The following is a 56000-nucleotide window of genomic DNA, read 5'->3' on the forward strand; positions in this document are numbered from 1 at the left end:
CGCCACAGGCGGGTGGAGGGGACAGCGCGTCAGCAGTCGCGGACGCCGGCGATCTTCTCGCCGCCCCGGATGTACAGGTTGTTCACCCAGGCGATGTCGCTGCCCGAGAACTCCATGACGGCGGTCCACCAGTTGTTGGTGCCGACGGCCGGGTCGTGCACGGTCTGGCCCTGCGTCTGGCACAGGGCGTCGCCCCACCACTGCGAACGGACCGCGAGCCGCGGGGAGTCGGTGGTCGGCTGCTGGCGCAGGTTGACGTCGGTGGCCCAGATGTAGACGTCGGTGAGAGTCGGGTCGCCGCTGTTGGCCGGGGCCGCCTGGGCCGTGGTGGCGAGGCCGCCGACGGCGAGCGCCGTCACGGCGAGGCCCAGGGCGGTACGGCTGATCAGTCGCTTCATGTGTCTGTCCCCCGAAGGACGAAGGTGAGGATGGTGTGGCCGGAAGTGGTCCTGTTCCGCGTCGTCAGCTCCCCGGGACGGGCAGCTTGCCGACGTTCAGACTGTAGGGAGATCCGGAACCGCACGGTCCTGACAGCTGTCAGGACCAGCCGGGACGACCAGGGTGGGAGAGCCCGGCCGGCGGACCTCGGACACGGCCGAAAACCGCTCGACTCCCCCCGTGCACCCTGTCTACGATCCACCGCGCGGCATCGCGTGCCGGTCACCGTCCGGGTGAGGCATGGAGGCGCCGCGGAGATGCCCGTGGAGGCATTCAACCGTGTCAGTCGAGTTCAACCACACCATCGTTCTGTCCCGGGACCGGGAGAAGTCCGCTCGGTTCCTCGCAGAGATCCTGGGACTGGAGGTCGGGGCACCGACCGGGGTGTTCCTGCCGGTGACGACCGCCAACGGCGTCACGCTGGACTTCGTCACCATCGACGCCGACATCCCCCTGCAGCACTACGCGTTCCTCGTCTCCGAGGAAGAGTTCGACGAGGCCCTGGCCCGCCTCGTCAAGGCCCGCGTCCCCATCCACGCCGACCCGCGCGGCAACCACCCCCGCCGCATCAACCGAAACGACGGCGGCCGGGGCGTGTACTTCCCCGACCCGGCGGGCCACGGCCTGGAGATCCTCACCCGCCCCTACGGCACGGACCCGGCCTCCGAGTTGAACGGGGTCACGGAGGACGTGCCCGGGGCGGTCTGAGCCCGGCCCGGAACGGTCCGGGGCGGCGGCGCCGCCGCTTCCGTCCCGGACCGGCCCTGCGGGCCCCGGCGGTCAGTCGCTGTCCGGCTCCGCTGCCACGGGAGCCCGTTCGGGGCCGGGCGCCGCCGTGTGCTCCCGGCGGGGAAGCAGCAGCGGTGTGGCGAGGAGCAGGGCACCGGCCAGTGCGACGGCCGTGCGGGGGCCGGTCCGGGCGGCCAGTACGCCCCAGAGGGCGGTCATCGTCGCGGTGGTGGCCTTGCTGGTGGCCGACCAGGCGGACAGGACGCGGGCGACCCGGCCCGTGGGGGCGCGGTCGAGACGGTGCGTGGCGAGGACCGGGTTGTAGACGGCGCAGCAGGTGATCAGACCGAACTCGACCGCCATGACCAGGGCCAGGCCGGGCGCGCCGGGGCCGGTGCAGGCCAGGCCGATCGGCCAGCAGGCCCGGAGCGCCCCCGCCGTGCGCAGGACCCGGTGCCGCCCGTGGCGCGCGACGAGGCGCGGGGCCAGACGGGAGCCGAGCAGACCACCGGTGCAGGGCACGGCGAAAGCGAGGGCGTACTGCCAGGGAGCGAAGTGCAGGTCGTCCACCATCAGGATCAGGAGCGGCGGGGACGCCGCCATGATCAGGGAGTTGACCACGAGCGTGTTGAAGAACAGCGGGCGCAGTTCCGGATCGGCCAGGAGGTGGCGCCAGCCGTCCAGCAGGTGGCCGGCCCGGATCGCCGCGGGTTCCGGCCGCGCGGGGTGCCTCTCCGCGTCGCCGATCGCCCGGAGGCCGAGCGCCGAGAGCAGATAGCTCACCGCGTCGGCCACCACCGTCGTCACCGGGCCGAACAGGCCGATCGCGGCTCCGCCCAGCGGCGGACCGACCATGCTGGCGGTCCAGGCCGTCGCCTCGAACCGTCCGTTCGCCACCAGCAGGTCCTGCCGCGGCAGCAGGTCCTTCAGGAACGCCCCGGCCGCCGCGTTGAAGGTGATGTCGGCCGCCGCGACGGCCACCGACACCAGCAGCAACTGGCCGAAGCTCAGCCGGCCGAGCACGAACGCCACGGGGACGCTCAGCAGCACCACGCACCGGACCAGGTCCGTCGCCATCATCACCGGCCGTTTGCGGCGGATCTCCACCCACGGCCCGAGGGGCACCGACACCGCCGCGCCGACCGCCGGTCCCACCGCGGCCAGCAGCGACACCTGCGCCGGCCCGGCGTCCAGCGCCAGAACCGCGATCAGGGCGAACGCGTCGAACGCCAGCCAGGTGCCGGCCGTGCTGACCGCGTACGCGCCCCACAGCCACCCGAACCGCCGCCCCAGTGACCGTCTGCCCGCCATACCCGGCGCACTCCCCGCTCTCCCGGACAACCCGGTGTTGTCCGGGAGTCATCCAAGCGAGAAGCGGGCGGGCCGGGCAAACAACCATCCGTCATCCACACCACAACCAACCGTTGTGGCGACGCGGCACGGGGTGGAGGCTCAGCGCTGGTAGAGCCCCACCAGCGTCCCGTCCGCTAGACGGCGCTTCCCGGCCTCCTCGTGCACCTGCTCCGCGCGCGGCGCGTCCGGCAGGACACACGGTTCGGACAGGGCGTAGAGCCGGAAGAAGTAGTGGTGGGCGTCGTCACCCGGCGGGGGATGAGGGCCTCCCCAGCCGTGCTGCCCGTAGCCGTTGACGAGTTCCCTGCCGCCCGGTGGAATCTGCCCGGCCTCGACGCCGTCACTGTGCGGGTCGATGCCGACCACGACCCAGTGCGTGAAGGTGCCCGACGGGGCGTCGGGATCCTCGCACAGCAGGACCAGTTCGGCCGCGTCGTCCGGTACACCGCTCCAGGCCAGCGGCGGAGAGACGTTCGGTCCCTCGTACGCGTACCGGCGCGCGATGAAGGAGTGGTCGTTGAACGCGTTGCTGCTGAGTTCGATGCCGGTCATGCGGCCCGGGGTACCCCCGAGGGCCCCGGGGCACACGGTTCGTGACCGATTCGTCCGGGTACCCGCCAGGGCGAGCCGGAACGAGCCGGAACGAGGCGGCAGAGGAAGGAGCCCGGCGATGTCTCCCCTGGCAGAGGACCCGGCGGCGGGCGCCCTGGAGGACCGGCGCGCCCCCGCCCGCACCGCCCGGCTGCGCAGCCGCATCCCCGAGCCCGACGAGGAACCCGACCTCCTCGGCCAGTACCTCGCGCAGATCTCGGCGACCCCGCTGCTCACCGCCGAGGACGAGGTACGGCTCGCCCGGCGGATGGAGACCGGCCTGCGGGCGCTGGAGGAACTGGACCTGGCCGACTCCGGAGATCAGGACCTCACGGCGAAGCGGCGCCGCGACCTGGAGGGCTCCGCCCGCGACGGGCAGGCGGCCAAGGACCACATGGTCCGGGCCAACCTTCGGCTCGTGGTGTCGATGGCCAAACGGCACGCCCACCGCGGCCTGCCCCTGCTGGACGTCATCCAGGAGGGAAACCTGGGGCTGATCCGGGCCGTGGAGAAGTTCGACCACACCAGGGGCTTCAAGTTCTCCACCTACGCGACCTGGTGGATCCGCCAGGCGATCGAACGGGGCCTCGCCGCGCACGCGCGTTCCGTCCGGCTGCCGATGCACGTCGTGGAGCAGCTGCAGAAGATCGCCAAGGTCGAGCGGCGGCTGCGACTCGACCTGGAGCGCGAGCCGAGCGTCGAGGAGGTGGCACGGGAGAGCGGCGTCGCCGAGGACAGGATCGGCTGGCTGCGCCACGTCGGGCGGGACGCCGTCAGCCTGGACACGCCGGTGGACGACAAGGGCGAGACCGTGGTCGGCGACCTCATCGCCGACACCGAGGTGCTCCAGGCCCCGGAGGTGGCCGAGTTCCGGGCGCTCGCGGAGGAACTCCGTGAGGCCGTCGGCACGCTCGCGCCCCGCGAGGCCATGATCCTCAGCCTGCGCTACGGGCTGCACGACGGGCACGTCCGCACGCTGACCGAGGTCGCGAGGCGCGTCGGCCTGACCAGGGAGCGGGTACGCCAACTCGAGAAGGAGTCGCTCGCCCGGCTGCGGGAGCCCGCGAACCGGGAACGGCTGGTGGCCTGGGCGGGCTGACCTGCCGCGCTGACACGTCAGACGGCCGGCGCCGCCGGAACGAGCAGCGAACCGTCGGCCGCCTGCCGCACCCCCACCCCTCCGCTGATCCGGTCCAGCACGGCGCGCAGCCAGGCACGGTCCTCCCCGGACGCGGGCTCCAGCCGCATCCGCCGAGCCTGGAACGGCACCATGCGCAGGCCCGCCAGCCGTCCGCTCTCCGCCTCGACCGAGACGAAATAGGCGAGCCGCAGGTCGTCGCGGTACTCCTCGTACCCCGAGATGCCCTCGTAGTCGTCGACGAAGTCGCCGCAGCCGTACAGGATCAGCCGGTCCCGGTACACCTCCAGCGGGCGGGGATGGTGCGAGGAGTGCCCGTGGACGACATCGGCGCCACCGTCGATCAGGGCGTGCGCGAAGCGGACCTGCTCCCGGGGGACGCGATACCCCCAGTTCGACCCCCAGTGCACGGACACGACCGTGAGGCCACCGGCCCGTCCCAGCCGCCGTACCACGGTCTCGGCCGCGGCCGGCGAGAGGTCGGGCAGGTACGCCACACCCGGCCGGTCCGCCGTCGCCGCCCAGCCGGACGGGATGCCGCTGGAGCGCGCTCCGAGGGCGAACACCCGCAGCCTGCGGCCGCCGGGGAGCGGGATCGCCGCGGGTGCGTACGCCTCGTCGGCGTCGCGTCCCGCGCCCGCCGTCCGCAGGTCCGCCCGGGCCAGTACGTCCAGAGTCTCCAGCAGGCCCGACGGGCCGAAGTCCAGCACGTGGTTGTTGGCGAGGACGGTCACGTCGGGCCGGGCCACGGCCAGGGCCGGCAGGTTCGCCGGGTCCATCCGGTAGTGGATCGCCTTGCCGGGCGCGAACATGCCCCCGCGCGTCACCGACGTCTCCAGGTTCACGATGCGGGCGTCCGGCGCGGCCTCGTCCAGCACACCCAGCGCCTCACCCCACGGCCACGACGCGTCCACGGGCGCGGGTACCGGGCCGTGCACCGACTCCGCCAGCCGGACGTAGGACCGGGCGTCCTCGACGTACGCCTCCCGCAGTGCCGGCTCGCCGGGGTGCGCGAGGATCTGGTCGACGCCGCGCCCGAGCATCACATCTCCGCACAGGAACAGCGTCACGACGCCGCCGCCCATCCCCCCACGGTAGGCGCACCCCGGCCGCCGGGGTCAGGCGTCGACCGTCACCGCACACGACCACCCGTACGGGTCCGGCCCGATCCGCAGCTGATTCCACGCCACCGCCGTCGGAACCGTCCCCGTGATCTCCACGTCGGCGAGACCGGTGACCGCCAGCCGCACGTCCAGGCCGCCGTCGGCCTCGTCCGCCTCCACGTCCACGGGCACCTGGCCGTACTCCTCCAGCCGGAAGATGATCTCGTCCAGCAGCGAGGCGAGCAGGTCGTCGTCGCTGGCCTCGGGCAGCCGCACCCGGTCCACGGCGGTGGGCCGCACCCCGGAGACGTCCGCGAAGCACTCCACCATCGCCAGGACGGCCTCCGCCAGACAGTGCTCTCTGCACGCCGCCCACGCCTCGATCCGGATATCGCCCGGATGCGGCACCGCCCGGTGCCCGCACTCGCCCGGCTGCCGCCCCTGCCCGCCGTCGCCTGTGTCGCCGCCCATCTACCCCGCCTGCCCGAGGCTCGCCCGCCCATGCGGCCCGGCGCCGACGTGTGGATCAGACGGGCTCGTCCGCGAGGTACGGCGGCGCCGGGTCGTACTGGATGCAGCGGCGTACCGCTCGCGCGTGCTCCCGGCCGTGCAGGCGCCCGACCAGCCACAACGCACTGTCGATGCCGGCCGAGACGCCCTGGCTGGTGACCAGGCGGCCGTCGACCACAAAGCGGGCGTCCCGGACCACGGTCACGTCCCCCCGTGCCTCCAAGGTGTCCTCCTGGCTCCAGTGCGTGGCCACCCGGCGCCCCCGGGCGGGCCCGGCGGCGTGCAGCAGGAACGTGCCGGTGCACACGCCGTGCACCCACGCGGCCTGCTCCGCCGTCGTGCCGATCCAGTCGGTCACCACCGGGTTGTGCAGCTGGACCTCACGCGCGCCCAGCCCGCCCGGTACATGCAGCACGTCCAGCGGCGGATGGTCGTCGAGGGTGTGGTCGGGCAGGACGCGCAGACCCTTGTTGCAGCGCACGGGCCCGGGGTGCTCGGCGACGAGCACGGCCGTGTCGGCGCTGTCCCGGAGCCGGGCGGAGACGGTGAAGACCTCCCAGGGACCCACGAAGTCGAGCTCCTCGGCGTCCTCGAAGACCAGCAGGCCGTAGGTCGTCATACGCTTCTTCCTTCCTCTGCGGAACCTGCCAGGGGCCCTGCGGCGGAACGGAACCTGGCGCGGTAGTCCGACGGCGCCACACCGAGTCGGCGGTGGAACGTGCGGCGCAGGGTCTCGGCGGTGGCGAAGCCGCAGCGGCGCGCGATGGCCTCGACCGGTTCGTCCCCGTCCGTGAGCGCGCGCTGGGCCGCCTCGACGCGCACCCGCTCGACGTACGCCGCCGGGGGCGAGCCGAGTTCGGCGGTGAAGCGGCGCTGCAGGTGACGCGGGCTCAGCCCGGCGTGCGCGGCGAGGCCGGCGATGTCGTGCCGGGCGCCCGGGTCGGAATGGATCGCGGTGACGGCGGCCCGCACCGGGTCCGTCGACGGCTGCCGCGACCACAGCGCCACGCTGAACTGCGACTGGCCGCCCGGGCGGCGCAGGAAAAGCACCAGCCTGCGGGCCACCTCGTGCGCGACGTCCCGGCCCAGGTCGTCCTCCACCAGGGCGAGTGCCAGATCCATCCCGGCCGTCACTCCGGCCGACGTCCACACCCGCCCGTCCCGGACGAAGATCGGGTCGCAGTCCACACGCACCTCGGGATGCTCCCGGGCCAGCTGCTCCTCACGGGCCCAGTGCGTGGTGACCCGCCGCCCGTCCAGCAGCCCCGCGGCCGCCAGCAGGAACACCCCGCTGCACACCGAGGCCACCCGCCGGGCCCCTGCCGCGGCGGCGGCGACCCAGGCGACGAGTGCCCCGTCCTCCCGGGCCCGGTCGACGCCCTGGCCGCCGACCACCACGAGGGTGTCCGTCCCGGCCGGGTCGAGGTCCGCCACGCCGTGGGTGGCCTGCATGACCAGCCCGCTCACCGACCGGACCGGACCCGCCCGGGTCGCCACGACCTCACAGGCGTACTCGCCCGCGCTGTGGAACACCTCGTGCGGTCCGGTGAGATCGAGCGGCTGGAAGCCGTCGAAGGCGACGAAGACGATACGGCGATCGGTCATGCCCCTCACGCTCCGACGGCGCGCGGTATGGCGTCAACGACACGCATCCCACAGTTCGCGCCATGGGACGTCCCCCGTTGTTCGCGCCATGGGACGTCCTCCGTTGCCTGGGTACTCCGGAGACCGGGGGAGAGGAGGCTGACGATGATGTCCCGGACGGTCACCCTGCCCGCCGGCCGCGCGGCTCTCACCGGCGATCTGGTCGTGCCGTCGGACGCCCGCGCGGTCGTGCTGTTCGCGCACGGCAGCGGCAGCTCCCGGCACAGTCCCCGCAACCGCGAGGTCGCCGCCGGGCTGCGCACCGCCGGGCTCGGCACCCTGCTGATCGACCTGCTCACCGAGGAGGAGGAACGGCAGGACGCCGTCACCGCCGAACTCCGCTTCGACATTCCGCTGCTGGGCCGCCGGCTGGTGGCCGCCCTCGACTGGCTGGCGCGGGAGCCGGACACCTCGGGCCTGCCCGTCGTCCTGTTCGGCGCCAGCACCGGCGCGGGCGCCGCCCTGGTCGCCGCCGCGCAACGCCCCGACCGGGTACGGGCGGTCGTCTCCCGCGGCGGACGGCCCGACCTGGCGGGTGACGCCCTGGACGCCGTCCGGGCCCCGGTGCTGTTGATCGTGGGCGGCCGGGACACGCACGTGCTGCGGCTCAACGAGGAGGCCGCCCGGCGGCTGCCCGCGCCGCCCACCCTCCACGTGGTGCCCGGTGCCACCCACCTGTTCGAGGAACCGGGCGCACTCGACCAGGTCACCGAGGCGGCCCGGCAGTGGTGCGACGAGCGGATACAGGCCGCCACAGGCCGGTGACCGGGTTGGCGTGCATCGTCCGGCGGGCCCGGGGGTACGCGGGAGCAGGACCGGCCGAGGCCCTCTCCGTGCGGGAAAGCAGAGGTGACCGTCATGCGGTTCCGTGATCGCCGGCAGGCCGGTGAGGAACTGGCCGAAACACTGCGCACGCGGCAGCGCGAGGGCGCCCTGCCCGATCCCCTCGTCCTGGCCCTGCCCCGCGGCGGAGTCGCCGTGGCGCGCGAGGTCGCCGACGTGCTGGACGCCCCGCTCGACGTGCTCGTGGTGCGCAAGATCGGGGCGCCCCACCAGGAGGAGCTCGGGGTCGGCGCGATGGCCGGGGACGAGGTGCCGCTCCTCGACGAGGACACCCTGCGCCACCTCGGTATCGGTGAGGCCGCCCTCGCACCCGTCATCGAGCGGGAGCGCGCCGAACTCCGGCGCCGGGAGCGGCTGTACCGGCAGGGCCGGCCCGCCCCGGACCTGCGCGGACGGACTGTGATCGTCGTCGACGACGGCCTGGCGACCGGCTCCACGGCCCGCGCCGCGCTGCGCTTCGTACGCCGTCAGGCGCCCGGGAAGGTGCTGCTGGCCGCGCCCGTGTGCTCCCCGGAGGGGGCCGAGCTGATGCGCGCCGAGGCCGACGAGGTGATCTGCCTGCACCGGCCGGCCGCGTTCATGGCCGTGGGCCTCTGGTACGAGAACTTCGACCAGCTGACGGACCAGGACGTCCTGGAAACGCTTCACGTGCAGCTTTGACCCTCTGTTCACCTGGCAGATGTGGCGGGAATCAGCCACCGCGGACCACGATGTCCTTCCCCACACCTGCATCAGGAGCAACAAGTGAACGTCTCGCTGTCCGTGTGGCTGCTGACCGTGGCAGCCCTGTGTGTACTCGTCGCCGTCGACTTCTTCGTCGGCCGCAAGCCGCACGACGTGTCCATCCGGGAGGCCGGGGCGTGGACGGTGGTGTGGGTGGTCCTGGCCGTGCTGTTCGGCGCGGGGCTGTGGTACTTCGGTGGGACCGGGCCCACGGGCGAGTTCTTCGCCGGTTACATCACCGAGAAGTCGCTCAGCGTCGACAACCTCTTCGTCTTCGTCCTGATCATGGGCAAGTTCGCGGTGCCCTCGCAGTACCAGCAGCGGGTACTGATGATCGGCGTCCTGATGGCCCTGGTGCTGCGGGCCGCGTTCATCGCGGCCGGCGCGGCGATCATCTCCACCTTCTCCTGGGTCTTCTACCTCTTCGGCGCGTTCCTGATCTGGACCGCCTGGAAGCTCGTCCAGGACGCCCGTACGCAGGACCACGAGGAGGAGTACCAGGAGAACAAGCTGCTGAAGATGGCGGAACAGCGCTTCGGCGTGGCCGACCGCTACCACGGCACGAAGCTGTTCATCACCGAGAACGGCAAGCGGATCATGACCCCGATGCTGGTCGTGATGCTCGCGATCGGCTCCACCGACGTGCTGTTCGCCCTCGACTCCATCCCCGCCATCTACGGCCTGACGCAGGACCCGTACATCGTGTTCACCGCGAACGCCTTCGCCCTGATGGGCCTGCGCCAGCTGTACTTCCTCATCGGCGGCCTGCTGAAGAAGCTGGTCCACCTCTCCTACGGCCTGTCGATCATTCTCGGCTTCATCGGCGTGAAGCTGGTGCTGCACGCGCTGCACGAGTCGGGCGTGCACGTCCCCGAGATCGGCATCCCGTTCTCGCTGGGCTTCATCGTGCTGGTCCTGGCGGTGACGACGTTCACGAGCCTGCGCGCGTCGAGGAAGCAGGAGACCGAGGCGGCGGTACCGCCGGGCACGGAGTCCCGCTAGGCAGCCGGGCAGGGCTTGCCGTCAGACGACGCCGTCCGCGCGCAGGGCCGCCACCTCCTCGGCGGTGCGGCCCAGTTCGGTGAGGATCGCCTCGGTGTGCTCACCCACCGCCGGCACGGGGTCCATGCGCGCCGGCAGGCCCGCGAGGTCGGCGGGCGGGATCAGGGCCTCCACGGTGGCGCCAGGCACCTCGACCTCGCTCCAGCGGCCACGGGCCGCCAGCACGGGGTGGTCCAGGAAGGCGGCGACGTCGTTGACCCCGGCGCAGGCGATGCCGATGCGCTCCAGGTCCTTGAGGATCTCGTCGGAGCCCGAGCGGGCGAAACGCTCGGCGACGACGGCGTTGAGCTCCTCGCGGTGGGTCACGCGGTCGGAGCCGGTGGCGAACCGCGGATCGTCGACCAGCTCCGGACGGCCGAGGAACCCGGCGCACAAGGCCCCCCATTCCCGCTCGTTCTGGATGGAGAACAGCACCTCGTGGCCGTCGGCGGCGCGGTACGTCCCGTACGGCGCGATGGTGGCGTGCTGGGTGCCCAGACGCGGGGGCTGGGCGCCGCCGTGCCGGGTGTAGTAGGCGGGCTGGCCCATCCACTCCGCGAGCGCCTCGAACAGCGACACCTCCACGGGGTGGGCCTCGCCGGTGGTGGCGCGGGTGTACAGGGCGGTGAGGATGCCGCTGTAGGCGTACATCCCGGCGGCGATGTCGGCGACGGAGATCCCGGTCCTGGCGGTCCCCTCGGGGGTACCGGTCAGCGACACGAGCCCCGTCTGGCACTGCACGAGCAGGTCGTAGGCCTTGCGACCGGACCAGGGGCCGGTCGTGCCGTAGCCGGATACCGTGCACGGGATCAGGCCCGGGCGGCGGCCGCTGACGGTGGCGGCGTCCAGACCGAGGCGGGCGGCGGCACCCGGGGCGAGGTTCTGCACGAAGACGTCGGCGCCGTCGAGGAGGTCGTGCAGGATCTCGTGGCCGCGAGGGTCCTTCAGGTCGAGGGTGAGGGACTCCTTGGAGCGGTTGAGCCAGACGAAGTAGCTGGAGTGGCCGTGCACGGTCGTGTCGTACCGGCGGGCGAAGTCGCCGCCGCCCGGCCGCTCCACCTTGATCACCCGGGCACCGAGGTCGGCGAGCTGCCGGGTGGCGTAGGGCGCGGCCACGGCCTGCTCCAGACTGACCACCGTGACCCCGGCCAGGGGATACCGCTGCACGCTCATGCCTCAAGCTCCTGAATCGGGTACGGAGGGCGCTCGGACAGTCTGCCGCAGGGGGAGGGCGGAGGGGCGGGCCGCCGACGCGATCCGGATCACGCCGGAGTGCGGTCCGGCGGGGGTGGTGCCGGTGGGGGTGCGGTTACCGCCGACGCGACGCGGTCATGGCCGGCATGCGGCGGCTACGGCCGGGCCTACGGCGTTCACGGCCGGGCCAGCCGGCGCATCGTGAGGGCCAGGTGCAGCCGGAGCCGGCCCTGCGGGGTGCGCAGCGACCAGCCGAGGAGGTGCTCGGCGTGGGCCAGGCGGTCCTGGAGCGTGGAGTGGTGGACGTTGATCCCGGCGGCGGCCGCCCGGAGGCTCGCCGTGGACGCGACCGCGTGCAGGGTGGCCGGCAACCACGGGGTGGTCGCCGCGGCGGTCTCCAGGGCACGGACGTCGGCCGGCGGCTCGGAGCCCGGCGCGACGAGATCGGCGAGGAGGGCGATACCGCCCAGCTCGTCGGCGTACACGACCCGCGGCCCGGGATCCTGCGGCGTCCCCTCGGCAGTGAACCGCAGGGCGGTACGGGCCTCGGCCCAGGACCGGGGCAGGTCGAGCACGGGGACGGCCGGGCCGACCCCGAGCCGTTCGGCGGGAGGGCCGGTGCCGGAGCGGGAGCCGGCCCGTTCGGCTGCCGGGTCTGCGGCGCCGGACCGCGCGGGGTCGCCGCGCTGACCGGTGTCCGCGGCGCTGCGATGAACGAGCCGGGGGGCGGCTTCCGCACGCGCCAGGCCCCCGGGCGGGAGGAGCCCGGAGATCACCCGCGGCTGCTCGTTCAGCGGTGCGACGGCCCGGGCCGGGGCGGCGGGATCCAGTCCGAGACGCCGGGCAGCGTGCACACGGGCCTGTTCCGGGGCCGTGGCGTCGAGCAGCGTCTCGACCAGCGCGGGATCGTCGGCCGGGGCGCGGCCGCGGGTACGGTCGAGCACGGCCCGCAGCGCGGCGGCGGCCCGCTCGAGAATCACGGCGTCGACGACGCTGGGAGCGGCTCCGAGGGGGCCGGTCTCCCCGCCGGTGGGCGCTGCGGGCACCGCGCCCGGCCCGGCTCCGGCCCGCTCCAGCCGCAGCACCCCGGCACCTCCGGGGCTCAACGGCGCCGAGGGCCAGGCGGGGTCCGGCGGGGGCCCCGCATCTCGCCTGGTGCCGTCGGCCTCCACCCGGACGTGCACGCGCCGCTCCGGATCCACCAGCCGGGCGGGGCAGCCGGCCAGGACCGCGGCACCGCGCACGAGTGCCTCGACACCGGCCCTGGACTCGGCCAGGCGGTCGAAGTAGGCGATGACCCGGACCGCCGCACCAGCATCCGGATCGAGGGCGGTCAGCCGCCCGGCCAGCTCTTTCATAGGCCCATGGTGCGGCATGCGGCCGCTCTTGGGGGCCGTCGGCGTTCGACGGCTTCACCGGGGCGAGGATCATGCCGCCGCCGTGCACGTGGTGGATCACGGGGCGCGGCCCGGCGGCCTCCGGCGCGGCCGGGCGGCAGATCAGCATGGCGTCTCTTCGGGCGAGGTCGCGGCGGCTCGGGCAGCCATGGCCGGTCGCGGGCCCCGTCCGCGGACGCCGCCGGGCGGCGGAAGCTGCCCGCCGTACGGTCGGTGGCGCGCGGAGCCGGACGAGGGCACCGCGGTGAGGGCCGCGACGCGAGCGTGCTTGCCGGTCGGGCCCGGCGGTCAGGGCAGCGGCCTGACGCGCCGTGAGCGCGGGCCGCCCGGGGCCGAGGGCTGGTGCACCGCAACCGCGGTGGCCGAAAATGTGTCTCTCCATGCGTGGCCGGGCCGCTTCGCCGAGGGGCGGGGCTGCGGCCGCGCGGCGGCCTGGGGGGCTGGAATGAACACATGGGCGGTGCCCGGATACACCGAGTCGCTCGAACTCGGGTCGGGGGCGAGCGGGCGGGTCGTACTCGCGGTGCACGCGGAGACCGGCGTGCCGGTGGCGGTGAAGTACCTCAGCGAGGGCCTGCGTACCCGGCCGGGCTTCGTGCACGGCTTCCGGGCGGAGGCCCGGCTGCTCGGCGGTCTCGACAGCCCGTACGTCGCCGGGCTGTACGAGTACGTGGAGAGTCCGGACGGCGCCGCCATCGTGATGGAACTGGTCGACGGCGTCTCGCTGCGTGCACTGCTGAAGCGGGAGGGCCCGCTCGACCCGGAGGCCGCACTCGTCATCCTCAAGGGATCGTTGCTCGGCCTGGCCGACGCGCACCGCGTCGGCGTCGTCCATCGCGACTACAAGCCGGAGAACGTCCTGGTCGTACCGGACGGGACCTCCAGGCTCGTCGACTTCGGCATCGCCGTGGACGCGGGCACCAGCGCCGGTGTGGCCGGAACCCCCTCCTACATGTCCCCCGAGCAGTGGACCGGCGCACCCGCCTCGCCCGCCGCCGACGTGTACGCGGCCACGGCCACCTTCTTCGAGTGCCTGACGGGTCACAAGCCGTACGCGGGCGACAACCTGGCGGAGCTCGCGCTGCAGCACGTCGACGCGCCCGTCCCCGTCGAGGAGGCCCCCCAGGAGGTGCGCGAGCTGGTCCGCCGTGGTCTGGCCAAGGACCCGGGGGAACGGCCCGCACAGGCCGGGGCGTTCGTCAGAGAACTGGAAGCCGCGGCCGGCGCCGCCTACGGCCCCGGCTGGGAGGAACGCGGCCGGGGCCGGCTCGCCGCGCTGGTGGCACTGGTGCCGTTGCTCCTGCCCTCGGCCCGCAACGCACCCAGAAGCACCACGGACACCGCGCGCACGGTGCTGAGCCGGGGCCCGGGACACGGGCGGGCCCGGTCGTGGCTGCCCGGCCGGCCCGGACTGCTCGTCTCCGGCGCCGCCCTGCTGCTGGCGGCCCTCCTGACCTACGGGCTCCCGTACGATCCGGGGACCGCCGCGCAGCGGACCGCGCAGGCCCTGGCCACCACCGGTGCCCGAGCCGGCGCGCATTCGGCCACGCCCCCCGCTCCGGCGGCCCCGTCCTCCTCCCCGCCCTCCGCGTCGGCAGGCCCGTCCTCGTCACCCACCGCGTCCGCCACGGACCCGACGCCCACCGGGACCGGTCGGTCGCCGGCCGCCGGCACCTCGGAGGCCGGCCCGGCGACGTCCGGGCCCGGCGCGGCGACCACCGCCCCGGCGGCACCCACGACCGCCGCTCCCGGCTCACCCACCGCTGCCGCCGTCAAGGACGTCGCGGTGTCGGGCTTCCGGCAGACGGGCCCCTCGACCGCCACGGCGACCGTCGACATCACCACGGACGGCACCGGTCCGCTCTCCCTCACCGTCTCGTGGTTCACGGGCGACGCGGCCGGACAGCCGGGCAGCCCGGACGGCGCGCCCCAGACCTTCCAGCGCAGCGGGGCCACCCAGTACACGCTCACCGTCGACCACACCTTCCAGACCCTCGGCTGCTACTGGACGGTGCAGGCCGGGACGGCCCCGGACGCCGACGGCGGCGGCGCCTCACAGCAGATCCTGACCAGACGGTGCGCCCTGCGATGACCGCACGCGACGACGACCGCGCTCCCGGGCCCGCAGGCCCCGACGCCGAATACAGCGCCACCGTGCTGGCCGGGCACTGGGTCCAGCGGCCCGCACCGGACGAGACCCTCGTCGAGCAGTCCTGGACGAAGACCCGCCCGACGACGCCCGACCGCGTCGACGGCACCGTGCTGAGGTTCGGCCCGGGCGTCACCGCCGCGCTCGCCCATCGCACCCACGGGACGCTCCCCGCCGCACCGCCGCCACCCGGTCCCCCGGGCCGGGGGCTGCGCAGGCACGCTCTGCCCGCGCTGGTCCTGGTCTGCGTCCTCGCGTTCCTCGCCTGGCAGCGCCTCGGGCCGCCCCTGGCGGTGAGCACGGTCACGGTCACGGCCCGGCCGACCGCTCTGGGCTGTGACGGCACCGCGGACCTCGTCGGCCACGTCACCACGAACGGCCGCCCGGGCACGCTGTCCTACCGCTGGATCCGAAGCGACGGCACCGCCTCGGGCGTCCTGAAGGAAGTGATGGTCCGGGGCCAGCGGCAGGCACGCCTGCACCTGCGCTGGACCTTCCAGGGCACGGGACACCGCACGGCACAGGCCGAACTGCGCATCCTCTCCGGGACTCCGCGCACGGTCACCACCCGCTTCACGTACGACTGCCCCTGACCGGTCACCGGGCCGCAGCGAGGAACCCCGTCCGCGCCGGTCGCTGCCCCACGCCTTGGATCTGTACATTTGTACGGCAGGACACATCGGCACCAGGCGTGCCGATGGCCGCGCCCGTTGCATGAACCTCGCAGGCGAGGACCACATGTGGGATCTGAGTGCGCCGACCGTGATCACGTTCCTCGTGTACGTGGCAGCCATGATCGGAACCGGTGTCCTGGCCTACACCCGAACGCGCACCTTCACCGACTTCGCTCTGGGGGGCCGCAGGCTCAACGCGCTCGTCGCATCCCTGTCCGCGGGGGCCAGCGACATGTCCGGCTGGCTGTTCCTCGCGCTGCCCGGAGCGGTCTACGCGGCCGGTATCGGCGCCAGCTGGATCGCCGTCGGCCTGGTGATCGGCACCTACCTCAACTGGCTGTTCGTCGCGCCGCGGCTGCGCACCTACACCGAGCGGGCCGGGAACGCCGTGAGCCTGTCGGCCTACCTGGAGGAGCGGTTCGAGGACCGCACCCGGATGCTCAGACTGGTGTCGGCCGCCGTCACCCTGGTGTTCTTCACCGTCTACGTGGCCAGCGGTTTCGTCGCCGGCGGGCTGCTGTTCGAGCAGGTCTTCGACGTCCGGTTCGGTATCGGGGTCACGCTGACCGCCCTGGTGATCGGGGTCTACGCGTGCCTGGGCGGCTTCCTCGCCGTGAGCCTCACACACGTGATGCAGGGCACCCTGATGTTCCTCGCCCTGCTCGTGCTCCCGCTGACCGGTATCGCGGTGCTCGGCGGCTTCGGCGCCCTGGACGACGCCCTCATGGCTGAGACACCGAGTCTGCTGGACATGGGGGCCAGAGTCGGCTACGCGGACGGCCGGTGGTCGGACAATGGGTCCCTCGGTGCGGTGGCGACGATCTCGCTGCTCGCCTGGGGTCTCGGATACTTCGGGCAGCCCCACATCCTGGCCCGCTTCATGGGCATCCGCAGCAACCGCGCCGTCCCCGCGGCCCGCCGCATCGGAACAGCCTGGGCCGCCGTCGTCCTCGCCGGCGCCACACTCGTCGGCCTGGTGGGCATCGGGCAGCTCGGCACCCCACTCGGCGACCCGGACACGGTGTACATCGTCCTGGCCGAGACCCTGCTCACCCCCTGGGTCGCCGGTCTGATGCTGATCGCCGTACTGGCCGCCATCATCTCGACCGCGGACAGTCAGCTCCTCGTGTCGTCCACCGCTCTCACCGAGGACTTCTACCACGCGTTCCTCCACCGGCGGGCCGGGGACAAGGTGCTGGTGCGGGTCGGTCGCGGTGCCGTCGTCCTGGTGATCCTGGTGGCCTTGGTGATCGCGCTCGGGGGCGACGGGCTGCTCGACATCGTCGCCCAGGCCTGGGCGGGCTTCGGAGCGGCCTTCGGGCCGGTGGTCCTCCTCTCGCTGTACTGGCCGCGCATGACCTGGGCGGGGGCCATGGCCGGGATCGTGTCCGGCGCGGCCACGGTGCTGTTCTGGGACCACATCAATCCACTGCTCGGGCCCCTGGAGTCGGGCATCTACGAAATGGTCCCGGGCGTACTGGCCGCCACCGCCGCCGCCCTGCTCTTCGGCCGGTTCGTCGGCAGACCACCGAAACGGGCCTTCTGGCGCATGCCCGGTGGCGCGGTGAGCCAGCTGACGGTCGCGCCCTTTCTCAGCCACGCACCGGTCGGCCTCGCCGTCCTGGACACGGACCTGCGCTACGTCTGGGTGAACGAGTCGCTGGACCGCCTCATCCCCCTCGGCAAGCGACTGGGGCGACAGCTGCGGGAAGTGTTGCCGGGGCCGGAGGCGGAGGCCTTCGAGGCACAGATGCGCAAGGTCCTCGAGACCGGGGAACCGGTGCTGGACTTCGAGTACCGGGGGCCGAGTTACGCCGACCCCGACCGGATGCGCGCGTGCTCCGCCTCCTTCTTCGGCATGAGGGACCGCAAGGGCAGGCACGTGGGCGTCTCCTACCTGGTCGTCGACGTCACCGAGCGCTGGCGGGCCCAGGAACGCCTTGCGCTGCTGAACGACGCGGGCGCTCGTATCGGCAGCACGCTGGAGGTGACGCGGACCGCGCAGGAGCTGGCGGACGAAGCGGTGCCGTTCGTCGCCGAGTTCGTCGCCGTCGACCTGCTGGATTCGGTCATGAGGGGCGATGAGCCCGCTCCCGGGCCGGTGGACCTGACCCCCGTCATCCGTCGTGCCGGCCAGCAGTCGGTCCGCGAGGGCTGTCCGGAGTCGAGCCTGGCCGTGGGGGACACGGTCCGGCGCGCTCCCTTGTCGCCCGTGACCCGGAGCCTGCTGGAGAGCAGAACCCGGGTGGAGAGGGTCCTGGACCCCTCCCACAGCGTCTGGGTGACCGAGGACGAGTCACTGGGAGCCTCCCTCCGCGACTTCGGCTTCCGGTCGCTGATGGTGGTACCGGTACGGGCGCGCGGCGTCACGCTGGGGGTGGCGACGTTCGCCCGGACCGCCCGTATGGAGCCCTTCGAGAACGACGACGTGCGTCTTGCCGAAGAGCTCGTCTCCCGCGCGGCCGTGTGCGTCGACAACGCGCGCCGCTACACGCGCGAGCGCGCCGCGGCCCGCTCCATGCAGCGTTACCTGCTGCCGCAGGAGCTGGCCGGCGGATCCGCCCTGGAGGTGGCCTCCTGGTACCTGCCCGCGGACGCCCCCAGCGGCGTGGGCGGGGACTGGTTCGACGTGATCCCGCTCTCCGGCGCCCGGGTGGCACTGGTCGTGGGGGACGTCGTCGGACACGGCATGAACGCGGCGGCGACCATGGGGCGCCTGCGCACCGCGGTACGCACGCTCGCCGACCTGGACCTCCCCCCGGACGAACTGCTGGCGCACCTCGACGACCTCGTCATCGGTCATCTCGGGGCGTACGACAGCAAGGAGCCGGCGGCGGCCGGCGACGAGAGCGCGGGCGCCGCGTTCCTCGGGGCCACCTGTCTGTACGCGGTGTACGACCCGGTCGGCAGACGGTGCACGCTGGCCCGCGCCGGTCACCTCCCGCCCGTGATCGTCCGTCCCGACGGCAGTGCCGACATCCTCGACCTGCCGGCGGGGCCGCCCCTCGGGCTGGGCTACCTGCCCTTCGAGTCGACCGAGGTGGAGCTGGCCGAGGGCACTCTCCTCGCCCTCTACACGGACGGCCTCATCGAGACCTACGACCGGGACATCGACGCCGGGCTCTCCCGGCTGGGTGAGGCCCTCGCGGTGCGCGGGTGCGGCCTGCGGGAGATCGGCATGGGCGCGGTCGACGCCCTCCTGACGGGTCCGCCGTCCGACGACGTGGCACTGCTCCTGGCCCGGACCCACGTCCTGGCCCCGGACCAGGTCGTCTCCTGGAGCCTGCCCCGCGATCCGGCCGCCGTCGCGCACGCCCGCGGTCTGGTGGGCGAGCAGCTGGAGGAGTGGGCACTGCCCGACCTGACCTTCACCACCGAGCTCATCGTCAGCGAACTGGTCACCAACGCCATCCGCCATGCGACGGGGCCGGTCGGCCTGCGCCTGATCCGGGACCGCGTCCTGATCTGCGAGGTCTCCGACGGCGGCAGCACCTCGCCGCGCCTGCGTCACGCCCGGACCACCGACGAGGGAGGCCGGGGACTGCTGATCGTGGCCCAGCTCGCCCAACGGTGGGGCACCCGCTACACGACGACCGGCAAGGTCATCTGGACGGAGCAGGCGCTCCCCGCCGACACGGTCGTCTAGGGCGTGTCACCCCCGATCCCGCCGTCGGGAAGGTGCCGGGGCCGCGTTCAGTGGCTCGCGGCACCCGACCGGACCGCCGGCCTGCTGCGCGAGACGACGCGTGTGCCGCGAGCGTCGGCGACCCGGACCTGCAGTGAGCCGCATCCGCAGCGCGTCCACTCCGTGCGGCCCGCCGCGGTGGTGTGCCGGGACAGCACCCGGAAAGGCTCTCCCCCGTCCGGCCAGCCGCAGTGCGGGCAGGCGGTGGCGTCGGTGCTGGGCATGGCTGACTCCTCGTACGTCGTGGCTGGTTGACCGTCGCGACACAGCCAGGGTGCGTCCAGGGATCCATACACGTCCAGGTTGACTTTGTGAACAGAACTGTGAAGTCTGAACTTCATGATTGACCTGCGCCGACTGCACGTACTGAGGGCGGTCGCCCACTACGGCACGGTCACCGCCGCCGCCCGGGCCCTGCACTTCACGCCCTCCGCCGCCTCCCAGCAGGTCCGGCAGCTCGCCCGGGAGCTGGGCGTGGACCTGCTGGAGCCGCAGGGGCGCGGGGTGCGTCTCACGCCGGCCGCCGAGAGTCTGCTCGCGCACGCCGACGCCATCCAGGCCCGCTGGGACCAGGCCGAACTGGATCTGCGGGCCGACCACGGGGCGCCTTCCGGGGTGCTGCGGGTGACCGGTTTCCCGGTGGCCGTCTCGGTGCTGCTGGCGCCGATGGCGGCCCGGCTGGGGGAGCGGCATCCGGGGCTGTCCGTGCGGATCACCGAGGCGGGTGTCCCGGAGAGTTTCGACCTGCTCTTCGAGGGTGACACCGAGCTGGCGATCGTCGAGGCGACCCCGCGCAACCCGCCGCTCAGCGACGCGCGGTTCGACCAGCAGCCGCTGCTCGACGACCCGTTCGACCTCGTCGTACCCGAAGGGCACCGGCTGGCGGGGCGGGCCCGGGTCGATCTCGCGGAGGCGGCGCGGGAGGCGTGGATCGCGCCGGTGGAGGACAGCCCCTGCCGTCCGCACGTCCTCTCCGCCTGCGGCGCGGCCGGGTTCACCCCCGAGGTCGTCCATCACGCCCTCGACTGGAACGTCACCGCCCACCTGGTCGCCCACGGGCTCGGCGTCGCCCTCGTCCCGCGCCTGGCCCATCTGACCCCGCACCTGCCGATCGCCCGGGTCCGCTGCACCGGCAACCCCCACCGCAAGCTCCTCACCTGCACCCGGGACGGTGGCCACGCCAGGCCGGCGGTGGCGGCGGCACTCGAGGAACTACGGGTCCTGGCGCCTACGGCGGTCGCCTGAGGGGCCCGGCGGCCCGAGTGGCCCAGGCCCGCGCGATCGGTCCGTGGGTCTGCTCCGTCCCAGGGGCGTGATGGTCCGGGTGCCCGCGCCGTTCGAAGAACCCGGCCGGTCCGAGCGGGCGCTCCTCCCGGGAGGGCCGGGCGGCCTGAGGGCCTGCCCCGCCCCGCCCCGTCCTGCCCGGCGGGTCCGCGGGCCCGACCCGCCCGGGAGCCCGGGTGATGCGAACGGACGGCCCCTCCGAGGCGCCCGGGCGGTCGCAGGGCCGGCCCGCCGGTTCGGTGTGGCCCCGTCCGCAGGGCCCGGCGGGATCCAAGCCCCCGGGGTGTCACCGCCCGGGCGCCCCCACGCGCAGGGCGTCCATGATGAGATCCAGCAGGCGGGTGGCGCGCGGCTGCCAGTCGGTGTGGGGGTCGATCGTCCAGAGCCCCCCGATGGCGAGGAAGAGGTCGTTCGCGGTGATCCCCGGGCGGATGGTGCCTGCCTCCTCGGCGGCCCGGAGCAGGAGTTCGGCCGCCTCGGTCACCGGGGCGTGACCCGGCTTCGCCGGCTGTCCCGGTGCGCTGGTGGCCTGGCGGATGGCGTCGGCCAGGCCCGCCTTGGCCATGGCGAACTGCGCCAGCCGGTCCATCCACTCGCGCAGCGCCCGGTCGGGCTCCCGGCTCTCCAGCAGCGGAGCCGCGGTGTCGGCGACCTGCTGCATCTCGTGCCGGTAGATCTCCAGGACGAGTGCCTCACGGGTGGGGAAGTGACGGTAGAAGGTGCCCTGCCCGACGCCCGCCTTCTTGGCGATCGCGCTCAGCGGGACACCCGCCGAACGCGTCAGTTCCTCCAGCGCCACTTCCAGGATGCGCTCGCGGTTGCGCTGCGCGTCCGAGCGCAGGGGAGCGTCCTTCTTCTGCCGCACTCGCCCTCCTCGCGGGCCGTGGCCGAAACCGGGCCCTTGTTAAGCGGACAGCTGTCCGGTACGTTCTCCGATTAGCGGACAGCTGTCCGCTTGTTCCATCGTATCGGCGTGCCGCCCATGCGGACAGCCCGTGGCCGCTGTGCCCCGGCCCGCCCCGCCCCGGACCTGCGGCGGGTGCGAACCGGCATCGCCACCCGCAGCCGCGGCGACCCCGCTCACCCCCGACCTCGCGATGTGAGAGAGAAGGCTTCCATGCCCCCATCGACGTCCAGCGACCTCACCCTGTCCGTCAACGGCGAGAAGTACACGCTGACCGTCGACCACCGCACCACCCTGCTCGACGCCCTGCGTGAACGACTCGACATGACGGGCACCAAGAAGGGCTGCGACCAGGGCCAGTGCGGCGCCTGCACGGTCCTGCTCGACGGCCGCCGGGCCGTCTCCTGCCTCCAGCTCGCGGTGGCCGCCGAGGGGCGCGAGATCACCACCATCGAAGGCGTGGCCGAGGGCGGGCAACTGCACCCCGTGCAGCAGGCCTTCCTCGACCTGGACGGCTTCCAGTGCGGCTACTGCACGCCGGGCCAGATCTGCTCGGCCATCGCCGTGATCGAGGAGCACGCGGCCGGCTGGCCGAGCGCGGTCACCGGCGACGTCCGGCCCGAGGCGGGGCCACCACCGCTCACCCCGGAGGAGATCCGCGAGCGCATGAGCGGCAACCTGTGCCGCTGCGGCGCATACGTGTCGATCGTCCAGGCCGTGGCAAGGGCCGCGGAGGAGACGAAGGGAGCGGCGGCATGAGGGAGTTCGGCTACCAGCGGGCGTACGACGTCCCGGGCGCCGTGGCGCTGCTCGACGGCGACGGGGAAGCCCGTTTCCTGGGCGGCGGCACCAACCTCGTCGACCTGATGAAGACCGGCGTCGAGCGGCCCGCCCGGCTCGTCGACGTACGCGAACTGCCCCTGAACCGCGTCGAGCCGGCCGAGGACGGCGGGCTGCGCATCGGGGCGACCGTCACCAACAGCGATCTGGCCGCCCATCCCGAGGTCCGGCGCCGCTACCCGGCACTCGCCCAGGCGGTGCTGGCCGGAGCCTCCGGGCAACTGCGCAACGTGGCCACCGTCGGCGGCAACCTGCTCCAGCGCACCCGGTGCGGCTACTTCGCCGACATCAGCTCCCCCTGCAACAAGCGCGCCCCCGGCAGCGGCTGCCCCGCCATCACCGGCGAGCACCACAATCACGCCGTCCTGGGCGCCTCCGGCGACTGCGTGGCCACGCACCCCTCCGACATGGGCGTGGCGCTGGCCGCTTTCGACGCGAGCGTGTCGTACGAGACGGCAGCCGGGCCGGGGGAGTTGCCGCTCGCCGACTTCTACCTGCCGGTGGGGGAGACCCCGCATCTGGAGACCGCCCTGCCGCCGGGTGCGCTCATCACCGGCGTCACCCTGCCGCCCACCGCCACAGCGGCCAACTCCCGCTACCGCAAGGTGCGCGAGCGGGCTTCGTACGCCTTCGCCATCGGCTCCATCGCCGCCGCGCTCGACGTACGGGACGGCCTCGTCCACGACGTGCGCCTGGCCTTCGGCGCGGTCGCCTCCCGCCCGTGGCGCGCCCGTACGGCCGAACGCGCCCTGACCGGCGCCCCGGCAGACGCGGAGAACTTCGCGGCCGCCGCGGACGCCGAACTGGCGGCCGCCAGGCCCCTGCCCCACAACGGATACAAGGTGACCCTGATGCGCAACCTCGTCGTGGCCGTGCTGAGCGAACTCGCCGAGGAGGCCGCCCGATGACCACCGCCGCCACCAGGGGAGCCGTCGGCACCGCGCACACGCGCGTGGAGGGCCGCGACAAGGTCACCGGAGCGGCCCGTTACGCCGGCGAGATCCCCTTCGCCGAACTGGCTCACGGCTGGCTGGTGCTGTCCACCGTCGCCCGCGGGCGCGTTCGCGCCATGGACACCGAGGTCGTGCTCGGGATGCCCGGCGTCCTCACCGTGCTCCACCACCACAACGCCCCGCGCGTCGACACCGGATACACCGGCATGATGGGCACCCCGCCGGACCCGGGCGCCGGCCTCTTCCAGCACGACCGTGTGTCCCACGTGGGCTGGCCCGTGGCCCTGGTCGTCGCCGAGACCTCCGAGCAGGCCAGGGAGGCCGCCGAGGCGCTCGTGGTGCACTACGACCAGGAGCCCCACGACGTCGCGTTCTCGTCGGAGCGCGAGGACGAGGCGTACGCGCTCGACGGGCATGTGCCGGCCGTGGTGGAGAAGGGCGATCTGGAGGCCGGACTCGCGGCGTCCGCCGTCGTGGTGGACGCGGAGTACACCACCCCGGAGGAGCACCACAACCCGATGGAGCCGCACGCGGCGACGGCCCGCTGGGAGGGCGGCCGGCTGGAGGTCGTCGACTCCAACCAGGGCACCAACTGGGTCGCCGGCGAGCTCGCGAACCTGTTCTCCCTCGACCCGGCCTCCGTGCGGGTCCGCTCCGAGCACGTCGGCGGTGGTTTCGGCAGCAAGGGCGCCCGCGCGCACCAGGTGGCCGCCGTGATGGCCGCGACCGTGCTGCAGCGCCCGGTCCGGGTCGTCATGACCCGGCGGCAGATGTTCTCCCTGGCCGGCCATCGCAGCCCCACCGCCCAGCGGGTCCGGCTCGGCGCCGACGCGGACGGGCGGCTGCGCGCCCTGGAGCACCGGTCGCTGAACCAGACCTCGACCGTCCACGACTTCGTCGAGCCGAGCGCGGCGGCGAGCCGGTCGATGTACGCCGCCGACGCCCACCACACGGCCAGCAGGCTCGTGAAGCTCGACGTCCCCACCCCCACCTGGATGCGCGCCCCGGGTGAGGCGCCGGGCTCGTTCGCGCTGGAGTCGGCGCTCGACGAGCTCGCCGAGCGGTGCGGCATCGACCCCATCGAGCTGCGGGTCCGCAACGAGCCCGCGGTGGGCCCGGTCTCCGGGCTGCCGTTCAGCGGCCGCAACCTGATCGCCTGCTTCCGGGAAGGCGCCCGCAGGTTCGGCTGGGCCGAGCGGGACCCACGGCCCGGAGTACGCCGGGAGGGCAGCTGGCTGCTCGGCACGGGCACCGCGGCGGCCTCCTTCCCCGCGATGGCCGTGCCGTCCACGGCGGCCGTGACCGCGGAGGCGGACGGCACCTTCACGGTGGGCGTCAACGCCGCGGACATCGGCACCGGCGCCAGGACCGCGCTCACCCTGGTCGCCGCCGACGCCCTCGAGGTGCCCACGGACCGTGTCCGGGTGCGGATCGGGGACAGCGACCTCGGCCCCGCGATGATCGCCGGCGGTTCGGCGGGCACCCGTTCCTGGGGCTGGGCCGTCACGGCCGCCGCCGAGGAGCTGCGCCAGAGCCTCGCGCCGGGTGCCGGCATCCCGCCGGAGGGCATCACCGTACGGTCGAACACGGCCGAGGCCATCGGGGCGCTGGCCCAGAAGGAGCGGCACTCGTTCGGGGCGCAGTTCGCGGAGGTCGCCGTCGACCCCGCCACCGGCGAGGTCCGCGTGCGCCGCATGCTGGGCATCTTCGCGGCCGGCCGGATCGTCAACCCGCTCACCGCCCGCAACCAGTTCGTCGGCGGCATGACCTGGGGCATCTCCATGGCCCTGCACGAGGAAGCCGTCCGGGACCGGGCGAGCGGTGGCCTCTACGGCGCCGACCTCGCCGGCTACCACATCGCCGCGCACGCCGACGTCCCGCACATCGAGGCCGACTGGGTCGACGACCCCGACCCGGACGACCCGGTCGGCATCAAGGGCATCGGCGAGGTCGGCATCGTGGGCGCGGCCGCGGCGGTCGCCAACGCCGTGTGGCACGCGACCGGCGTACGCCACCGGAACCTGCCGATCCGGCCCGACCGCGTGCTGCTGGCGGGCGGCGATGCTTGATCTCGCAGGGCCCCTGCACGAGTGGATCGAGGAGGGCCGGGACTTCGCCGTCGCCACGGTCGTCGCCGTCGGCGGCAGTGCCCCGCGCCCGCCCGGCGCCGCGCTCGCCGTCTCCGTGGACGGCACGGCCATCGGCTCGGTCTCCGGGGGCTGTGTGGAAGGAGCGGTGTACGACCTGTGCCTGCAGGCCCTCCGGGACGGCGGGACACTGGTCGAACGGTTCGGCTACAGCGACGAGGACGCCTTCGCGGTGGGGCTGACCTGCGGCGGGACCATCGACGTCATGATCACCCCGTTTCCGGGCGGTCGTGCGGTCGAGGTCGCCGCGCTGGCGGCTGCCGCCCGGGCCGAGCCGGTGGCCCTGGCCCGGGTCGCGCGAGGCCCCGCCGGTGTCCTCGGCCGGGCCCTGCTGGTCCGCCCCGACGGCTCGTACGACGGTGGCCTCGGTGGTGCCCCGGACCTGGACCGCGCGGCGCTCGACCGGGCCCGTGCCCTGCTCGGTACCGGCCGCACCGGCACCGTGGAGCTGTCCGAGGACGGGTCGTACTGCCCCGGCGGTCTCACCCTGCTCGTCGAGTCGGCCGTCTCTCCGCCCCGCATGATCGTCTTCGGTGCGATCGACTTCGCGGCGGCTCTGGTACGGGCGGGCGGGTTCCTCGGCTACCACGTCACCGTGTGCGACGCCCGCCCCGTCTTCGCCACCCGGGCCCGCTTCCCGGAGGCCGACGAGATCGTCGTCGACTGGCCCGACCGCTACTTGCGGCGCACCGAGACCGACGGGCGGACGGTGCTGTGCGTGCTCACCCACGACGCGAAGTTCGACATCCCCCTGCTGACCGAGGCGCTGCGGCTGCCCGTCGCCTACGTCGGCGCCATGGGCTCCCGCCGCACCCATGAGGACCGCAACCGGCGGCTGCGGGACGCGGGCGTGAGCGAGCGCGAGCTGGCCCGGCTCAGATCGCCGATCGGCCTCGACCTGGGGGCCCGCACGCCCGAGGAGACCGCCGTGTCCATCGCGGCGGAGATCATCGCGGCACGGCACGGCGGCACGGGGGCACCGCTCACCGGTTCGGCCGCTCCGATCCACGGAGCTGGGCGAAAGACGCATCCGCAACCGGCCTGAAGGCCATCCCGCGCCGCTCCGGAGCAGGCCGGGATGCCGGGCGTCTGTCCGGGGTGTGCCCCGAGCCCGCTTCCGGTCTGGCCGGCGGAGATCCTTCCTCCGGCATGCCGAAGGGGCCGGGGCCGTTGCCGGCCGCGGCCCCTCCGTGGGCGCGAGGTGAGGACGGTCAGGCCGCGGCGGGCTCCGAGGCGTGACCGTGCAGCCGGGCGATGACCTCGGTCAGCTGCTCGGCGACCTCGGCGTCGTCCGCCGGGTGGGTCTCGGCGAAACGGGTCATCGAGCCGGGGATGGACAGCTTGACGTCCTCAAGGACCTTGCCGCCGGCCACGCCCACGGACTTGCGGGTCTCGTCGTGCGCCCAGACACCGCCGTACTGGCCGAACGCGGTGCCGACCACGGCGACCGGCTTGCCGCCGAGCGCACCGGCACCGTACGGGCGGGACAGCCAGTCGATGGCGTTCTTCAGGACGGCGGGGATGGTCCCGTTGTACTCGGGCGTGAAGAGGATCAGGCCGTCCGCGGCGTTCGCGGCCTCACGCAGCCGTGCGGCGGCCGCCGGGACGCTGCCCTCGACGTCGATGTCCTCGTTGTAGAAGGGAATCTCGGCCAGACCTTCGAACAGGTCGACCTCGGCACCTTCGGGGGCGAGCTTGACGGCCGCCTCGGCAAGCTGGCGGTTGTGCGAACCGGCGCGGAGGCTGCCGACGAGGGCGAGGATACGAACGGACATGCTGACTCCCACATCTGAGGCACTGCTCTGAAAACACTGCTGGGACGATCCGGACCGGGGTCCGTTTAACGTTCTAGCATCCTAACCGGACCGCGGTCCAGTTTTGTTCCCGATGCTTTACGCTGGTTTCATGTCCGCCGCCCCGCCTCCCTACCCGACGCCCCGGGAGTCCGTCGGCCACCCCGAGCTGCTGCAGCTCGGCACCGCCCTGGAGGACGACGAGCCGTGCCTGCGGGCCGACGCCGCGCGCAACCGCGCCCGGCTGCTGGAGGCCGCCGGGCGGCTGGTGGCGGAGCGCGGCGCGGAGGCCGTCACGATGGAGGCCGTGGCCGCCGAGGCCTGTGTCGGCAAGGGCACGGTCTTCCGCAGGTTCGGCGACCGTACCGGCCTGCTGACGGCGCTGCTCGACCACTCCGAGAAGAAGTTCCAGGCCGCGTTCCTCGGTGGCCCCCCGCCGCTCGGGCCCGGGGCGCCGCCCGTGGAACGGCTGCGGGCGTTCGGCTGCGCGATGCTGCGCCGCTCGGCCGACGAGCTGGAGCTGCAGCTGGCGGCCGAACCCGGCGCGAGCCGCCGCTACGTCGCTCCCGCCCGCCGCGTACTGCGGCACCACATGGAGATGCTGCTGCGCGGGGCGGCCCCCGAGGCGGACTGCGAACTCCTCTCCCACGCGCTGATGGGCCAGCTGGACCCGGCCCTGATCCACCACCTGACCAAGCAGAGCGGCATACCGTTGTCCCGCCTGGAGGCCGCGTGGATCGATCTGGTCGACCGGGTGACGGGCGCGGGCGCCGCCCGCTGAACGTCCCCCGCTCCACCCCGTGAGCGCTCACGAGTTCCTCACAACTCCCCCGCCGGAAGCGCGCATTGGGGCTTCTGCCAAGATGCCGTACGTCATGGTGCAGATACCGAAAACGCCCGCGCCCCCGTCCCCCGCACCGTCGCGCTCCGTTCCCACGAGCGCCGATGTGGCCCGCCTGGCCGGCGTCTCGCGCGCGACCGTCTCCTACGTCCTCAACAACACCAGCGCCGTCCGGATCAGCGAACCCACCCGTCGCCGCGTGCACGAGGCCGCGAAGGAGCTCGGGTACGTGCCGCACGCGGCGGCCCGCAGCCTGCGCGCCGGGCACAGCCGGATGGTCCTGATCCCCGCGCCGACCTTCCCCGTCGGCCCGCTCTACAGCCGGTTCCTCACCGACCTCCAGGGATCGCTCGCCGGTCTCGACTACACGGTCGTGCAGTACGGCACAGGCGGCCCGCACGGTGACGAAGCCGCCCGCGCCTGGGCCGAGTTGCGGCCCGTGGCCGTGCTCGTGCCCGGCTCCGGGCTCGGGCCGCGCGGGGTGGCGGTGCTCAAGCGCTCGGGGGCGCGGGCCGTGGTCACCCTCGGCCCCGAGACCATCGAAGGTGCGCACGCGCTGCTCATGGACCACGACGTGGTCGGCCACAGTGCGGGCGCCCATCTCTACGACCGCGGCCGGCGCCGGATCGGCGTCGTCGTCCCGCAGGAAACCGGCCTCGACGCGTTCTCCGCACCCCGCCTCGACGGAGTGCGCCAGTCCGTGCGCGGCACGGACGCCACGGTGACCGAACTGCCCCTCGCCTACGACGAGCAGGCCGCGGCGCGGCTCGCAGCCCGCTGGCGCACCCTGGGCCTGGACGCCGTGTTCACCTACAACGACGAGTACGCGATGCTGCTGATGCGGGCCTTACAGGACGAGGGCATCCGCATCCCCGAGGAGACGGCCGTGGTCGGCGCCGACGACCTGATGCTCGGGCGGCTGCTGCGGCCCCGGCTGAGCACGGTCCATCTGCACCTGCCCTGCGGCCGTGAACTCGCCGAGCTGGTCGACCGCGCGGTGCGCAAGCCCGCCGGCGAGCCCGAGACGCACAAGGTGCTGGGGGCGACGGTGCTGCACCGCGAATCGAGTTAGGGGTCCTTTCACTATGAGCGTCCGATCGGGTCGCGTGGTCTGGTGCCGTGCATCGCAGGGCGCCGGAGAGCCCTCGATGGGGGTGCCCTCTGCTCGAGCGAAGGCGAGAGCTCGGGGGAGGAGCTACCAGGGCTTTTTCGGCGAGGCGGCGAGGCGCGGTGCCAGGCCGCGCGCCCCGGGCGGGCATGGTGAAAGGACCCCTTGGTCCGGCGGGGTGCGACCGGCCGGCAGGGTCCGACTCCCCGGCAGGGGCCGCCGGTCCGGCTTTCGTGGCGCGGCGGGGCTAGGATGTTGCATGCTCAACAAAACGGGGGCGCGTTCCCGCGCGGGCCGCGGCACACACCGCTGCGCACGCTCGGCGCGCCCCGCCATGTGACCGCCGAACCGGCCGCGCACGCACGGGAGTTACGCCCCCCCCGTCAGCCGGTGACGATCGATCGGAGAGCCGTCATGCCGTTGCTCGACACCAGGACCTGGCAGTCCCGCCGCCTCGCGGGGCCCGGGTACACCGTCACCGAGCCCGCCACCGGCCAGGCCCTCGGCAGCCTCGCCCTCGCCACCCCGGAGGACGTCGGCGCCGCCGCCGGGCAGGCCGCCACGGCCCAGCGCGCGTGGGCACGCGCCCCGCACTTCGCCCGTGCCGCCGTACTCCGCAAGGCGGGCGACCTGTTCAGCGAGCACGCCGCCGAACTGCGGGAATGGCTCGTCCGTGAATCGGGCTCCGTCCCCGGCAAGGCCGACTTCGAACTGCACGTCGCCGCCCAGGAGTGCTACGAGGCCGCCGCGCTCGCCTCCCGCCCGGCCGGCCAGGTCCTGCCCAGCGAGGCGCCACGCCTGTCCTACACGCGCCGCGTCCCGGCCGGTGTGGTGGGTGTGATCTCGCCGTTCAACGCCCCGCTGATCCTGTCCATCCGCTCCGTCGCACCGGCCCTTGCGCTGGGCAACGCGGTCCTGCTCAAGCCCGATCCGCGCACGGCCGTCTGCGGAGGGCTGTCCCTCGCCGCGGTCTTCGCCGCCGCGGGCCTGCCGGAGGACCTGCTGCACGTGCTCCCCGGCGGCCCGGACGCCGGACAGGCCCTGGTCGCCGACCCGGGCGTGCCGGTCATCTCCTTCACCGGCTCCACCGCCGCCGGCCGGGCCGTGGGCGAGGCGGCCGGGCGCCACCTCAAGCGGGCCCACCTGGAACTGGGCGGCAACTCCGCCATGATCGTGCTGGAGGACGCCGACCTCGACGCGGTGATCTCCACGGCCGCCTGGGGCTCGTTCTTCCACCAGGGCCAGATCTGCATGACCACCGGACGCCACCTGGTGCACGCGTCCCTCTACGACGAGTACGTCGAGCGGCTGGCCGCCAAGGCGGACTCCCTCGCCGTCGGCGACCCGTACCGCGACCAGGTCCACCTGGGACCCATCATCGACTCGGGCCAGCTCGACAAGATCAGCGGCCTGGTGGAGGCCAGCACGACCGCGGGCGCCAAGCTCGCCGCCGGCGGCACCCACGACCGGCTCTTCTACCGGCCGACGGTCCTCGCCCACGTCGACGACCGCACCCCCGCGTACGCGGAGGAGGTCTTCGGCCCGGTGGCACCCGTCCGTTCCTTCACCACCGCCGACGAGGCGGCGGCCCTGGCCGCGCAGAGCCCGTACGGCCTCTCCCTGGGCATCGTCACCAGGGATCCCGCCCGTGGCCTCGATCTCGCCGAGCGCATCCCGACCGGCATCGTCCACATCAACGACCAGACCGTGAACGACGAGGCCGTGGCGCCCTTCGGCGGAGTCGCCGCCTCCGGCACCGGCGCCCGCTTCGGCGGTGAGGCCAACCTGGAGGCCTTCACCGAACTGCGCTGGACGACGGTACGCGGAGACGTCGCTCCGTACCCCTTCTAGGGCCCCCGTACCCCTCGCAAGGGCCCGGCTCCCGGGCCCTTGCGGACGGGTCACTCTCCCGCGCCCCGGGACGGGTCACTCGGCAGGCTGCTGGGCCTGCTGCTCGGCGATCGCCTTGCGGACCTCGTCCATGTCGAGGTTGCGGGCCTGCCCGATGACGTCCGTCAGGGCGGCCTCGGGCAGGGCGCCCGGCTGGGCGAACACGGCGACCTGGTCGCGCACGATCATCAGCGTGGGGATGGACTGGATACCGAAGGCCGCGGCCAGCTCGGGCTGCGCCTCGGTGTCCACCTTGCCGAACACCAGGTCCGGGTTCTCCCCCGCCGCCTTCTCGTACACCGGGGCGAACTGCTTGCACGGCCCGCACCAGTCGGCCCAGAAGTCGATCAGGACGAACTCGTTGTCCGTGACCGTCTGGTCGAAGTTCTCCTTGGTGAGCTCCACGGTGCTGCTCATGGCGTAAATCCCTCTTCCTGGTGTGGGGTCAAGCCGTCGGCACAACACGGCCGACCGGACACGTATTCCGCGCCCCTACCCATGTGGCCAGGGCGCACACCACCCACCAGACTGACCCCATGACAGAAACGGAAACCAACGCGTACGACGTCGTGGTGCTCGGGGCCGGGCCCGTGGGGGAGAACGTCGCCGACCGCACCCGCGCCGCCGGACTGACCACCGCGGTCGTGGAGAGCGAACTGGTCGGCGGCGAGTGCTCCTACTGGGCGTGCATGCCCAGCAAAGCCCTGCTGCGGCCGGTCATCGCCCGGGCGGACGCCCGCCGCGTACCGGGACTGCGTCACTCGGTGCAGGGCCCCCTCGACGCGTCCGCGGTCCTCGCCCACCGGGACTACTACACGTCCCACTGGAAGGACGACGGTCAGGTCGGGTGGCTCGAGTCCGTCGGCGCCGACCTCTACCGCGGCCACGGGCGCCTCACCGGCCCTCGCACGGTGACGGTCACCGGCCCAGGCGGGGGCGAGCGCGTTCTGACCGCCCGGCACGCCGTCGCCGTCTGCACCGGCAGCCGCGCCGCCCTGCCCGGCCTGCCCGGGCTCGACGCCGTCAAGCCGTGGACCAGCCGGGAGGCCACCAGCTCCGGGACCGTGCCCGGCCGGCTGATCGTGATCGGCGGCGGCGTGGTCGCCACCGAGATGGCCACCGCCTGGCAGGCCCTCGGCTCGCAGGTCACCCTGCTCGTCCGCGGCAAGGGCCTGCTCCCGCGGATGGAGCCCTTCGCCGGGGAACTGATCGCCGAGGCGCTCACGGAAGCCGGAGCGGACGTCCGTACGGGTACCTCGGTCGAGTCGGTGACCCGGGAGAACGGGACGGTCGTGGCCGTCACCGGTGCGGGCGAGAGCATCGAGGCCGACGAGATCCTCTTCGCCACCGGCCGTGCCCCGCGCACCGACGACATCGGCCTGGAGACCATCGGCCTCGACCCCGGCTCCTGGCTGCCGGTCGACGACAGCCTCCGCGTGACCGGCCACGAGTGGCTGTACGCGGTCGGCGACGTGAACCACCGTGCCCTCCTCACCCACCAGGGCAAGTACCAGGCCCGCATCGCGGGCGCCGCCATCGCCGCACGCGCCACCGGGGAGACATCTCTCGTCGAGCCCTGGGGTGCCCACGCCGCGACCGCCGACCACGCCGCCGTCCCCCAGGTCGTCTTCACCGACCCGGAGGCGGCGGCCGTGGGCCTGTCCCTCGCCGAGGCGGAACAGGCCGGGCACCGGGTGAAGGCCGTCGACGTGGACCTGTCGACCGTCGCCGGGGCCGGCCTGTACGCCGACGGCTACCAGGGCCGCGCCCGCATGGTCGTCGACCTCGAGAACGAGATCCTGCGCGGTGTCACCCTGGTCGGCCCCGGCGTCGGCGAACTCATCCACGCCGCGACCATCGCGGTCGCCGGACAGGTCCCGGTCAGCCGCCTGTGGCACGCGGTCCCCTCGTACCCGACGGTCAGCGAGGTGTGGCTGCGGTTGCTGGAGGCGTACCGGGACGCCTGACCCTCGGCTCGGCCGGCGCCCTGTGCCGGACGGCCCCGCCCGGGGCCACGCGTGCGCGGGCACCACCGGCTCACGGTGGTCGTCGTCCCGAACGGCACGGTCCAGGCCGCGCGCGGACGGGATGCGGTCGGTGACGGTGACCGACTGGTCGGCGGCGCGGGAGTCCAGCGGGAGGTGGCCGACGTCGCTGGTGCGGGCGAGGGCCCGGCGTCAGGCCGCGGTTCGCCGGCCAGGGGGTGCGACAGGGGCGTCCTCCCCGCGCCGGGTGGCTCTGCGCGTCACGGCAGCTCGAAGCCCAGTGCCCGCGCCGCCTCCTCCGGTGTCGGCTGGGCCCAGCGCTCCGCCATCGCCTGGCTGGACGACAGCGACCGCGGCTCGGCACGGTCCAGGTACAGGACGCCGTCGAGGTGGTCCGTCTCGTGCTGCACGATCCGGGCCGGCCAGCCCGTGAACACCTCGTCCAGGGCCCGCCCGTGCTCGTCCTGCCCGGTCAGCCGCACCTCGGCGGGCCGCGCCACCACCGCCTGCCAGCCCGGCACGCTGAGGCAACCCTCGAAGAACGCGGCCCGCGCGCCGCCGACGGGCTCGTAGGAGGGATTGACCAGCACACGGAACGGCTGCGGCACCCGCCCGCGCACGAGACGCACCTCCTCCGGCACCGGCGCCGGATCCTCGATCACCGCGATCCGGAGCGGCACACCGACCTGCGGCGCCGCCAGACCGACCCCCGGCGCAGCGCGCATGGTGACCCGCAGGGCCTCGACGAACCGGGCCAGCAGGGCGGGCGCCAGCTGACCGTCGTACGGCGCGATGCCGTGCCGCAGCACCGGGTCTCCAGCCGCGACGATGGTCAACGGCAGGCCCCCGTCGAGGAGTTGCCCGACCCGCTCGGCCAGGGGTGCGCGATCGCCCGGAGTTCCCATCGCGTCAGGATGGCACGGCACCCCCCACCCGTGCGTGACGCACATCACACGTGTTCTCCGGGAACTGGACGCCCCGTCGCCCCGACTACTGCAGCGCAACGGCCACCGCCGACACCGCGGCGGCCCAGAAGACGTCCCCCGGAGAAGCCCGCCGATGACCACCGCTCCCTCGACCACCACGGACGAAGCCCCGCAACCAGCCGCCCCGGCACCGTCGAAGAGCAGCTGGGTCCCCCTGCGTCCGCTGATCCTGCGCCTGCACTTCTACGCCGGGGTGCTGGTGGCGCCGTTCCTCCTCGTCGCCGCCGTCACCGGCCTGCTGTACGCCGGCTCCTTCCAGGCCGAGAAGTTCGTGTACGACCACGAACTGACCGTCCCCGTGGGCGAGGAGAAGCTCCCGATCAGCGAGCAGGTGGCCGCCGCCCGCAAGACCCACCCCGAGGGCACGGTCTCGGCCGTACGTCCCTCACCGGAGACCGGTGCGACGACCAGGGTGCTGCTGTCCGGTGTCCCGGGCGTCGACGAGGGCCACACGCTCGCCGTGTTCGTCGACCCGTACACCGCGAAGGTGCGCGGCTCACTCGAACAGTACGGCTCGACCGGCGCGCTGCCGCTGCGCACCTGGATCGACGAGTTCCACCGGGACCTGCACCTGGGGGAGCAGGGGCGGCTGTACAGCGAGCTTGCGGCCAGCTGGCTGTGGGTCATCTCGGCCGGCGGGCTGGTGCTGTGGTTCTCCCGCCGCCGCGCCCTGCGCAAGGTGCGGGGGACGAAGGGGCGCCGTCGCACCCTCGGACTGCATGGCAGCGTCGGGGTGTGGGCGGCGGCCGGGTTCTTCTTCCTCTCGGCGACCGGCCTGACCTGGTCGGCCTACGCCGGGGCCACCATCGACGAGCTGCGGACCTCGCTGGGCCAGGCCACCCCCTCGGTGTCGGCGTCGGCCGGCGGTGAACACGCCGGCCACGGCTCCGCCGCCGGGCAGGCTGGCGACGCCGCGCACGGCGTGGGCCTGGACAAGGTCCTGGCGGCGGCCCGCTCCGAAGGGCTGGGCGACCCGGTGGAGATCGTGCCGCCCGCCGACGCGAACTCGGGCTACGTCGTCAGGCAGGTGCAGCGCGGCTGGCCCTCGAAGCAGGACGCCGTCGCCATCGACCCGGCCGGCGGCGAGGTCATGGACGTGCTGCGCTTCGCGGACCACCCGGTCCTCGCGAAGCTCACCCGGTGGGGCATCGACCTGCACACCGGCATCCTCTTCGGCCTGGCCAACCAGATCGCCCTGATGCTGCTCGCGCTCTCCCTGATCCTGCTGATCGTGTGGGGCTACCGCATGTGGTGGCAGCGCGGCCGCGGTACCGCCTTCGGCCGTCCGATCCCGCGCGGCGCCTGGCAGCAGGTGCCGCCCCGGATCCTGGTACCGCTGCTGGCGGGCGTCGCCGTACTCGGTTACTTCCTGCCCCTCTTCGGCATCCCGCTGGCTGCCTTCTTCGCCGTCGACATCCTGCTGGGGGAGATCGCCCACCGGCGGGGGCGGCGGTCGTACGGGACACCGGTCGCGTAGCGGACCCACCGCACCGCGGCACACGGGTGCCCGGCTCCTCACGGAGCCGGGCACCTTCGTTGCGGCGTGGGTCAGCCCTGCCCGAAGTCACCCGCGAGCGCCGAGGCGATCCGCAGGTGCGACTCCGCCTCCTCGTGCCGGTTCTGCCGCTGGAGTGTGCGGCCGAGCATCAGCCGGGCGTAGTGCTCCACGGGGTCCCGCTCGACGATCGCCCGCAACTCGCCCTCGGCGCGACGCAGTTGGGCCGAGTGGTAGTAGGAGCGCGCCAGGAGCAGCCGCGGCCCGGTCTGCTCGGGCACCTCCTCGACCAGCCCGGCCAGGACGCGCGCGGCGGCGGCGTAGTCCTCGGCTTCGAAGAACAGCTGCGCGCGCTCCCAGCGCTCGGCCGGGGTTCCATGGGCGTAGTACGTCGTGTCCTGCGTCGTGTTCACTCGTGGCCTCCTTCGAGGCCGACAACCGAACCTGTTGGTTCAATATTCCACTACAGGGTCCGGCTCACCGGCGCAGCGCCGCCAGCTCGGCATCGGCCCGTTCGGTGATCAGGCGCAGCACCCGGCCCGTCACGGCCAGGTCCTTTGCCGGTATGCCGTCGTAGACGCGGGCGGTGATGGGCGCCGTCTCGCCGGAGGTCGCGGCGTACACCTCGCGCCCGGCGTCCGTGATCCGCACCTCCGACGCCCCGGTCCGGGCCAGGAGCCGAGCGGCGATCAGCTCGTCGAGCACGCCGTGCACCTCCGGCGCGTCGGTCTTCAACGCGCCGGTGACACCGTCGACGAGTTGCTCGCGCCCGACCGGGCCGTCGGCGACGGCGGCGAGTCGCAGGGTGACGGACTGCTGGAAGGTGATGCCGTGCCGGGTCAGCACGTTCTCGAGGAGAGCGCGGGCGGCGTAATGGGCCAGGGCGATGTCGCGGGGGCCGACGAGGGGTGTGGCGGTGGTCATGACTGCTCCGTCTCGTTCTCGCTGAAGGGATCAAGAGGTGCGTCGAGCAGGGTGGTCAGTTCGTGTGTGAATGCCCGGGTGCGCGCGCTGTCGAGGCCACCGAGCGGGTCGAGGAGCTGCTGAAGGAGTCCGTGGACGACCTCGATCGCCCGCCGGGTGACCTCGCGGCCCTGCTCGGTGAGGGCGAGTTGCACCGCGCGCGGGTCGCGCGGGTCCCTGGTGCGCTCCAGGAGCCCGGCGGTCTCCAGGGCGCGGGCCAGCTTCGACACGTAGAGCGGTTCGAGTCCGGTGTGGTCGGCGAGGCGGCGCTGGCTGGGTCGTTCGCCGGAGCGCTGCATGCCGTGCAGCGACGCGATCAGCGAGTACTGCGCGTGGGTGAGTCCCAGCGGGGCCACCGCACGGTCGACCGCGACCCGCCACTTCATCGACAGCCGCCACACCAGGAAACCGGGCGTCGGGCCTTCGGAACCGTTGCTCATGACGAATACAGTACATGGCTACTATGTACATGACTACTATTTTGGAGGGCCGCCTGCGGCGCGGCCCGAACGTGACGCGACGCAAGCCCTTGTGCCGGACTAGGTTGTGCGCCATGAGCAATCTTGAGCGCGAGGCGGCCCCCTCCCTGTGCGGTGGCCGCGGCTTCGTGGTGGCGGAGCCGGTGCGTGAACTCCTCAGCCCTCGCCGGGTGAAGCTGGGCGAGTCCAGCGAGGTCCGCCGGCTGCTGCCCAACCTCGGCCGCCGTATGGTCGGAGCCTGGTGCTTCGTCGACCACTACGGTCCCGACGACATCGCCGACGAGCCCGGCATGCAGGTGCCGCCGCATCCCCACATGGGTCTGCAGACCGTGAGCTGGCTGCACGAGGGAGAGGTGCTCCACCGCGACTCCACTGGCAGCCTCCAGACCATCCGCCCGCGCGAACTCGGCCTGATGACCTCCGGCCGGGCCATCAGTCATTCGGAGGAGAGTCCGCGCTCGCACGCCCGTCTCCTGCACGGCGCGCAGCTGTGGGTCGCCCTCCCTGACGGCCACCGCCACACCGACCCGCGCTTCGAGCACCACGCCGATCTGCCGGTCGTCACGGCCCCCGGCCTCACGGCCACGCTGATCCTCGGCGACCTCGACGGCGCGACCTCACCGGGCACGGCGTACACCCCGATCGTCGGCGCGGACCTGGCCCTCACCCGAGGCGCGGACCTGCACCTCCCGCTGGAACCGGACTTCGAGTACGCGGTCCTGTCCATGTCCGGGGAGGCCCACGTCGACGGCGTCCCGGTCCTCCCCGGCACCATGCTCTACCTCGGCTGCGGCCGCCGCGAACTGCCCCTGCGGGCGGAGTCGGACGCGGGCCTGATGCTCCTGGGCGGCGAGCCGTTCGAGGAGGAACTGATCATGTTCTGGAACTGGATCGGGCGGTCGCAGGGGGAGATCGAGCAGGCGCGCCGGGACTGGATGGAAGGGACACGGTTCGGCGAGGTGAAGGGCTACGACGGCGCCCCGCTGCCTGCTCCTGCGCTGCCTCCAGTGCCGCTTAAGCCGCGCGGAAGGGCTCGCTGACCTGCAGGAATGGCTGACGGGTTGGTGACGGTCAGTCGGCCGGCCGTCCTGCGTCGTCCCTCACAGGTTTCTTGCGAGAACTGTGCGGGTGGGTTGTGGTGTAAGCCGGATGGGCTGTGCAGTGCCCGTCGAGGGTGTGTCCATCTGTGGGTGGCTGTGGCAGGACAGAGGTCGGGGCGGGCGCGGTGTCAGCGTGCGGGCGACGCCACCGACCGGATGCGGCGCGGGCGACGACGTCGACTTACGTCTCCCGGCTGCCCCATCCGTTCAGGTGAGGGCCTGGAGTCCAGAGGGCCATACCAGGGTGGTGGCTGCCCAGGTGAAGCCGGCGCCGAAGGATGCCAGGAGGACTCGTTGACCGGCGCTCAGTTCTCCGTTGATCGCGGAGTGGCTCAGGAGCAGGGGAATGGAGGCTGCGGAGGTATTGCCGACGTGGGTGATGTTGGACGGCACGCGCTCTGGCGGGATTCCCAGGGTGTTGGCCACGGCTGCGCTGATGCGTGCGTTTGCCTGGTGGACGATCAGCCGGTCAATGTCCCGGATGGACCATCCCGCGGCGGAGGCTGCTTCTTGAGTCACGTGATTGATGCGGCGCACCGCGTGACGGAATACTTCGTTTCCTTTCATGTGCACGTGTCGATTCTTTGGGTCGTCGGTTGTGCGTGGGGGGCGGCGGGAGCCCCCGTCGGGGATGTAGATGGCGTCTGCGTGTTCGCCGTCGCTGCCCCATGAGGCTGGTCCGAGAGCTCCTGGTTCGCCAACTCGTCCGGCTGTGAGCACGACCGCGCCTGCTCCGTCTCCGAAGATCGGCGCGGTAGATCGGTCGGCGGGGTCGATGACGGCTGACATCTTCTCGGCTCCGATGACCATTACGGTGTTGGCGGTTCCCGCGTGGATGAGTCCTGCTGCGACGGTTGTTGCGTAGACGAAGCCCGAGCAGCCGGCGCCGAGGTCGAAGGCGGGGACTTGACGCAGGCCGAGGTGGTGGGCAACCAGGGGCGCGGTGCCTGGCACGTGATGGTCCGGAGTGGCGGTGGCCAGGATGACGGTGTCGACATGTTCGACCTCCGCGGATTTCATCGCCCGCAGTGCTGCCTCTACCGCCAGGTTGCTGGTGGCCGTCGCCGGATCGGCGATGTGTCGCTCGGCAATGCCGATACGGGTACGGATCCATTCATCCGTCGTGTCCAGGCGTGAGGCGAAGTCGGCGTTGCTTACCTTCTGCGGGGGCAGGTAGGACCCCAGGCCGATCAGTCGCGCGGCATGCGCCGGCGACGGGGTCGTGGTTTTGCGTGCAAAGATCAACGGTTTGTCTTCTCCGTGTTTGCTCGTTCGCGTCACCGTCAGCGGAGGGTCTGCCTTCGGGATTCCGTCTGACCGGGCGCTCGTTGTGATCCTGCTGTCGCCGGTGTGCTGCCGCTGGTCTCGGCGGGTGGTGTCCGGAGCTTCTGGCGAGGGATCGGGACGCGACTACGTCTCGGGGACTGCGTGGGATCGACCTTCCTGTGGGCGGGGGCCCTGTTCTCCCGGGCTCTCGTAGTCGGAGGTTGACGCTGCCCGTTGGGCCACCAGGTTGACCAGGTCGGCGACGGTGGGTGCCTGCGCCAGTGCGTGTTCGGTGATCATGATGCCCATGCGGTCCTCGAGGCTCATGGACAGCTCGGCAACGGCCAGGGAGTCGATGCCGGCTTGTGCCTGCGTGGCCTGGGGAGTGATCGGTGCGGCCGGCAGGTTTCCCTGTTGGACCAGGATGTCTTTGATGAGCGCAAAATCGATGACGGTGGTGGTATTGCGGTCAGCGGCGGGCGTGGGGAGCGTCACGCCGGTGTGGGGAGGTTGGTCCGGCACTGCCGGGTCGTTGGGAGGATGCGGGAGTTGGTCCACCGCGTCGTGGAACAGGCTGGGCAGCTGGTTCAGTCCGGGGAGAGCGGCGTCGGTGACGAAGCAGACGCTGGTGGTTCCGTTGTAGCTGCAGGCCACGATCGACGCCGGCTGGTGCCGTGGGAGCCAGTTGAAGGGTTGGACGCGGGTGACGGGGTCCTGTTTGTAGCGGAGGGGCCGGTGGATGGCGAGGTAGGACGTGGTGATGGTGGCCCGGTCGGGTGTGGTCAGCCGGGTCGCCAGAGCCTGGAACGCGCGTGCGGGGACGAGGTCCATCACGGAACGCATGGCCTTGTGGCGGGTCGGGTCTTTGGCAGTGCGGGTGGCGGCGATGACGTGGTCGAGGCGGCCTTCCACTGTCGGCTCGTGGCAGGGAAGGGGCGCGGGTGCGAAGGTGCAGTAGTTTCCCGGCCGGTCGTGTTCCTCGGCCCGGCGCAGGTTGACCATGGTGATAGCTGGCAGTGGCCTGTCGGCGCCTCGGGGCCAGGATTGTGCTGTCCACGTGCGCAGGGCGCCGCTGAGGGTGGCCAGAAAGCCGTCGTTCGTGTCACCGCCGCGGACGGTGGCGGCTTTCCGCAATCGTTGCGTGGGGACATGCGCCCAACTGATGTCACGCTGGCCGGTGAGGGGCAGTGCGGTGTCGTTCCAGACGTTGTTGGCAGCGCTTGCGGCGATCATGCTGCGCACGGTGCCCAGGTAGGCTTTGGCGCCTGCCCGGCGCGCGGGCTGCGCGGTGGATGCAGGCGCGGTGCCGAACAGTGCGGTCATGGTGCCGATCAGGCCCATGCCGTCCTGGGTGCTGTGGTGCGCTCGCAGGCAGATGGCATAACGCCCCGGCGCATCCCCGGTCAGCAGCCAGATGTCCCACAGGGGGCCCGTGTCGGGCAGGGAGTGCCCGACGAGGTCGGTCAGGGCCGCCTCGAGGTGCTGTTCGCCTGAGGGGAGGTGCTGCTCGCGGACGCGGTGGTTCAGGTCGGGGGTCGGGTCATGGCGCCAGCGGGCTTTGAGCCCGAAACCGTGCAGGTAGTGCGTGAGTCGCGGCTCGTGCCCCAGGTGGGATGCGACATGAGCGCGGAGTTCACCGAGGGTGGGAGTCGTTCCTTCCAGGTGGAGGACCACTCCGATGGTCTGCGGGATCGAGGGATCGGCCTGGGCCATGGCGTGCATGGTCAGGTCCATGGGGGTGGGACGAAGAGGCACGGTCATGGTGTTCTCCGCGGTGACGGTTCGGTGAGGCGAATGGGGTCAGGCCGGCGTGAGCCGGAAGATCCGCAAGCGGCGTCCCGAACGCTGGGCGAAGGAGACGTAGGCGGGCCAGACTTCGACGAGGTGCTCCCAGGCGGCGGCTCGCGCGGTCCCGTCCAGGAGGGTGGCGGTCACCGGCAGCGTGCTTCCGCGGCGGGTCACGCTTGCTCGGGGTGTGGCGATGAGGTTGTGGGACCAGGCGGGAATCGAGGGGCGGCCGAAGTTTGTGTCGACGACGAGGTGGCTTCCGTCTGCTTCGAGGTGGCACAACAGGGGGGTCTGACGAGGCTGGCCGCTGCGGCGGCCGATGGTGGTGAGCATCAGGGAGGGCAGCGTGGCGGGCATGAGGAGCATCCGGCCCCCGCTGAGGCGGTGAGCCGCCCGGTCGACGCCCGGCGCAATATGAGACATCACGTGCACGAAGTGGGCGTTCCCCCCTGCCTTCTTCAGGGCGCGGGCGATGAGCCCGTCCCGGTGGATGCCGCTGGTTCGGATGGGCTCGGGCTGCGCTGTCGAGACGTCTGCGGGGTGCCCGGCGGCATAGTCGCGTCGGGCGTTGCCACCGGTTGCGGCGGCCCTGCGGGTGAGCTCGGGAGCCATGGCGTAGGCGCGGTAGAACGACGGCAGATAGCCGGGAATGTCGACGGCCGGCCGGCGGCTGCTGATCGCCTCAACGGTCGCGGCAGCGACCTTCTCCGGTGTGGTGGGCGGCAGGAAGTCGGCGATCCTCGGCATGCGGGCCGAAGGGACGTGGACCTTGAAGAAGTCGGTGCCAACGACGGTGGCCGGACGCACCAGGGTCACGCCGATGTTGGAGCCGGCCAGTTCCATGCGCAGCATCTCGGTGTACGCCTCGACGGCGGCCTTCGCCGCGGCGTAGGCCGCCGATGGTCCTTTGACGAAGATCCGTCCTGCTGCCGAGCCCATCGCCACGATCTGCCCACCGCCGCCCGCCCGCATCAGCGGCAGCACTGCTTTGACGGAGCAGACCAAAGCGTCGTACGCGGTGCGCATGGACAACTGGGCCTGCTCGGTGGTCATCTCTTCGACGTCCGCCCAGTGGATGTAGGCGGCGTTGTGGACCAGGACGTCGATGCGCCCGTGTTCGGTGTGGACCTTGACGATCCACTCCTCCAGGGCGGTGCGGTCGGTCACGTCGACATGGGCGAACGTGACGGAGGGCGTCCCTGGCAGCTGGGTGAGGTCAGCAGCGGCTCGGTCGAGGCTCGCCTGGGAGTTGTCGCACACGTACACGTGGGCCGCGGCTGCGGCCAAGGCGCGGGTCAGGGCCCAGCCGATGCCAGCTGCGCCTCCGGTGACCAGGCATACGCGCCCGGGCAGGGAAGGGGAGGCCGGCTTGGAGCGAAATGGGTTAATGGGGCTGTCCTTTCGGCGGAGTTGCGCACCGCTGTGCCGGCGGCCCGGCCTGACGACGCGTGACGGCGGGATTCGATGGGTGAGGTGGCCCAGGGCGAGCAGAGTGAACGCGTCGGCCAACAAGGGGACGTGATACGGGAAAGGACGCGGGCCGACCATGTCGGGAACGGAGATGATGCTGCCGTCGGGACGCTGCGGGGCGAGCAGGCAGCAGGTGGCGCGCGCAGCGGGAGCGGGGGCGAGCTGTCCGGCCAGGATGATCAGGGCATAGGCGGTGCTGATGGCATCGCTCGGGGCGCCGCTCTGCTGTCCGAAGCCGCCGGCTTCGTTCTGTGCGCTCTGCACCAGGCCGACGATCGGACTGCTCATGTCATGGACGGCCGGAGGGGACCGCCGGCGGTGGGCGCGAGTGGCGAGATATGCCCTGAAGAGAGTGTGCAGGCGGCTGCTGCTCCAACCGGGGGGAAAGGAGCCGTCAGGCATCTGGCGGTCGGCGAGAAGACGCAGCGCAGCCTGGATGAGGTGAGGGTGGCGGCCTTGGGTGCTGAGCGCGCTGATCGCGGCGGCGGTCATACACGCCTCGGAGGGAGTGCCTGATCCGTAGGTGGGGAATCCGCCGTCGGCGCCGCGGACCGCGACCAGGGCGTTCAGGGCGCGCCGGATCGGGTCGCGGTAGGCATCCGGGTCCAGATGATGCAGGAATTCGATCGCGACCGTACTGCAGTCCGTGTCGGGGAGCCGAGCCTGGCCGGTGTAGGACCAGCCGCCGTGCGCGTGCTGAACGTGCACAAGGTGCCGGGCGATGCGGTGCAGTACTTCGCGCGGTGCGCCGGCGCTGCCCAGGGCAAGGCCCGCGGTGACTGTGCACCACGTGTCGGTGTCCGTGACGAAGGGCAGGCCGCCGTCCTCCCGCTGGTGCGTGAGAGCGGTGCGTAGACCGGCGTCGACGACGCTCTCCATGCCGGGCACGTCCACCAGGGCGTGCAGAACTGACAGGTGGATGAAGAGGTTTCCCTCCCACACCGTTCCCGGGCGCTGGGTGGAGACCAGCAGGGTGACATCGTCCCGGCCGGTCGGCGCTCTGCCTGCCGCCCGGCCCAGGATCGCCTTCACGGCGACGGCCTGCACAGCAGCCCAGGGATGCAGCGCGCTCACATCGAAGGCATGGGGAGAGGGGTCGTCATAGGCGGAAGCTGCGCCGAGCATGGTGAAGAGCGCGTGGACCAAGTCGCGTTTGCGAGGTCCGGTGAAGTCCGGGACCCGGCTGACGATGCCCTCGAGGACCTGGTGACGCGCCGGGTGCCCGGTGCTCCGGCCCAGGACGGTAGCGGCCACAGCCGCGTCCATCAGATCCCGGCCGGCTCGGTGGCACTCCAGGTAACGCACCATGCGGTCACGTGCATCGCGGTGGCCCGACCCGCACCGCTCCACCAGTGCCAGGGCGAGCGCGGATTCAAGGACCCGGCTTCGGCAGGAGTCGTGCACGGCACCGTCCGCTCCCACTCGGTTCAGCAAGTGTGCCAAAAGACGCCTGCGTCCGGCGGGCAGCACTGCGGGGCAGCGCGACGACGGCCAGGCCGGGAGGAGGTGCTCGGCGGCAGGGAGTCTCATCGGCAGGACAGTCCTTGAGAGCACGGGAAACACGGTGGAGCGCGGATCGGCAGGGGGCGGGCGAACGAGATCAGTCACCTAGAACGGGGCGCCCAAACGACCAGCGGGCGTCGAAGCGATGGGTGACGCCAAGCCAGTGCAGCGTCGCGGCCACGAAGGAGCCGAGGGCCGTCACGTAGCGCCGTACTCCGTCCCGCTCGGTTCCGGGAGCGGCCTTTGCGGTCAACGAGTCGGCAAGCGCGTGGAAATCCCTGACTCGGTCGTTTCGCATGGTCGTGACCTGCTCGCGTGCCGAGGACAGGGAGCAGCCGCGCTCACGACTCAGCACGGTCACCAGGTTGTCGCGGTCCTCCCGCAGGTCGTCCTCGGCCGAGACCAGGTCATTGGTCCAGCCGGCCACGTCAGCCGCAGCCAGCCGCAAAGCCCTCATGAGGTCTTCCCCGCCGAGGAGGCCGGGCCAGGGCGCGCCGGCGGTGCACTCCAGGATGTCTGCCATGGGCAGGGCGGTAATGGTCCGACGACGCCGCAGGGCGTGATCACTGAGCCCCAGCCGGACCCGGTCTGCGCGGTCGGCGGCCTCTTCACGCGTGGCCAGGGCGAAGTCGCGGTAGTCGGCAACGAACCTCTCCCGCCACGGTGTGGACATCCGCGGGGCCGTACGCCGCCACAGGTCATCCAGAGCCTGCTCCGTCCCACAGCCCGATTCGGCCGTGCCGCCACCGGTGATCACGTCCAGCAACCGGTTGAACAGCGACGCGACTTCCTCTGGATGGACATCGACCCGGCTGCGGTCGAACCGGTCGTCGACCAAGCAGATGAACGCCGCCCACTGGGCCGTCAGTTCCAGATCGCAGTCGCTCGCCCCCGGCACGGTCAGGCCGGCGAATTCACCCAGCCGCATGGCCACCAGACGCTTCTCCTCAAAAGCGCCGGCAACCAGTCTCAGATCCCGCGCCCACGCCAGCACCGCGGCGCTGACATTCTCAGCCCGGACATCACCCGGGAAGCCAGGACAGGCAGGCCCCACGCCAGACTCCACCAGCATCCGGGCTCAGCCCAAAGCCGGCACTACATCGACACGGCCCGCGACCGTGGCCACGCTGTCCCCAGGGCCAACCGGCGACGCACCGAACGCCTGGGAGAACACCGCCGCACCCTCCTGCGTCAGCATCGTGTCGAACGGCTTGCCCTCAACCGAACCAGGAGAGTTCAGAGACGGCATGGTGACCGTCATCTTCGTCATGTCGAGCTCGTACGTCGAGAGATCAACAGAGTGCGCCGCTCCATCTCCGACAGCGGCATCCACTGACATCGAGCGCCGCGCCAAGTCACCGCGCGCCCCGGTGAAACGCAGACTGTGCCCATCCGAGGCCCTGGTGAAAGTCATGCCACCACCCGCAGTCCAGGACCCCTCAGTCAGGTCGAGACTGATCTCGCCCTTCATCGGCCACTGCACACACGGGGCCGCCCCTGAAGAGTCGAGCACAGCCGGAGCAGCAGCCGACACCACGACTCCGTCAGCCGCCAGATGCTGAGCAGCCGCGGAAGACAAACACCAGGTGACCGTTCCGGCAACAGGCATCACAGGTCCCGCCGCCACAGCCGCAGACACGGCAACGGCGGACAGGGAAACCAGAGCAGTGGCCATCACAGCACGACGCCGCATGAGCAAGCCTTCCGTCGGAGGGCCGCCAGAATTGCCTACAACCCCTCCAAGATCGGACGAAAGAACGTTACAGCCCTCAAAGTTCACCTGAAGGCGTGAGAAGCCGTTGCCATACCGATCATGGAGTCCGTCGATCGAACGGGAGTCTCGATCGGGTGATCGCGGGCCCTGCCCAGTATTGAGGGCAGGGCCTGGCGGTATGCGGGGAAAATCCAGGGGAGCGGACGGCCGCGCGCTGCTACGGTCGGGCGCCATGAGCTGGCTTCCCGATGACTTCGTCCACCCCGTCCTGGTACCGCTGCCGGGCGGTGGTCATCACCTGCGGCCGATCCGGGAGGCGGACACCCCGCTCGACTATCCGGCTGTGATGGGTTCGCGCGAGCGGCTGTGGACCATCTTCGGCCCGGCCTGGGGCTGGCCCGCGGCCACCATGACCTACGAGGCCGACCAGGCCGACCTGTTGCGGCACGAGAAGGAGATCGCCGCACACCAGTCCTTCAACTACGCGCTGTTCGACGCGGCGGAGACTGCTCTGCTCGGCTGTGTCTACATCGACCCACCGGAGAGGGCCGGCGCGGACGGCGAGATCTCCTGGTGGGTGGTGGACGAGCTGGTGGGCAGCAAGGTCGAGCAGGCCCTCGATGCGCTGGTGCCGCAGTGGATCGCCGCCGACTGGCCGTTCGAGCAGCCGCGCTTCCTCGGCCGCGAGATCTCCTGGTCGGACTGGCTCGCCCTGCCGGAGCATCCCGACATGTAAGTGGTTGTTGCACGTACCGATTTCGAAGGCTGTCGATCGAACGGCAGTCTCGATCGGGTGACTGCGGCGGCTTCCGCGCGGGAAAGCAGGGCCTCCTGGTAGCTCGGGGGTGCGATCCCATTCCGAGTGGTTCCCGGAGGCCTTGCTGTCCTTGTTGTACGTGCCCGAGCCACGTTGACTTCAACTCGCCCGCAGTGTCGTGCGATTGCCTCGCGCACGTGTACGGCAACGCGGCCGACCATCCGGACCGGGTGCGCCGGCATCCGTCGGACATGACGGACACGGAGTGGGCGGCCGTCCGGCCGTTGCTGCCGGTGCCGGCCTGTGGTTGCAGGGGGCGGGGTGGACGACTCGAGGGCTACTGCCACCGGCAGCTGTTGGACGCGATCCGCTACCTGGTCGCGGGCGGGATCTCATGGCGGGCGATGCCCGCCGACTTCCCCGCCCGGGCCCGGGTCTACGCATTCTTCCGCCGCCGGCGCGAGCACGGGCTGATCGCCGAGTTCCACGACCGGCTGCGCGGGACGTTCCGTGAGCGCGAGGGCCGCGAGGCCGAGCCCACTGCGGGGATCATCGACGCGCAGTCGGTGCGGGCCGCCGCGACGGTGCAGGCCGCCTCACGCGGCTACGACGGCGGGAGGAAGGTGCCGGGCCGCAAGCGGCACATCGTGACCGGCACCCTCGGCCTGCTCCTGGCCGTCGCGGTCACCGCCGCGAACGTCGGCGACCGGGACGTCGCGGCGGGCCTGCTGATCCGGCTGCGCCGTCTGCACCGCGACATCACCCTCGTGTGGGCCGACCGCGGCTACACCGGACCCCTTGTCGGCTGGTGCCGGGACAAACTCGCCCTGACCTTGGAGATCGTCAAGCGCACCGACGACATGGCAGGATCCGTGGGTGCTGTCCAGGCGCTGGGTGGCCGAGCGCACGTTCGCGTGGCTGATGAACTCCCGCCGTCTGGCCCGGGACTACGAGACCCTGCCCGCCACGAGCGAGGGGATGGTCCGGTGGTCATGCGGATGAGCCGGTGTCTGGGACGGCCACGGTCCGTCGGCCGGCACTGAACGCCCCCGACGCCTCCAGGAGGAGCCACCCGCGCTCCGCCAGGCGCCGGGCTTTCGACCGCAGACCCTTCGACCTTCGCCGGCGTCGCGTCAAGGCCCAGCTCCGCCGCGATCTCCTTGGCCCGAAGCGGTCCGTGACCCGTGGATCGCTGCTGTTCCAGCACGCCCAGAACGCACTGATAGTCCGGCGCCAGAACCGTCACCGGCAGCCCTTCCCGCCAGGGCGGCACCGTCGAGCCCGGCACCGGCGCGAGCGACAGCACCGCTTTCTCCTCGGCCTCGGTCCCGGCGGTGGTCTCGGCAGCCGAGGCTGCTAGGCCGTTTCCGATGGCTCTTGGTGGGCTGGGTGGATCTCGTGGTTGGCCGGGCAGGACGCCCGTATGGTGCGGCGACACGAACTCACGGACGCGCAGTGGCAGAAGATCGAGCCCCTCCTGCCCGGCAACGGCAAACCGGGCGGGCAGTGGGCGGATCACCGCAGGGTGATCAACGGGGTGCTGTTCCGGGCCCGGACCGGGGTGCCCTGGCCTGACCTGACGGACGGCCGATTCGCGGCCCGTCGCCACCCCGCTCCCGCACCACCTTCAGCAACCGCTCGAACTGCTTCATCCGCAGCGGATCAGCCCTCAACGCCCCACGTATACCAGGGATATGCCCTGATCACGGTCTTCTGCAACACGCTTTGAGGGCTGTCCCATAATTTCTGTGGTGGCGTCTCGACTTACGTGCATCAGCATTACACCGTTCCAGCATGCACTGGAATCACCAACCGCCGGTTCACAGATAGTGTTTGTCGGTACAGTCGTCGGGCCAGTTGTTGATTTTCTCGCACACCCTCATCCACTCGATGTAGTCGGGGTCGAGCTGCCAGCTGGAGCTGTTCTTGGCGCAGACGCCGTCAGAGCCGCCCGAGTCGGTGGTTTTTACCAACCCGTTGTGTTCAGACTTCACCTCAACATAGACCGCACGGCCGTCCGCCTCCTTGTCGCACACGATCCTGTCGCCGTTGGTGAGAAGCTCACCGGTGTCGCTTCCGTGTTTGATGAAGACGAGCGATACGGCTGCGGCGGGTTGCGGCGACAAGCCCACGGTGATTGCGGCAGCCGCCGCGCAGGTGGCGAGCGCCTGAAGCCAGCGCCGGCGGACGGGTTGCCTGATGAGGCCTTCGCGTTTGATGCGCATAGGCGGGTCCTTCCCATGGCGTAGCGTGGCCGAGCCACAGCTGACGAGTCTCTTCGTGCCATGTTGGCCATGCACATGTTCCCCTGCGAAGGCTCCAGAGGGACCCTGGAAAGTTACAGGGCAGGTACCGGAAGAGCGGCTGCCCCGAAGGGTCGGCCACCAGCTACAGCGGGGTGACCCGTAGTCGTCGCTCACCGGCATAGTAGGACGGTGTCCTATGTGGTGAGGCGGACGTACCGCCTATAGCAGCAGAGGGCTGCGGCGAGGCCGAGAAAGGCCAGGTAGTTGCGTGGATTGCGTTCACAGCGAGGGCTGAGTCGGCGGTAGCCGGACAGCCAGGAGATGGTCCGCTCGATCACCCACCGACGGCGGCCCAATCGTTCGCTGGACGCCGGGGTCGGCCACGACCCTTCGCGCGCGCCCTTCCGGAGTTCGAAGCCGCTGCGGCAGAGATCCTCTACCACGGCGCCCAGTGGGCGCGGGCCTGGTCAGGGGCCGGGTGAGGATGACCGTCGTCTCGTCGCGGCCGCACTCTCCGGCTTCGGGGGTGACGGGTGGCCGCCAGGGGCTGCACCGCGTCCCCGTCCGGAAGAAGCCGAGAAGACCGCCGTCCCGGCGGAGCGGAACTGTACTCACATGCCCGCTCGGCCCGTGGGCGGCGCGAGATCGCCCCGGCAAGGTGCCGTAAACCGACCGGTTTTCATTTTGTCCGCATCAAGTTAACCTCGCGGTATGGCCACCGAAGTGAAGCCAAGTACCAGAGAGCGGCTGCTGGAGGCGGCGGCCACGCTTACCTACCGAGACGGTGTCGGCATCGGCGTCGAGGCGCTGTGCAAGGCGGCGGGGGTGTCGAAGCGTTCCCTGTACCAGCTGTTCGAGAGCAAGGATGTGCTGCTGGCGGCGAGCCTGGGGGAGCGCGCCTCCGCCTTCGCGGCCGGGCTCCTGCCGGCGGCGGACGACGGCCGTTCGCCCCGTGAGCGGATCCTGCATGTCTTCGACCAGTTGGAGGAGCAGGCGGGTGCGCCCGACTTCCAGGGGTGTCGGTACCTGGCTGCTCAGATCGAGCTCAAAGACCAGAGCCACCCTGCGAGCCAGGTGGCCCACCGGGTCAAAGGGAATCTGACCGCCTTCTTCCGTGCCGAGGCCGAACGGGGCGGGGCAAGTCATCCCGACCTGCTGGCCCGGCAGCTCAGCCTGGTCTTCGACGGCGCCAGTGCCCGCGCGGGGGTCGGAGCCGACAATCTGACGGGGCTCGTCACGCCCACCGTGACCACCCTGCTCGATGCGGCGGGCATGCGCTGACGCGTCCCCTTTCGAGCAGGCGCCGTGACCGTGCCCTCCTCGGGCCGATGGCTGCCGCCCCTGATTCCCCGCAATCGAGGGGAGCGCGGTGGCCGTAAGGGTGCTGACGGGCGTGCCGCGCGCCAGGAAGGCCGTGGTCTCGTCGGCATCAGCGCCCAACGGTAGGTACGCGTTTTCCCAGGGCCTCATCCGGTCGGCCCGGACCGCTTGGCCGCATCACCCTTGGCCTCGGTGGCTGGCAACGGCAGCGCAGCCCTACAGCTGGAGCTGGAGCGTTCGGACGTGCCGTAGTGGCCCTTGAGTGCGGAATCGGCGACCGCTGTCCGCATGACACTCTCGCGTCTCTCCTGTGCGCTGACCCTATTGCTGCGGATGGCAAGCTCAGCCTTGCCCTTGGAAACCGATCGGTTTACGATGGCGGAAACCGGTCGGTTTCTCAATGAGTCCAAGGGCTGGTCCGTGGTCATGCCCCCTTCGGGCGGGCTCTGTCCGAATCACCCGTCCGCAGCAGTTCACACAAAGGGAAGCTAGCGAGATGCCCAGCCCAGAGCCACGTCCCACGATTCACATCCCGGGAACCACCAGCCACACCATCGCCCCGCGCGCAGGACACCGCAGCGACGAGGGGACCCTGCGCTACCTCAAGGCGGGCACCGGCGCTCCTCTGGTCCTGCTGCACACCGTGCGCACCCAAGCCGAGCACTTCCGCTCCCTCATCCCACTGATCGCGGACCAGTACACCGTGTATGCCCTCGACCTGCCGGGGATGGGCTACTCCGAGATCGTGCCCGGTGCGTCGTACGACGAGCCGGCCATGCGCGCGGGCGTCAAGCGGCTCCTGACCGAACTCGACCTCCACGACGTGACCCTGGTCGGGGAGTCCATGGGGGCGGTGCTCGCCCTGACCACCGCGGCCGACCTGCCCGAGCGGGTCCGGCGCGTCGTCGCGGTGAACTCGTACGACTTCCGCGGCGGTATCGCCCGGTCCAGCCTTCTCGCCCGTGTGGTGGTCGGCGGTGCCCTGACTCCGGGGGTGGGCCCGGTGGTCGCCGGGGTGGAGCCCAAGGCCGCCTTCCGCAGGATCCTGCAGGGCGGGCTGGTCGACAGGACCGCGCTGCGGGAGGACTACGTCGACGAACTCCTCCAGGTGGGCCGCCGCCCCGGCTACCCGAGCGTTGCCCGGGCCGTGTACCAGAGCCTGCCCAGTCTCATCGCCGCCCGCTCGCGCTACCCCGAGGTCAAGGCACCCGTCCACCTCGTCTACGGGGAGAAGGACTGGTCGCGGCCATCGGACCGGCAAGCCGACAAGGAGCTGCTGCCGGCCGCCGATTTCACGCAGGTGCCGGGAGCAGGCCACTTCATCGCCTTGGAACGGCCCGACCTGCTGGCCGACCTGCTGAACGCGGTGGCGTGACTGTCCCGGGACCGCCGTAGTCACCCCCGTTCGGGTGTAGTGCGGGACGGGGACCAGGTTCGACCATGTGCCTGACAGCGTCGTGGCGTGCAAAGGAGCAGCGCGTGGCGGAGATGCAGATCGAGTTCGATGTTCCGGCGGAGATGCGTGACGGCACCGTGCTGCGCGCCGATGTCTACCGGCCCGGCGGCGCGGGGCCGTGGCCGGTGTTGCTGGCCCGGCTGCCGTACGGCAAGCAGACGCCCATGATGACCGTCCTGCTCGATCCCCTTGCAGCGGCTCGGCGCGGCTTCCTGGTGGTCATCCAGGACACCCGTGGCCGGTTCGCCTCCGAGGGGGAGTGGGAGCCGTGGACGTACGAGGAGAGCGACGGGTACGACACGGTGCGGTGGGCCGCCGGGCTTCCCGGCTCGAACGGCTCTGTGGGCATGATCGGCGGCAGCTACTTCGGCAACACCCAGTGGATGGCGGCACTGTCGAAGCCGCCGGAGCTGAAGGCGATCGCTCCGTTGATCACGTGGTCCGATCCGGAGGACGGGTTGTTCTCGCGTGGTGGTGCGATCGAGCTCGGCATCACCGCGCCGTGGTCGCTCCTGCAGGGCGCCGACACCCTGATGCGCCGTCACCGCACCGACCTCGACGGGCTGGTGAACGGCATCACCGGGCTCGTGCGGGACTTCGACTGCTTGGCGAGTGGCGGTTACGGGGAGCTGCCCGCCGGCCGGTTTCCCGCCTTCGCCCGGCACGACCTCCCCGAGATCGGCTACGAGCGTTCCCGAAGGGAGCCCGAATGGGCGCGATCCTGCACTGTCGCGGGCCGGCACGACGAGGTCGACCTACCCACCTTCCAACTGGGCGGCTGGTACGACATCTTCAGCCAGGGCACGCTCGACAACTTCGCCGCCATGCGCCGTGCCGGCCGGTCAGCCACGCTGATCATGGGTCCGTGGACTCACACCAACTGGCAGCACGTGGTCGGTGACGTCAACTTCGGGTTCAGCGCGCACTCCGAGTACATGGGCATGCGAGGGCGTGTGCACGACATGCAGTTCGGCTGGTTCCAGCGCATCCTCAGCGGAGGCGACGGCGGAGCTGTTGAGCCGGACACGGGTCAGGTGTTGCTGTTCGTCATGGGCGTCAACCAGTGGCGAGAGGAGGCGGAATGGCCCCTGACCCGGGCCGTGGACACCGACTTCCACCTGCGCGCCGGCGGACGCCTGACGCAGCAGTCGCCGTCCACCGCCGAGCAGCCCGAGGAGTTCGCCTACGACCCCGTGGATCCGGCGCCGACCACCGGTGGTGCCCTCCTGATGACCGACGAGTTCCGTGCCGGGCCGCTCGACCAGACGGCCGTAGAGGCGCGCGAGGACGTCCTGGTCTTCACCACGGAACCGCTCGCCGAGGACCTGGAAGTGACCGGCCGTGTCCGGGTGGTGCTCTTCGCGGCCACGGACGGGCCCTCGACCGACTGGGTGGCGCGCCTGTGCGACGTCGACGAGGACGGGGTCTCGCGCAATGTGACCGACGGCATCGTGCGGGTGCGTGCGGCGACACCGGGCGAGGCGGCCGAACACGTCGTGGACCTATGGTCGACCAGCCTCGTCTTCCGGACAGGGCACCGGATACGGGTCCAGGTCACCTCCAGTAACTTCCCCCGCTGGGACCGCAACCTCAACACGGGCGAGCCCGAGGAAACCGCCACCACGGCCCGGGTGGCGCACCAGCAGGTCTTCCACGATCCCGCCCGGCCGTCCCGCATCGTCCTGCCCGTGGTGCCTCCAGCCTGACCGGGAGCGAGGGGAGAGCCCGCCGACCGTTGCTCCGGTGGGCAAGGGCGCCGAAGTAGCCATGTCGGCTCGGTCGAGGGGCGGCAGGCATCCTGCGGCGGAGGCGATGACCTCCCACGGGCGCCTGCCCCTCGGCAAACGCCGCGGTGAAGATTCCTCGGTCGGCAGACCGACCAGGTTCCGCTCGGCCGGCCTGTTTTGACGCGGCCGGATCGGGAGGCGGCGGCCATCCGGTCGAGTACGGCACCGAGGGCCTGGGCCAAGGGGCCACGAGTGGCCCGCCTGCTCGATCTGATGCCAGAGGTGGCCACCGAACTTCACTGCCGGGGGCAGTAGCCCTCCGGCTGCCCGCCCCGGCCCTCCAGCCACGCCGGGACGGGCAGCGCGTCACGCACCACCGCCCACTGTTCATCCGTCGTGTCCGACGGACACACCGCCACCCTGTTCGGACGGTCGCCCGCATTCCCGAACCGATGCGTGAGGCAATCACAGGACGACACGCGGGAGTTGGACGCGACCGGCAGCGACGGGCAAGACCGGGACAACAGGGCCTCCTCGGTGCTCGCGATGGTGTCGCAACCCCGAGCTACCACGGAAGGTGTGCCCGAGGGTCGTACGAGGCGCGGCGTCCGCGACGGTGACGCACTCGTCGATGTGGACGGCTGGCGCGGGCGGGCCGCGTGCAGCGACCGGGGGCTGACTACGGAGTGTGACTTCACCGGGATCGGTCGCAGGAGGAGATCGTCCGTGGGCTTTGACTCAGTGCCGCTCAGGCTGAGGGAGGGGCTGCGCGCACCAGATCGTCTTGCCATCGGTGGTATGCCGGGTGCCCCACCCCTGGGTGAGCTGGGCGACGAGCAACAGGCCCCGGCCGCCCTCGTCGAAGGCGCGGGCCCGGCGCAGATGCGGGGCGGTGTTGCTGGCGTCGGAGACCTCGCAGATCAGGGAGGTGTTGCGAATCAGCCGCAGCCTGATGGGCGGCTCGCCGTATCTGATGGCGTTGGTGACGAGTTCGCTGACGACCAGTTCGGTGACGAAGGACGCCTCCTCCAGGCCCCAGGCGTCCACCTGGTCGACGGCGAGCTTCCTGGCGCGCGGCACCTGCGCGGTGTCGGGCTCGACGTCCCAGTCGGCGACGTGGTGGGGATCCAGCGCGTGGGTGCGAACGAGCAGCAGGGCGGCGTCGTCGGTGCGGCGTTGGGGAAGCATGGCGTCCATCACCGTGTCGCACAGGGCCTCCAGCGAGGCGGTTGAGTGGTTCAAGGCTCGCTGCAGTTCGGCGGTCCGCTGGTCGACGTCGAGCTCGCGGCTTTCCACCAGTCCGTCGGTGTACAGGGCGAGCAGGCTGCCCTCCGGCAGTTCGAGCTCGGTGGCCTCGAAAGGCAGCCCACCGATGCCGAGCGGCGGTCCCGGATGGACGGGTACCGGGGGCCGGGTGCCGTCCTGGGAGATGATCAGCGGCAGGGGGTGGCCGGCGCTCGCCAGCGTGAGGTGCCGGGAGACCGGGTCGTAGACGGTGTAAAGGCAGGTGGCCCCGGTCTCGCCGGTCGGCTGGAAGTGGCCGGTGGGCTGGAGGTCGCTGGCGAGGTGGAGGACCAGGTCGTCCAGGTGGGTCAGGAGTTCGTCCGGTGGGAGATCGACGTCGGCGAGGGTGCGTACCGCCGTGCGCAGCCTGCCCATGCTGGCCGAGGCGTGCAGTCCGTGACCGACGACATCGCCGACGACCAGGGCGACCCGGGCGCCGGACAGCGGAATGACGTCGAACCAGTCACCGCCCACTTCCGTACCGGTCCCGCCGGGCAGGTAGCGGGAGGCCACCTCGACCGCCTCCTGCTTCGGCAGCCCTTGCGGCAGCAGGGTGCGTTGCAGGGTCAGCGCGGTGGTGCGCTCGCGCGAGTACCGGCGGGCGTTGTCGATGGCGACGGCTGCCTTGGCGGTCAACTCCTCGGCGAGGATCAAGTCGTCGGCGGTGAAGGCCTCGGGCCGGTCGAGGCGGGAGAAGGCGACGACGCCGAGCAGCGCGCCGCGCGCCCGGAGCGGCACGGTGATCCGGCCGGTCAGCCCGTCCGCGGCGATGGACTCGTCGATCACCGGGTTGCCCGGTGGCCAGTGGGCCGGGTCGGCGGCGAGTCCGGGCCCGAAGGCCCACTCGCCGCCCTGGCCGGGCTCAGCGGCGAGCTCGACCGTGGACCTGCCGGCGGCCATGCAGCGGGCGGCGACGGAACCGGGCGCGTGCGTGACCGGTGTCGTGGCCCCCGGAGCCTGGTCGGCGGCCACCTTCGTGCTGTGCTCGGCGGCACGGCTGAGCCTGATGGTCTCGCCGGGGGCGAACGGGGATCCTGAGGGCGGTTCCTCACCGCGCAGCACCTCGTCGAAGAGGTCCACGCTGACGAGGTCGACGAATCCCGGCACCGGGGTCATGGCCAGTTCCTGGGCGGTGCCGATCACGTCGAGTGTCCGGCCGATGCCGCCGCTGGCCTTGTTGAGGATGAGCAGGCGTTGCCGAGCCCAGTACTCGGCGCTCATGTCGAATCCCCAGTTGGCGATCGCGCGGACCCTGCCCTCGGCGTCCCGGACAGGCCAGATGCTGGTGGCCCAGGCGTTGGCGTAGTCGCTGCCGCGCGGGCGGAAGACGGTGATGAGACGCGTGGGCTCGCCCGTCCTCGCCACTTCGGCGAGCGCGTCGGTGTAGGGCTTGTCGTCCCTTTCGGGAAACAGCGTGCGGTCGAATTCGGGAAGCACCTCGCGGTACTTCTTGCCGAGCACTTGCTCCTCGGAGTGCGCGATCACCCGG

General features: G+C 72.0%; 49 protein-coding genes and 2 pseudogenes (1 of these 51 running past the window's edge). 25 read left to right on the plus strand and 26 right to left on the minus strand.

The window, feature by feature from the left end; all coding sequences use genetic code 11:
- Positions 1–29 precede the first annotated feature (29 nt).
- The gene (locus tag ACFU3E_RS18055) at positions 30–398 is read right to left on the minus strand and encodes a peptidase M23 (RefSeq protein ID WP_384158565.1); all 369 of its coding nucleotides are present in this window, start codon (positions 396–398) and stop codon (positions 30–32) included.
- A 319-nt stretch (positions 399–717) separates the two neighbouring features.
- Here ACFU3E_RS18055 and ACFU3E_RS18060 point away from each other — a divergent pair, with 319 nt between their 5' ends.
- The gene (locus ACFU3E_RS18060; protein ID WP_384158569.1) at positions 718–1146 is read left to right on the plus strand and encodes a VOC family protein; all 429 of its coding nucleotides are present in this window, start codon (positions 718–720) and stop codon (positions 1144–1146) included.
- A 72-nt stretch (positions 1147–1218) separates the two neighbouring features.
- Here the strand turns inward: ACFU3E_RS18060 and ACFU3E_RS18065 are convergent, their stop codons facing one another.
- The gene (locus ACFU3E_RS18065) at positions 1219–2478 is read right to left on the minus strand and encodes an MFS transporter (RefSeq protein WP_384158572.1); all 1260 of its coding nucleotides are present in this window, start codon (positions 2476–2478) and stop codon (positions 1219–1221) included.
- A gap of 141 nt (positions 2479–2619) precedes the next feature.
- Positions 2620–3072, minus strand: coding sequence for a YbhB/YbcL family Raf kinase inhibitor-like protein (locus ACFU3E_RS18070; RefSeq protein WP_384158575.1), 453 nt, complete (start codon positions 3070–3072; stop codon positions 2620–2622).
- A 118-nt stretch (positions 3073–3190) separates the two neighbouring features.
- Here ACFU3E_RS18070 and ACFU3E_RS18075 point away from each other — a divergent pair, with 118 nt between their 5' ends.
- Complete coding sequence (locus ACFU3E_RS18075) at positions 3191–4210, plus strand: RNA polymerase sigma factor RpoD/SigA (RefSeq protein WP_384158578.1); 1020 nt, start codon at positions 3191–3193, stop codon at positions 4208–4210.
- A 17-nt stretch (positions 4211–4227) separates the two neighbouring features.
- Here the strand turns inward: ACFU3E_RS18075 and ACFU3E_RS18080 are convergent, their stop codons facing one another.
- Genes ACFU3E_RS18080 through ACFU3E_RS18095 form a run of 4 tightly spaced genes read right to left on the minus strand, consistent with a single transcriptional unit; the run spans position 4228 to position 7467 of the window.
- A complete protein-coding gene (locus tag ACFU3E_RS18080) occupies positions 4228–5334 on the minus strand; it encodes a CapA family protein (protein ID WP_384158581.1) in 1107 nt (368 codons plus the stop codon).
- A 33-nt stretch (positions 5335–5367) separates the two neighbouring features.
- Positions 5368–5823: an archease gene (locus tag ACFU3E_RS18085; protein WP_384158584.1), complete on the minus strand. Its 456-nt coding sequence runs from the start codon at positions 5821–5823 to the stop codon at positions 5368–5370.
- Between the two features lie 55 nt (positions 5824–5878).
- The gene (locus ACFU3E_RS18090; protein ID WP_384158587.1) at positions 5879–6481 is read right to left on the minus strand and encodes a DJ-1/PfpI family protein; all 603 of its coding nucleotides are present in this window, start codon (positions 6479–6481) and stop codon (positions 5879–5881) included.
- Positions 6478–7467, minus strand: coding sequence for a GlxA family transcriptional regulator (locus ACFU3E_RS18095; protein WP_384158590.1), 990 nt, complete (start codon positions 7465–7467; stop codon positions 6478–6480). Before ACFU3E_RS18095 ends, ACFU3E_RS18090 begins: the two co-directional genes overlap by 4 nt.
- Before the next feature lie 144 nt (positions 7468–7611).
- Here ACFU3E_RS18095 and ACFU3E_RS18100 point away from each other — a divergent pair, with 144 nt between their 5' ends.
- The 3 genes from ACFU3E_RS18100 to ACFU3E_RS18110 all read left to right on the plus strand — a co-directional run bounded on the left by ACFU3E_RS18100 (position 7612) and on the right by ACFU3E_RS18110 (position 10074).
- Entirely contained in the window at positions 7612–8271 is a 660-nt protein-coding gene (locus tag ACFU3E_RS18100; RefSeq protein ID WP_384158593.1) for a dienelactone hydrolase family protein, read from the plus strand.
- A gap of 93 nt (positions 8272–8364) precedes the next feature.
- Complete coding sequence (locus ACFU3E_RS18105; RefSeq protein ID WP_384158596.1) at positions 8365–9009, plus strand: phosphoribosyltransferase; 645 nt, start codon at positions 8365–8367, stop codon at positions 9007–9009.
- A gap of 84 nt (positions 9010–9093) precedes the next feature.
- Positions 9094–10074: a TerC family protein gene (locus ACFU3E_RS18110; RefSeq protein ID WP_384158599.1), complete on the plus strand. Its 981-nt coding sequence runs from the start codon at positions 9094–9096 to the stop codon at positions 10072–10074.
- A gap of 21 nt (positions 10075–10095) precedes the next feature.
- Here the strand turns inward: ACFU3E_RS18110 and ACFU3E_RS18115 are convergent, their stop codons facing one another.
- Both ACFU3E_RS18115 and ACFU3E_RS18120 read right to left on the minus strand, forming a co-directional pair.
- The gene (locus ACFU3E_RS18115; protein WP_384158602.1) at positions 10096–11286 is read right to left on the minus strand and encodes a CaiB/BaiF CoA transferase family protein; all 1191 of its coding nucleotides are present in this window, start codon (positions 11284–11286) and stop codon (positions 10096–10098) included.
- 197 nt (positions 11287–11483) lie between these two features.
- Positions 11484–12665, minus strand: a complete 1182-nt coding sequence (locus ACFU3E_RS18120; protein WP_384158605.1) for a helix-turn-helix domain-containing protein — start codon at positions 12663–12665, stop codon at positions 11484–11486.
- 484 nt (positions 12666–13149) lie between these two features.
- On the opposite strand from ACFU3E_RS18120, the gene ACFU3E_RS18125 reads away from it, so the two are divergent.
- From ACFU3E_RS18125 to putP, 3 genes are all read left to right on the plus strand, one after another.
- Positions 13150–14796, plus strand: a complete 1647-nt coding sequence (locus ACFU3E_RS18125) for a serine/threonine-protein kinase (RefSeq protein WP_384158607.1) — start codon at positions 13150–13152, stop codon at positions 14794–14796.
- Positions 14793–15446 (plus strand): hypothetical protein, encoded by a 654-nt coding sequence (locus ACFU3E_RS18130; protein WP_384158609.1) that lies wholly within the window; start codon positions 14793–14795, stop codon positions 15444–15446. Before ACFU3E_RS18125 ends, ACFU3E_RS18130 begins: the two co-directional genes overlap by 4 nt.
- Positions 15447–15567: 121 nt before the next feature.
- Positions 15568–19173 (plus strand): sodium/proline symporter PutP, encoded by a 3606-nt coding sequence (putP, locus tag ACFU3E_RS18135; RefSeq protein WP_384158612.1) that lies wholly within the window; start codon positions 15568–15570, stop codon positions 19171–19173.
- A gap of 47 nt (positions 19174–19220) precedes the next feature.
- Here the strand turns inward: putP and ACFU3E_RS18140 are convergent, their stop codons facing one another.
- Entirely contained in the window at positions 19221–19436 is a 216-nt protein-coding gene (locus ACFU3E_RS18140) for a hypothetical protein (protein WP_384158615.1), read from the minus strand.
- Positions 19437–19551: 115 nt separating this feature from the next.
- Here ACFU3E_RS18140 and ACFU3E_RS18145 point away from each other — a divergent pair, with 115 nt between their 5' ends.
- Positions 19552–20457, plus strand: coding sequence for a LysR family transcriptional regulator (locus tag ACFU3E_RS18145; RefSeq protein WP_384158618.1), 906 nt, complete (start codon positions 19552–19554; stop codon positions 20455–20457).
- Between the two features lie 325 nt (positions 20458–20782).
- Here the strand turns inward: ACFU3E_RS18145 and ACFU3E_RS18150 are convergent, their stop codons facing one another.
- Complete coding sequence (locus ACFU3E_RS18150; protein ID WP_384158620.1) at positions 20783–21361, minus strand: TetR/AcrR family transcriptional regulator; 579 nt, start codon at positions 21359–21361, stop codon at positions 20783–20785.
- A gap of 252 nt (positions 21362–21613) precedes the next feature.
- On the opposite strand from ACFU3E_RS18150, the gene ACFU3E_RS18155 reads away from it, so the two are divergent.
- Genes ACFU3E_RS18155 through ACFU3E_RS18170 form a run of 4 tightly spaced genes read left to right on the plus strand, consistent with a single transcriptional unit; the run spans position 21614 to position 26385 of the window.
- Entirely contained in the window at positions 21614–22159 is a 546-nt protein-coding gene (locus tag ACFU3E_RS18155; protein ID WP_384158623.1) for a (2Fe-2S)-binding protein, read from the plus strand.
- The gene (locus ACFU3E_RS18160; RefSeq protein WP_384158626.1) at positions 22156–23148 is read left to right on the plus strand and encodes an FAD binding domain-containing protein; all 993 of its coding nucleotides are present in this window, start codon (positions 22156–22158) and stop codon (positions 23146–23148) included. The genes ACFU3E_RS18155 and ACFU3E_RS18160 overlap by 4 nt, the downstream gene beginning before the upstream one ends.
- Complete coding sequence (locus ACFU3E_RS18165) at positions 23145–25262, plus strand: xanthine dehydrogenase family protein molybdopterin-binding subunit (RefSeq protein ID WP_384158629.1); 2118 nt, start codon at positions 23145–23147, stop codon at positions 25260–25262. Before ACFU3E_RS18160 ends, ACFU3E_RS18165 begins: the two co-directional genes overlap by 4 nt.
- Positions 25255–26385 (plus strand): XdhC family protein, encoded by a 1131-nt coding sequence (locus ACFU3E_RS18170; RefSeq protein WP_384158632.1) that lies wholly within the window; start codon positions 25255–25257, stop codon positions 26383–26385. Before ACFU3E_RS18165 ends, ACFU3E_RS18170 begins: the two co-directional genes overlap by 8 nt.
- 166 nt (positions 26386–26551) lie before the next feature.
- On the opposite strand, the gene ACFU3E_RS18175 is transcribed toward ACFU3E_RS18170, so the two are convergent.
- Positions 26552–27115, minus strand: a complete 564-nt coding sequence (locus ACFU3E_RS18175) for an NAD(P)H-dependent oxidoreductase (RefSeq protein WP_384158635.1) — start codon at positions 27113–27115, stop codon at positions 26552–26554.
- A 130-nt stretch (positions 27116–27245) separates the two neighbouring features.
- Here ACFU3E_RS18175 and ACFU3E_RS18180 point away from each other — a divergent pair, with 130 nt between their 5' ends.
- From ACFU3E_RS18180 to ACFU3E_RS18190, 3 genes are all read left to right on the plus strand, one after another.
- On the plus strand, positions 27246–27914 hold the full coding sequence (locus ACFU3E_RS18180; RefSeq protein WP_384158638.1) for a TetR/AcrR family transcriptional regulator: 669 nt from the start codon (positions 27246–27248) through the stop codon (positions 27912–27914).
- 94 nt (positions 27915–28008) lie between these two features.
- Positions 28009–29046: a LacI family DNA-binding transcriptional regulator gene (locus ACFU3E_RS18185; RefSeq protein ID WP_384158641.1), complete on the plus strand. Its 1038-nt coding sequence runs from the start codon at positions 28009–28011 to the stop codon at positions 29044–29046.
- Between the two features lie 450 nt (positions 29047–29496).
- Positions 29497–30933: a benzaldehyde dehydrogenase gene (locus tag ACFU3E_RS18190; RefSeq protein WP_384158643.1), complete on the plus strand. Its 1437-nt coding sequence runs from the start codon at positions 29497–29499 to the stop codon at positions 30931–30933.
- A 75-nt stretch (positions 30934–31008) separates the two neighbouring features.
- Here ACFU3E_RS18190 and trxA read toward each other — a convergent pair whose 3' ends face one another.
- Positions 31009–31389, minus strand: coding sequence for a thioredoxin (gene trxA, locus ACFU3E_RS18195; RefSeq protein ID WP_384158646.1), 381 nt, complete (start codon positions 31387–31389; stop codon positions 31009–31011).
- Between the two features lie 119 nt (positions 31390–31508).
- On the opposite strand from trxA, the gene ACFU3E_RS18200 reads away from it, so the two are divergent.
- Positions 31509–32939, plus strand: a complete 1431-nt coding sequence (locus ACFU3E_RS18200; RefSeq protein ID WP_384158648.1) for a dihydrolipoyl dehydrogenase family protein — start codon at positions 31509–31511, stop codon at positions 32937–32939.
- A 278-nt stretch (positions 32940–33217) separates the two neighbouring features.
- Here ACFU3E_RS18200 and ACFU3E_RS18205 read toward each other — a convergent pair whose 3' ends face one another.
- Positions 33218–33862 carry a peptide deformylase gene (locus tag ACFU3E_RS18205; RefSeq protein ID WP_384158651.1) on the minus strand — a complete coding sequence of 215 codons (645 nt, stop codon included), beginning with the start codon at positions 33860–33862 and terminating at the stop codon, positions 33218–33220.
- Between the two features lie 154 nt (positions 33863–34016).
- Between ACFU3E_RS18205 and ACFU3E_RS18210 the strand changes: the two genes are divergently transcribed.
- Positions 34017–35420 carry a PepSY-associated TM helix domain-containing protein gene (locus ACFU3E_RS18210; RefSeq protein ID WP_384158654.1) on the plus strand — a complete coding sequence of 468 codons (1404 nt, stop codon included), beginning with the start codon at positions 34017–34019 and terminating at the stop codon, positions 35418–35420.
- A gap of 71 nt (positions 35421–35491) precedes the next feature.
- Here ACFU3E_RS18210 and ACFU3E_RS18215 read toward each other — a convergent pair whose 3' ends face one another.
- The 3 genes from ACFU3E_RS18215 to ACFU3E_RS18225 form a co-directional block, all read right to left on the minus strand.
- Entirely contained in the window at positions 35492–35851 is a 360-nt protein-coding gene (locus tag ACFU3E_RS18215; protein WP_384158657.1) for a tetratricopeptide repeat protein, read from the minus strand.
- 64 nt (positions 35852–35915) lie between these two features.
- The gene (locus tag ACFU3E_RS18220) at positions 35916–36362 is read right to left on the minus strand and encodes a MarR family transcriptional regulator (protein ID WP_384158660.1); all 447 of its coding nucleotides are present in this window, start codon (positions 36360–36362) and stop codon (positions 35916–35918) included.
- Positions 36359–36841 carry a MarR family winged helix-turn-helix transcriptional regulator gene (locus tag ACFU3E_RS18225; RefSeq protein ID WP_384158663.1) on the minus strand — a complete coding sequence of 161 codons (483 nt, stop codon included), beginning with the start codon at positions 36839–36841 and terminating at the stop codon, positions 36359–36361. Before ACFU3E_RS18225 ends, ACFU3E_RS18220 begins: the two co-directional genes overlap by 4 nt.
- A gap of 113 nt (positions 36842–36954) precedes the next feature.
- Between ACFU3E_RS18225 and ACFU3E_RS18230 the strand changes: the two genes are divergently transcribed.
- Positions 36955–37920, plus strand: coding sequence for a pirin family protein (locus tag ACFU3E_RS18230; protein WP_384158666.1), 966 nt, complete (start codon positions 36955–36957; stop codon positions 37918–37920).
- A gap of 267 nt (positions 37921–38187) precedes the next feature.
- On the opposite strand, the gene ACFU3E_RS18235 is transcribed toward ACFU3E_RS18230, so the two are convergent.
- The 5 genes from ACFU3E_RS18235 to ACFU3E_RS18255 form a co-directional block, all read right to left on the minus strand.
- Complete coding sequence (locus ACFU3E_RS18235; RefSeq protein WP_384158669.1) at positions 38188–39225, minus strand: beta-ketoacyl-ACP synthase III; 1038 nt, start codon at positions 39223–39225, stop codon at positions 38188–38190.
- Between the two features lie 165 nt (positions 39226–39390).
- On the minus strand, positions 39391–41007 hold the full coding sequence (locus tag ACFU3E_RS18240) for a wax ester/triacylglycerol synthase domain-containing protein (protein ID WP_384158672.1): 1617 nt from the start codon (positions 41005–41007) through the stop codon (positions 39391–39393).
- Between the two features lie 39 nt (positions 41008–41046).
- Positions 41047–43758 carry an SDR family NAD(P)-dependent oxidoreductase gene (locus ACFU3E_RS18245; protein ID WP_384158676.1) on the minus strand — a complete coding sequence of 904 codons (2712 nt, stop codon included), beginning with the start codon at positions 43756–43758 and terminating at the stop codon, positions 41047–41049.
- A 346-nt stretch (positions 43759–44104) separates the two neighbouring features.
- The gene (locus ACFU3E_RS18250; protein WP_384158679.1) at positions 44105–45079 is read right to left on the minus strand and encodes a hypothetical protein; all 975 of its coding nucleotides are present in this window, start codon (positions 45077–45079) and stop codon (positions 44105–44107) included.
- 6 nt (positions 45080–45085) lie between these two features.
- Entirely contained in the window at positions 45086–45478 is a 393-nt protein-coding gene (locus ACFU3E_RS18255) for a hypothetical protein (protein WP_384158682.1), read from the minus strand.
- A 475-nt stretch (positions 45479–45953) separates the two neighbouring features.
- Between ACFU3E_RS18255 and ACFU3E_RS18260 the strand changes: the two genes are divergently transcribed.
- The 3 genes and pseudogenes from ACFU3E_RS18260 to ACFU3E_RS18270 all read left to right on the plus strand — a co-directional run.
- The gene (locus ACFU3E_RS18260) at positions 45954–46457 is read left to right on the plus strand and encodes an N-acetyltransferase (protein ID WP_384158685.1); all 504 of its coding nucleotides are present in this window, start codon (positions 45954–45956) and stop codon (positions 46455–46457) included.
- 218 nt (positions 46458–46675) lie between these two features.
- Positions 46676–47521 carry an IS5 family transposase gene (locus tag ACFU3E_RS18265; RefSeq protein WP_384158688.1) on the plus strand — a complete coding sequence of 282 codons (846 nt, stop codon included), beginning with the start codon at positions 46676–46678 and terminating at the stop codon, positions 47519–47521.
- A gap of 380 nt (positions 47522–47901) precedes the next feature.
- Positions 47902–48063: pseudogene (locus tag ACFU3E_RS18270) on the plus strand (transposase); the annotation flags it as partial.
- Here the strand turns inward: ACFU3E_RS18270 and ACFU3E_RS18275 are convergent.
- From ACFU3E_RS18275 to ACFU3E_RS18285, 3 genes and pseudogenes are all read right to left on the minus strand, one after another.
- Positions 48059–48163 (minus strand): annotated as a pseudogene (locus ACFU3E_RS18275) (IS5/IS1182 family transposase); the annotation flags it as partial. The pseudogenes ACFU3E_RS18270 and ACFU3E_RS18275 sit on opposite strands and share 5 nt — an antisense overlap.
- Positions 48164–48298: 135 nt before the next feature.
- Positions 48299–48703 carry a hypothetical protein gene (locus ACFU3E_RS18280; protein WP_384158691.1) on the minus strand — a complete coding sequence of 135 codons (405 nt, stop codon included), beginning with the start codon at positions 48701–48703 and terminating at the stop codon, positions 48299–48301.
- Positions 48704–48918: 215 nt separating this feature from the next.
- Entirely contained in the window at positions 48919–49167 is a 249-nt protein-coding gene (locus ACFU3E_RS18285) for a transposase (RefSeq protein ID WP_384158694.1), read from the minus strand.
- Positions 49168–49435: 268 nt separating this feature from the next.
- On the opposite strand from ACFU3E_RS18285, the gene ACFU3E_RS18290 reads away from it, so the two are divergent.
- From ACFU3E_RS18290 to ACFU3E_RS18300, 3 genes are all read left to right on the plus strand, one after another.
- Positions 49436–50005: a TetR/AcrR family transcriptional regulator gene (locus ACFU3E_RS18290; protein ID WP_384158697.1), complete on the plus strand. Its 570-nt coding sequence runs from the start codon at positions 49436–49438 to the stop codon at positions 50003–50005.
- A 535-nt stretch (positions 50006–50540) separates the two neighbouring features.
- Positions 50541–51419 (plus strand): alpha/beta fold hydrolase, encoded by an 879-nt coding sequence (locus ACFU3E_RS18295; RefSeq protein ID WP_384158700.1) that lies wholly within the window; start codon positions 50541–50543, stop codon positions 51417–51419.
- Between the two features lie 113 nt (positions 51420–51532).
- A complete protein-coding gene (locus ACFU3E_RS18300) occupies positions 51533–53206 on the plus strand; it encodes a CocE/NonD family hydrolase (RefSeq protein ID WP_384158833.1) in 1674 nt (557 codons plus the stop codon).
- A gap of 759 nt (positions 53207–53965) precedes the next feature.
- Here the strand turns inward: ACFU3E_RS18300 and ACFU3E_RS18305 are convergent.
- Positions 53966–56000: the 3' portion of a SpoIIE family protein phosphatase gene (locus ACFU3E_RS18305; protein WP_384158702.1), read on the minus strand. The gene runs 419 nt beyond the window's last position; the window shows 2035 of its 2454 coding nt (coding positions 420–2454); its start codon lies beyond the right edge, outside the window; the stop codon is at positions 53966–53968.

Source organism: Streptomyces sp. NPDC057424 (assembly GCF_042803315.1).
Classification (GTDB): domain Bacteria; phylum Actinomycetota; class Actinomycetes; order Streptomycetales; family Streptomycetaceae; genus Streptomyces.

Excerpts from the sequence above, each read along its gene's own strand:
- ACFU3E_RS18055 (WP_384158565.1), bottom strand. The coding sequence starts at position 398 with ATGAAGCGACTGATCAGCCGTACCGCCCTGGGCCTCGCCGTGACGGCG.
- ACFU3E_RS18065 (WP_384158572.1), bottom strand. The coding sequence starts at position 2,478 with ATGGCGGGCAGACGGTCACTGGGGCGGCGGTTCGGGTGGCTGTGGGGC.
- ACFU3E_RS18070 (WP_384158575.1), bottom strand. The coding sequence starts at position 3,072 with ATGACCGGCATCGAACTCAGCAGCAACGCGTTCAACGACCACTCCTTC.
- ACFU3E_RS18075 (WP_384158578.1), top strand. The coding sequence starts at position 3,191 with ATGTCTCCCCTGGCAGAGGACCCGGCGGCGGGCGCCCTGGAGGACCGG.
- ACFU3E_RS18080 (WP_384158581.1), bottom strand. The coding sequence starts at position 5,334 with ATGGGCGGCGGCGTCGTGACGCTGTTCCTGTGCGGAGATGTGATGCTC.
- ACFU3E_RS18085 (WP_384158584.1), bottom strand. The coding sequence starts at position 5,823 with ATGGGCGGCGACACAGGCGACGGCGGGCAGGGGCGGCAGCCGGGCGAG.
- ACFU3E_RS18090 (WP_384158587.1), bottom strand. The coding sequence starts at position 6,481 with ATGACGACCTACGGCCTGCTGGTCTTCGAGGACGCCGAGGAGCTCGAC.
- ACFU3E_RS18095 (WP_384158590.1), bottom strand. The coding sequence starts at position 7,467 with ATGACCGATCGCCGTATCGTCTTCGTCGCCTTCGACGGCTTCCAGCCG.
- ACFU3E_RS18100 (WP_384158593.1), top strand. The coding sequence starts at position 7,612 with ATGATGTCCCGGACGGTCACCCTGCCCGCCGGCCGCGCGGCTCTCACC.
- ACFU3E_RS18105 (WP_384158596.1), top strand. The coding sequence starts at position 8,365 with ATGCGGTTCCGTGATCGCCGGCAGGCCGGTGAGGAACTGGCCGAAACA.
- ACFU3E_RS18115 (WP_384158602.1), bottom strand. The coding sequence starts at position 11,286 with ATGAGCGTGCAGCGGTATCCCCTGGCCGGGGTCACGGTGGTCAGTCTG.
- ACFU3E_RS18120 (WP_384158605.1), bottom strand. The coding sequence starts at position 12,665 with ATGAAAGAGCTGGCCGGGCGGCTGACCGCCCTCGATCCGGATGCTGGT.
- ACFU3E_RS18125 (WP_384158607.1), top strand. The coding sequence starts at position 13,150 with ATGAACACATGGGCGGTGCCCGGATACACCGAGTCGCTCGAACTCGGG.
- ACFU3E_RS18130 (WP_384158609.1), top strand. The coding sequence starts at position 14,793 with ATGACCGCACGCGACGACGACCGCGCTCCCGGGCCCGCAGGCCCCGAC.
- putP (WP_384158612.1), top strand. The coding sequence starts at position 15,568 with ATGAACCTCGCAGGCGAGGACCACATGTGGGATCTGAGTGCGCCGACC.
- ACFU3E_RS18140 (WP_384158615.1), bottom strand. The coding sequence starts at position 19,436 with ATGCCCAGCACCGACGCCACCGCCTGCCCGCACTGCGGCTGGCCGGAC.
- ACFU3E_RS18145 (WP_384158618.1), top strand. The coding sequence starts at position 19,552 with ATGATTGACCTGCGCCGACTGCACGTACTGAGGGCGGTCGCCCACTAC.
- ACFU3E_RS18155 (WP_384158623.1), top strand. The coding sequence starts at position 21,614 with ATGCCCCCATCGACGTCCAGCGACCTCACCCTGTCCGTCAACGGCGAG.
- ACFU3E_RS18160 (WP_384158626.1), top strand. The coding sequence starts at position 22,156 with ATGAGGGAGTTCGGCTACCAGCGGGCGTACGACGTCCCGGGCGCCGTG.
- ACFU3E_RS18165 (WP_384158629.1), top strand. The coding sequence starts at position 23,145 with ATGACCACCGCCGCCACCAGGGGAGCCGTCGGCACCGCGCACACGCGC.
- ACFU3E_RS18170 (WP_384158632.1), top strand. The coding sequence starts at position 25,255 with ATGCTTGATCTCGCAGGGCCCCTGCACGAGTGGATCGAGGAGGGCCGG.
- ACFU3E_RS18175 (WP_384158635.1), bottom strand. The coding sequence starts at position 27,115 with ATGTCCGTTCGTATCCTCGCCCTCGTCGGCAGCCTCCGCGCCGGTTCG.
- ACFU3E_RS18180 (WP_384158638.1), top strand. The coding sequence starts at position 27,246 with ATGTCCGCCGCCCCGCCTCCCTACCCGACGCCCCGGGAGTCCGTCGGC.
- ACFU3E_RS18185 (WP_384158641.1), top strand. The coding sequence starts at position 28,009 with ATGGTGCAGATACCGAAAACGCCCGCGCCCCCGTCCCCCGCACCGTCG.
- ACFU3E_RS18190 (WP_384158643.1), top strand. The coding sequence starts at position 29,497 with ATGCCGTTGCTCGACACCAGGACCTGGCAGTCCCGCCGCCTCGCGGGG.
- trxA (WP_384158646.1), bottom strand. The coding sequence starts at position 31,389 with ATGAGCAGCACCGTGGAGCTCACCAAGGAGAACTTCGACCAGACGGTC.
- ACFU3E_RS18200 (WP_384158648.1), top strand. The coding sequence starts at position 31,509 with ATGACAGAAACGGAAACCAACGCGTACGACGTCGTGGTGCTCGGGGCC.
- ACFU3E_RS18205 (WP_384158651.1), bottom strand. The coding sequence starts at position 33,862 with ATGGGAACTCCGGGCGATCGCGCACCCCTGGCCGAGCGGGTCGGGCAA.
- ACFU3E_RS18210 (WP_384158654.1), top strand. The coding sequence starts at position 34,017 with ATGACCACCGCTCCCTCGACCACCACGGACGAAGCCCCGCAACCAGCC.
- ACFU3E_RS18220 (WP_384158660.1), bottom strand. The coding sequence starts at position 36,362 with ATGACCACCGCCACACCCCTCGTCGGCCCCCGCGACATCGCCCTGGCC.
- ACFU3E_RS18225 (WP_384158663.1), bottom strand. The coding sequence starts at position 36,841 with ATGAGCAACGGTTCCGAAGGCCCGACGCCCGGTTTCCTGGTGTGGCGG.
- ACFU3E_RS18230 (WP_384158666.1), top strand. The coding sequence starts at position 36,955 with ATGAGCAATCTTGAGCGCGAGGCGGCCCCCTCCCTGTGCGGTGGCCGC.
- ACFU3E_RS18240 (WP_384158672.1), bottom strand. The coding sequence starts at position 41,007 with ATGACCGTGCCTCTTCGTCCCACCCCCATGGACCTGACCATGCACGCC.
- ACFU3E_RS18250 (WP_384158679.1), bottom strand. The coding sequence starts at position 45,079 with ATGCTGGTGGAGTCTGGCGTGGGGCCTGCCTGTCCTGGCTTCCCGGGT.
- ACFU3E_RS18255 (WP_384158682.1), bottom strand. The coding sequence starts at position 45,478 with ATGAAGGGCGAGATCAGTCTCGACCTGACTGAGGGGTCCTGGACTGCG.
- ACFU3E_RS18260 (WP_384158685.1), top strand. The coding sequence starts at position 45,954 with ATGAGCTGGCTTCCCGATGACTTCGTCCACCCCGTCCTGGTACCGCTG.
- ACFU3E_RS18280 (WP_384158691.1), bottom strand. The coding sequence starts at position 48,703 with ATGCGCATCAAACGCGAAGGCCTCATCAGGCAACCCGTCCGCCGGCGC.
- ACFU3E_RS18290 (WP_384158697.1), top strand. The coding sequence starts at position 49,436 with ATGGCCACCGAAGTGAAGCCAAGTACCAGAGAGCGGCTGCTGGAGGCG.
- ACFU3E_RS18295 (WP_384158700.1), top strand. The coding sequence starts at position 50,541 with ATGCCCAGCCCAGAGCCACGTCCCACGATTCACATCCCGGGAACCACC.
- ACFU3E_RS18300 (WP_384158833.1), top strand. The coding sequence starts at position 51,533 with ATGCAGATCGAGTTCGATGTTCCGGCGGAGATGCGTGACGGCACCGTG.